The 56421-nt window shown below is 68.3% G+C and carries 52 protein-coding genes and 2 riboswitches (2 of these 54 cut by a window edge); of the genes, 28 read left to right on the forward strand and 24 right to left on the reverse strand.

What is annotated here, in order from left to right; genetic code table 11:
- Together E5P2_RS10070 and E5P2_RS10075 are read left to right on the forward strand one after the other, a co-directional pair.
- Positions 1-872, forward strand: the 3' portion of a protein-coding gene (locus E5P2_RS10070) for a DUF1800 domain-containing protein (RefSeq protein WP_162566951.1). 691 nt of this gene lie to the left of the window's left edge; only the last 872 of its 1563 coding nucleotides appear in the window; its start codon lies off the left edge, out of view; it ends in the stop codon at positions 870-872.
- An 11-nt stretch (positions 873-883) separates the two neighbouring features.
- Positions 884-2095, forward strand: a complete 1212-nt coding sequence (locus E5P2_RS10075; RefSeq protein ID WP_162566952.1) for a DUF1501 domain-containing protein — start codon at positions 884-886, stop codon at positions 2093-2095.
- A 44-nt stretch (positions 2096-2139) separates the two neighbouring features.
- Here E5P2_RS10075 and E5P2_RS10080 read toward each other — a convergent pair whose 3' ends face one another.
- The gene (locus E5P2_RS10080; RefSeq protein WP_162566953.1) at positions 2140-2418 is read right to left on the reverse strand and encodes a hypothetical protein; all 279 of its coding nucleotides are present in this window, start codon (positions 2416-2418) and stop codon (positions 2140-2142) included.
- Positions 2419-2697: 279 nt separating this feature from the next.
- Positions 2698-3561, reverse strand: a complete 864-nt coding sequence (locus E5P2_RS10085) for a LysR family transcriptional regulator (RefSeq protein ID WP_162566954.1) — start codon at positions 3559-3561, stop codon at positions 2698-2700.
- A 149-nt stretch (positions 3562-3710) separates the two neighbouring features.
- Between E5P2_RS10085 and E5P2_RS10090 the strand changes: the two genes are divergently transcribed.
- The 10 genes from E5P2_RS10090 (at position 3711) to E5P2_RS10135 (ending at position 17251) form a co-directional block, all read left to right on the forward strand.
- Positions 3711-4748 (forward strand): NAD(P)H-dependent flavin oxidoreductase, encoded by a 1038-nt coding sequence (locus E5P2_RS10090; protein ID WP_162566955.1) that lies wholly within the window; start codon positions 3711-3713, stop codon positions 4746-4748.
- Between the two features lie 138 nt (positions 4749-4886).
- A complete protein-coding gene (locus E5P2_RS10095) occupies positions 4887-6614 on the forward strand; it encodes an ABC transporter permease (protein ID WP_162566956.1) in 1728 nt (575 codons plus the stop codon).
- Between the two features lie 20 nt (positions 6615-6634).
- Entirely contained in the window at positions 6635-7948 is a 1314-nt protein-coding gene (locus tag E5P2_RS10100; RefSeq protein ID WP_162566957.1) for an ABC transporter ATP-binding protein, read from the forward strand.
- Positions 7949-8035: 87 nt separating this feature from the next.
- On the forward strand, positions 8036-8671 hold the full coding sequence (locus tag E5P2_RS10105; RefSeq protein ID WP_162566958.1) for a type III secretion system chaperone: 636 nt from the start codon (positions 8036-8038) through the stop codon (positions 8669-8671).
- 116 nt (positions 8672-8787) lie between these two features.
- The gene (locus E5P2_RS10110; protein WP_197908477.1) at positions 8788-12288 is read left to right on the forward strand and encodes a hypothetical protein; all 3501 of its coding nucleotides are present in this window, start codon (positions 8788-8790) and stop codon (positions 12286-12288) included.
- Positions 12289-12505: 217 nt separating this feature from the next.
- Positions 12506-13078, forward strand: coding sequence for a dTDP-4-dehydrorhamnose 3,5-epimerase (gene rfbC / locus E5P2_RS10115; RefSeq protein WP_162566959.1), 573 nt, complete (start codon positions 12506-12508; stop codon positions 13076-13078).
- On the forward strand, positions 13075-14058 hold the full coding sequence (locus E5P2_RS10120; RefSeq protein WP_162566960.1) for a Bug family tripartite tricarboxylate transporter substrate binding protein: 984 nt from the start codon (positions 13075-13077) through the stop codon (positions 14056-14058). The genes rfbC and E5P2_RS10120 overlap by 4 nt, the downstream gene beginning before the upstream one ends.
- Entirely contained in the window at positions 14058-14879 is an 822-nt protein-coding gene (locus E5P2_RS10125) for a pyridoxamine 5'-phosphate oxidase family protein (protein ID WP_162566961.1), read from the forward strand. The genes E5P2_RS10120 and E5P2_RS10125 overlap by 1 nt, the downstream gene beginning before the upstream one ends.
- A gap of 32 nt (positions 14880-14911) precedes the next feature.
- Positions 14912-16252 (forward strand): Rieske 2Fe-2S domain-containing protein, encoded by a 1341-nt coding sequence (locus E5P2_RS10130; protein ID WP_162566962.1) that lies wholly within the window; start codon positions 14912-14914, stop codon positions 16250-16252.
- A gap of 6 nt (positions 16253-16258) precedes the next feature.
- A complete protein-coding gene (locus E5P2_RS10135; RefSeq protein WP_162566963.1) occupies positions 16259-17251 on the forward strand; it encodes a Bug family tripartite tricarboxylate transporter substrate binding protein in 993 nt (330 codons plus the stop codon).
- A 40-nt stretch (positions 17252-17291) separates the two neighbouring features.
- Here E5P2_RS10135 and E5P2_RS10140 read toward each other — a convergent pair whose 3' ends face one another.
- Positions 17292-18281, reverse strand: a complete 990-nt coding sequence (locus E5P2_RS10140; protein WP_162566964.1) for a Bug family tripartite tricarboxylate transporter substrate binding protein — start codon at positions 18279-18281, stop codon at positions 17292-17294.
- A 157-nt stretch (positions 18282-18438) separates the two neighbouring features.
- Here E5P2_RS10140 and E5P2_RS10145 point away from each other — a divergent pair, with 157 nt between their 5' ends.
- The 4 genes from E5P2_RS10145 (at position 18439) to E5P2_RS10160 (ending at position 22909) form a co-directional block, all read left to right on the forward strand.
- On the forward strand, positions 18439-19425 hold the full coding sequence (locus E5P2_RS10145; protein ID WP_197908480.1) for a protocatechuate 3,4-dioxygenase: 987 nt from the start codon (positions 18439-18441) through the stop codon (positions 19423-19425).
- A complete protein-coding gene (locus tag E5P2_RS10150; protein ID WP_232080643.1) occupies positions 19404-20402 on the forward strand; it encodes a PDR/VanB family oxidoreductase in 999 nt (332 codons plus the stop codon). The genes E5P2_RS10145 and E5P2_RS10150 overlap by 22 nt, the downstream gene beginning before the upstream one ends.
- A 96-nt stretch (positions 20403-20498) precedes the next feature.
- The gene (locus E5P2_RS10155) at positions 20499-21362 is read left to right on the forward strand and encodes an IclR family transcriptional regulator (protein WP_162566965.1); all 864 of its coding nucleotides are present in this window, start codon (positions 20499-20501) and stop codon (positions 21360-21362) included.
- Between the two features lie 56 nt (positions 21363-21418).
- Positions 21419-22909 carry a carboxylesterase/lipase family protein gene (locus E5P2_RS10160; protein ID WP_162566966.1) on the forward strand — a complete coding sequence of 497 codons (1491 nt, stop codon included), beginning with the start codon at positions 21419-21421 and terminating at the stop codon, positions 22907-22909.
- Between the two features lie 33 nt (positions 22910-22942).
- Here E5P2_RS10160 and E5P2_RS10165 read toward each other — a convergent pair whose 3' ends face one another.
- The gene (locus E5P2_RS10165; RefSeq protein ID WP_174262653.1) at positions 22943-23302 is read right to left on the reverse strand and encodes a protocatechuate 3,4-dioxygenase; all 360 of its coding nucleotides are present in this window, start codon (positions 23300-23302) and stop codon (positions 22943-22945) included.
- Positions 23299-24141, reverse strand: a complete 843-nt coding sequence (locus E5P2_RS10170) for a gallate dioxygenase (protein ID WP_162566967.1) — start codon at positions 24139-24141, stop codon at positions 23299-23301. Before E5P2_RS10170 ends, E5P2_RS10165 begins: the two co-directional genes overlap by 4 nt.
- Before the next feature lie 141 nt (positions 24142-24282).
- Between E5P2_RS10170 and E5P2_RS10175 the strand changes: the two genes are divergently transcribed.
- Positions 24283-25167, forward strand: a complete 885-nt coding sequence (locus tag E5P2_RS10175; protein WP_162566968.1) for a DUF3014 domain-containing protein — start codon at positions 24283-24285, stop codon at positions 25165-25167.
- Between the two features lie 10 nt (positions 25168-25177).
- Here E5P2_RS10175 and E5P2_RS10180 read toward each other — a convergent pair whose 3' ends face one another.
- From E5P2_RS10180 to E5P2_RS10215, 8 genes are all read right to left on the reverse strand, one after another.
- A complete protein-coding gene (locus E5P2_RS10180; protein WP_232080644.1) occupies positions 25178-26479 on the reverse strand; it encodes an RNA polymerase sigma factor in 1302 nt (433 codons plus the stop codon).
- 9 nt (positions 26480-26488) lie between these two features.
- Positions 26489-26896 (reverse strand): YciI family protein, encoded by a 408-nt coding sequence (locus tag E5P2_RS10185; protein ID WP_162566969.1) that lies wholly within the window; start codon positions 26894-26896, stop codon positions 26489-26491.
- Positions 26897-26939: 43 nt separating this feature from the next.
- Complete coding sequence (locus tag E5P2_RS10190) at positions 26940-27377, reverse strand: YciI family protein (RefSeq protein WP_162566970.1); 438 nt, start codon at positions 27375-27377, stop codon at positions 26940-26942.
- A 144-nt stretch (positions 27378-27521) separates the two neighbouring features.
- Positions 27522-27815, reverse strand: a complete 294-nt coding sequence (locus E5P2_RS10195) for a DUF1330 domain-containing protein (protein ID WP_162566971.1) — start codon at positions 27813-27815, stop codon at positions 27522-27524.
- Between the two features lie 17 nt (positions 27816-27832).
- Positions 27833-28537: an ABC transporter ATP-binding protein gene (locus E5P2_RS10200; protein ID WP_162566972.1), complete on the reverse strand. Its 705-nt coding sequence runs from the start codon at positions 28535-28537 to the stop codon at positions 27833-27835.
- Positions 28524-30377 carry a branched-chain amino acid ABC transporter ATP-binding protein/permease gene (locus tag E5P2_RS10205; protein WP_162566973.1) on the reverse strand — a complete coding sequence of 618 codons (1854 nt, stop codon included), beginning with the start codon at positions 30375-30377 and terminating at the stop codon, positions 28524-28526. The genes E5P2_RS10200 and E5P2_RS10205 overlap by 14 nt, the downstream gene beginning before the upstream one ends.
- Positions 30374-31240 carry a branched-chain amino acid ABC transporter permease gene (locus tag E5P2_RS10210; RefSeq protein ID WP_232080645.1) on the reverse strand — a complete coding sequence of 289 codons (867 nt, stop codon included), beginning with the start codon at positions 31238-31240 and terminating at the stop codon, positions 30374-30376. The genes E5P2_RS10205 and E5P2_RS10210 overlap by 4 nt, the downstream gene beginning before the upstream one ends.
- A 50-nt stretch (positions 31241-31290) precedes the next feature.
- Entirely contained in the window at positions 31291-32634 is a 1344-nt protein-coding gene (locus E5P2_RS10215) for a substrate-binding protein (protein WP_162566975.1), read from the reverse strand.
- Positions 32635-32824: 190 nt separating this feature from the next.
- Between E5P2_RS10215 and E5P2_RS10220 the strand changes: the two genes are divergently transcribed.
- A complete protein-coding gene (locus E5P2_RS10220) occupies positions 32825-33265 on the forward strand; it encodes a MarR family transcriptional regulator (RefSeq protein WP_197908482.1) in 441 nt (146 codons plus the stop codon).
- A gap of 38 nt (positions 33266-33303) precedes the next feature.
- Positions 33304-34152, forward strand: coding sequence for an isocitrate lyase/PEP mutase family protein (locus E5P2_RS10225; protein ID WP_162566977.1), 849 nt, complete (start codon positions 33304-33306; stop codon positions 34150-34152).
- Positions 34153-34186: 34 nt separating this feature from the next.
- Here E5P2_RS10225 and gcvP read toward each other — a convergent pair whose 3' ends face one another.
- From gcvP to E5P2_RS10250, 5 genes are all read right to left on the reverse strand, one after another.
- On the reverse strand, positions 34187-37096 hold the full coding sequence (gene gcvP / locus E5P2_RS10230; protein WP_162566978.1) for an aminomethyl-transferring glycine dehydrogenase: 2910 nt from the start codon (positions 37094-37096) through the stop codon (positions 34187-34189).
- 37 nt (positions 37097-37133) lie between these two features.
- Positions 37134-37508 (reverse strand): glycine cleavage system protein GcvH, encoded by a 375-nt coding sequence (gene gcvH / locus E5P2_RS10235; RefSeq protein ID WP_162566979.1) that lies wholly within the window; start codon positions 37506-37508, stop codon positions 37134-37136.
- Positions 37509-37563: 55 nt separating this feature from the next.
- A complete protein-coding gene (gcvT, locus tag E5P2_RS10240) occupies positions 37564-38733 on the reverse strand; it encodes a glycine cleavage system aminomethyltransferase GcvT (protein ID WP_162566980.1) in 1170 nt (389 codons plus the stop codon).
- A 46-nt stretch (positions 38734-38779) separates the two neighbouring features.
- Positions 38780-38892, reverse strand: a riboswitch (glycine riboswitch).
- Positions 38893-38909: 17 nt separating this feature from the next.
- Positions 38910-39008: riboswitch (glycine riboswitch) on the reverse strand.
- Between the two features lie 38 nt (positions 39009-39046).
- Complete coding sequence (locus E5P2_RS10245) at positions 39047-39544, reverse strand: hypothetical protein (RefSeq protein WP_174262654.1); 498 nt, start codon at positions 39542-39544, stop codon at positions 39047-39049.
- A 206-nt stretch (positions 39545-39750) separates the two neighbouring features.
- Complete coding sequence (locus tag E5P2_RS10250; protein ID WP_162566982.1) at positions 39751-41445, reverse strand: electron transfer flavoprotein-ubiquinone oxidoreductase; 1695 nt, start codon at positions 41443-41445, stop codon at positions 39751-39753.
- Positions 41446-41565: 120 nt separating this feature from the next.
- On the opposite strand from E5P2_RS10250, the gene E5P2_RS10255 reads away from it, so the two are divergent.
- The 3 genes from E5P2_RS10255 (at position 41566) to E5P2_RS10265 (ending at position 43665) form a co-directional block, all read left to right on the forward strand.
- A complete protein-coding gene (locus E5P2_RS10255) occupies positions 41566-42348 on the forward strand; it encodes an SDR family oxidoreductase (RefSeq protein WP_162566983.1) in 783 nt (260 codons plus the stop codon).
- Positions 42349-42425: 77 nt separating this feature from the next.
- On the forward strand, positions 42426-43247 hold the full coding sequence (locus tag E5P2_RS10260) for a DMT family transporter (RefSeq protein WP_162570432.1): 822 nt from the start codon (positions 42426-42428) through the stop codon (positions 43245-43247).
- 37 nt (positions 43248-43284) lie between these two features.
- Positions 43285-43665: an acyl-CoA thioesterase gene (locus tag E5P2_RS10265; RefSeq protein WP_162566984.1), complete on the forward strand. Its 381-nt coding sequence runs from the start codon at positions 43285-43287 to the stop codon at positions 43663-43665.
- Positions 43666-43670: 5 nt separating this feature from the next.
- Here E5P2_RS10265 and E5P2_RS10270 read toward each other — a convergent pair whose 3' ends face one another.
- Positions 43671-45035 carry an ATP-binding protein gene (locus tag E5P2_RS10270; protein WP_162566985.1) on the reverse strand — a complete coding sequence of 455 codons (1365 nt, stop codon included), beginning with the start codon at positions 45033-45035 and terminating at the stop codon, positions 43671-43673.
- Positions 45032-45706 (reverse strand): winged helix-turn-helix domain-containing protein, encoded by a 675-nt coding sequence (locus E5P2_RS10275; protein ID WP_162566986.1) that lies wholly within the window; start codon positions 45704-45706, stop codon positions 45032-45034. Before E5P2_RS10275 ends, E5P2_RS10270 begins: the two co-directional genes overlap by 4 nt.
- Before the next feature lie 138 nt (positions 45707-45844).
- Here E5P2_RS10275 and E5P2_RS10280 point away from each other — a divergent pair, with 138 nt between their 5' ends.
- A complete protein-coding gene (locus E5P2_RS10280; RefSeq protein WP_162566987.1) occupies positions 45845-46576 on the forward strand; it encodes a phosphatase PAP2 family protein in 732 nt (243 codons plus the stop codon).
- Positions 46577-46598: 22 nt separating this feature from the next.
- Positions 46599-48332 (forward strand): phosphoethanolamine transferase, encoded by a 1734-nt coding sequence (locus tag E5P2_RS10285; protein ID WP_162566988.1) that lies wholly within the window; start codon positions 46599-46601, stop codon positions 48330-48332.
- 3 nt (positions 48333-48335) lie between these two features.
- Here the strand turns inward: E5P2_RS10285 and E5P2_RS10290 are convergent, their stop codons facing one another.
- On the reverse strand, positions 48336-48914 hold the full coding sequence (locus E5P2_RS10290) for a peroxidase-related enzyme (protein ID WP_162566989.1): 579 nt from the start codon (positions 48912-48914) through the stop codon (positions 48336-48338).
- A 168-nt stretch (positions 48915-49082) separates the two neighbouring features.
- Here E5P2_RS10290 and E5P2_RS10295 point away from each other — a divergent pair, with 168 nt between their 5' ends.
- The 3 genes from E5P2_RS10295 to E5P2_RS10305 are packed head-to-tail and all read left to right on the forward strand — an operon-like array spanning position 49083 to position 52946.
- Positions 49083-49832 carry a gluconate 2-dehydrogenase subunit 3 family protein gene (locus E5P2_RS10295; RefSeq protein WP_162566990.1) on the forward strand — a complete coding sequence of 250 codons (750 nt, stop codon included), beginning with the start codon at positions 49083-49085 and terminating at the stop codon, positions 49830-49832.
- A gap of 10 nt (positions 49833-49842) precedes the next feature.
- Positions 49843-51615, forward strand: a complete 1773-nt coding sequence (locus tag E5P2_RS10300; RefSeq protein ID WP_162566991.1) for a GMC family oxidoreductase — start codon at positions 49843-49845, stop codon at positions 51613-51615.
- The gene (locus E5P2_RS10305; RefSeq protein WP_162566992.1) at positions 51612-52946 is read left to right on the forward strand and encodes a c-type cytochrome; all 1335 of its coding nucleotides are present in this window, start codon (positions 51612-51614) and stop codon (positions 52944-52946) included. The genes E5P2_RS10300 and E5P2_RS10305 overlap by 4 nt, the downstream gene beginning before the upstream one ends.
- A gap of 3 nt (positions 52947-52949) precedes the next feature.
- Here the strand turns inward: E5P2_RS10305 and eutC are convergent, their stop codons facing one another.
- Both eutC and E5P2_RS10315 read right to left on the reverse strand, forming a co-directional pair.
- Positions 52950-53756: an ethanolamine ammonia-lyase subunit EutC gene (eutC, locus tag E5P2_RS10310; protein WP_162566993.1), complete on the reverse strand. Its 807-nt coding sequence runs from the start codon at positions 53754-53756 to the stop codon at positions 52950-52952.
- Positions 53753-55147 (reverse strand): ethanolamine ammonia-lyase subunit EutB, encoded by a 1395-nt coding sequence (locus E5P2_RS10315; protein ID WP_162570433.1) that lies wholly within the window; start codon positions 55145-55147, stop codon positions 53753-53755. Before E5P2_RS10315 ends, eutC begins: the two co-directional genes overlap by 4 nt.
- A 43-nt stretch (positions 55148-55190) precedes the next feature.
- Between E5P2_RS10315 and E5P2_RS10320 the strand changes: the two genes are divergently transcribed.
- On the forward strand, positions 55191-55601 hold the full coding sequence (locus E5P2_RS10320) for an FKBP-type peptidyl-prolyl cis-trans isomerase (protein ID WP_162566994.1): 411 nt from the start codon (positions 55191-55193) through the stop codon (positions 55599-55601).
- Positions 55602-55607: 6 nt separating this feature from the next.
- On the opposite strand, the gene E5P2_RS10325 is transcribed toward E5P2_RS10320, so the two are convergent.
- Positions 55608-56421 carry the 3' portion of a type II toxin-antitoxin system HipA family toxin gene (locus E5P2_RS10325; protein ID WP_162566995.1) on the reverse strand. Its footprint extends 500 nt past the window's final position, so only the last 814 of its 1314 coding nucleotides appear in the window; its start codon lies off the right edge, out of view; it ends in the stop codon at positions 55608-55610.

Raw genomic sequence — 56421 nt, forward strand, 5'->3', positions numbered from 1 at the left:
AGCTGATGGAGCTGCACACGCTCGGCGTCGGCGGCGGTTATTCGCAGACGGACGTGCAGGAGCTCGCGCGCGTGCTCACCGGCGTCGGGCTCGACCTGCGCGCGCTCGACGCGCCGCCGCCGCGCATGCGCCCGGCGCTGCAGGCCGGCTACGTCCGGCGCGGCGTGTTCGCGTTCAATCCCAATCGCCACGACGATGGACCGAAGACCTTCCTCGGGCAGCCGATCACGCAGCATGGCCTGGCCGAGGTCGACGAGGCGCTCGACCGCTTGGCGCGCGCGCCGGCCACGGCGCATTTCATCGCCAGCCAGCTGGCCGTCTACTTCGTCGCCGATGCGCCGCCGGCGCCGCTGGTCGCGCACATGGCGCAGACCTTCGAGCGGACCGACGGCGACATCGCGGCCACGCTGACGACGATGTTCGAGTCGCCGGAATTCACTGCCTCGCTGGGCGGCAAGTTCCGCGATCCGGTGCACTACGTCATCGCCGGCGTGCGGCTCGCCTACGACGGCCGCGTCGTCGCCAACGTGAACCCGATGCTGGCCTGGATGAACCGCATGGGCGAGCCGCTCTATGCGCACCAGACGCCCGACGGCTATCCGCTCACGCAGGACGCCTGGGCCAGCGCCGGCCAGATGAGCACGCGTTTCGAGGTGGCGCGTGCCATCGGTGCCAGCGGCGCGGTGCTGTTCCGCACCGACGACAAGGCGCCGCTCGAGCGGCCCGCGTTTCCGCAACTCGCCGATTCGCGCACCGTGCGCGCGGCATGGCCGGGCCTGAGCGCCGACACGCGCGACGCGCTGGCGCAGGCGACGTCGCCGCAGGACTGGAACACCTTCCTGCTGGCATCGCCCGAACTCATGCACCGTTGAAAGGAGCCTTCATGCAACGACGCGATCTCGTCAGGCTGCTTGCCGCGGCGCCTCTCGCCGGCGCCGCCGGCCGGCTCATCGCCGCGCCGGCGGCCGGCCATGCGCGGCTGCTGGTGGTCTTCCTGCGCGGCGCCTACGACTGCGCCAGCCTGCTGGTGCCGGTCGCGAGCGACTTCTACCGTGCGTCGCGCCCGAACATCGCGATCGCGCGGCCGGGCGAGCCCGGCGGCGCGCTCCCTATCGACGCTGCATGGGGGCTGCATCCGGTGCTGGCGTCGAGCGTCATGCCGCTCTTCGAAAGCAAGCAGGCCGCGTTCATCGCCTTCGCGGGCACCGACGACCTCACGCGCAGCCACTTCGAGACGCAGGATTCGATCGAACTCGGGCAACCGCTCGACCAGGGCCGCGACTATCGCTCGGGCTTCCTGAACCGGCTGGCCGCCGTGCTCGGCGCCGGCCCGTCGATCGGCGTCGCGCCGATCGCCTTCACCGACGAGCTGCCGATCTCGCTGCGCGGCGATGCCAAGGCGGCCAACATGGCGCTCGCGTCGGTCGGCCGGCCATCGGTCGATGCGCGGCAGAGCCAGGTGATCGAGGCGATGTACCGCCACACCGCACTGGCCCAGCCGGTGGCCGAAGGCTTCCAGGTGCGCGACGAGGTGCAGCGCGCGGTGAAGGACGAGATGGATGCCGCCAGCCGCAATGCGATGACGGCGCGCGGCTTCGAACGCGTCGCCCGCCGCATGGCGCGGCTGATGCGGGAGAACTTCGATCTCGGCTTCGTCGATGTCGGCGGCTGGGACACGCACGTGGGGCAGGGCGCCGCCGCCGGCTACCTCGCGAACCGGCTGGACGAACTGGGCCGCGGCGTCGCCGGCTTCGCCGAGGAGATGGGCCCGGAGGCCTGGCGCGACACGGTGGTCGTCGTCATCAGCGAATTCGGCCGCACCTTCCGCGAGAACGGCAACCGCGGCACCGACCATGGCCATGGCACCGTCTACTGGGTGCTCGGCGGCGGCCTCGCGGCGCAGGCCGGCGGCCGCGTGGTGGGCGAGCAGGTCGAGGTGTCGCAGCCGAACCTGTTCCAGAACCGCGACTATCCGGTGCTCAACGAATACCGGGCCGTGTTCGGCGGCCTGTTCCAGCGCATGTACGGGCTTTCACCGGCGCAGCTGGACCGCGTCTTCGCGCGCGTGACGCCGAAGGATCTGAAGCTGATCTGACCCGGGCGCGCCGCGGCCGCTGCCTGTGTCGCCCAGCCGGACCATCAGCCGGCGCAGCACCTCGGCTTCGCGTTCGGGATCGGCGTCCATCGGCTGCCATGCCTTCGGTCCTCCCGGGAATCGCCGTAAGCCTCGCGCATGCCGCGGTGGCTGACGTAGATTTCGGTGCCTTCGGCCGAGCGCTCCAGCCGCGTGCGGAAGCGATCGAGCTCGGCGGCCGAGCGCGCGGTGTCGACCATCGCGCCGAGCGCGTCGCGCACGCCGGCCTGGTAGGCGGCGGCCGAGATCACGGTGCTCCCGGTCGCGTCGTTGCCGGCGTGCACCAGTTGCGAGATATCGGGCGGCAGCTCGAGCGTGGGCGCCTTGCCTGCGCTGGTCTAGCGCATCCCTGCGCCCCGGGCGCCGAGCAGGCGGTGAGGCTCGCGAGCGATGCGAGGACGGCGAGGCGAAGCAGGGCGTTGCTGGATTTCATGTTCTTTCCACGCGGCGATGCGATGTCATGCGAGCGCAGGGATGCGCAACAGCTGGCCTCGATGGTCACGGCCAAATGCGCAGGCATGTGGGAGGCAGGCCCGGAAGGCCCACCGCGCCCAACAGCCCGACTAAGGCTTGCTCATCATCTCGATCAGCCGCGCCAGCGCCACCGATGGCGTGCCGCGCCACACCAGGTGCGTGTGGTTGGCGCGGATGCGCGCCGGCAGCGCATGCTGGCGCACGTCGGCCGTGGCGCGCAACGCCTTGAGCACCGACACCGGCACGATCGCGAAGCCGGTGCCCGCCGCCACGCAGGCGATCATGGCCTGGTAGGACGCGAACTCCAGCGAGCGCCCGGGCGCGAAGCCGCCCTTGCCCAGCCACTGCTCCAGCAGCCGGCGGTACGAACAGCCGTGGGCGAAGCCGATCAGCGTCGAGCCGGCGAGCTCGGCCGGCCGCACGACCGACGCCACGCTGCGTGCGGTGATCAGCACCAGTTCTTCGTCGAAGACCGACAGCGTGTGCAGGCCGGTCGCCGAAAAGGGCTCCGACACGAAGGCCGCCTCGACCTCGAAGGCATTCACGCGCTTGAGCAGCGCGCCTGTAGTGCCGGTGACCAGTTCGACCACCACGCCGGGATAGAGCTTGTGGAAGCGCGAGAGCACCGGTGCGAGCCGGCTGCCCGCCGTGCTTTCGAGCGAACCCAGCCTGAAGGCGCCGAGCGGGAGGTCGCTGCGCAGTTCGCTCTCGGCCTCGTCGGCCAGGCGCAGCAGGCGCTCTGCGTACGGCAGCAGCTTGTGGCCGGCCGGCGCGAGCGCGAGCGTGCGGCCCTGGCGATGGAACAGCTTGTGGCCCAGGCGCTCCTCGAGCTGCTGGATGCGGGTCGTGACGTTCGACTGCACGCGATGGAGCTTGCCGGCCGCGCGGATCACACCGCCTTCGGCCACCACGGCGCGGAAGATCTCGAGGGAGTCCAGATCGATGGTTCTCATAAGAAGAATGATTGTTCTGGATAATTCATTTGTGCAGAGCTTGGCATTCTGCGTCTAATGAAGGCCCGTGTCGAACGCCGCCGGCCTTTGCGTCGCCGCCTGGCCGGCCTCCCGAACGAACCGGATTCCCTCTCGCGAAAGGACATCAGATGACATCGCTGACCACACGCCTCGGCATCGAGCTGCCGATCATCCAGGCGCCCATGGCCGGGTCGCAGGGCAGCGCGCTGGCGATCGCGGTGAGCAATGCCGGCGGCCTCGGCTCGCTGCCCGCCGCAACCCTCGACGCGAACGCGCTGCGCAAGGAGTTGGCGGCCATCGCCGCACAGACCACGCGGCCCTACAACGTCAATTTCTTCTGCCACACGCCGCCGGTGCCCGACCCGGCGCGCGAGGCGCGTTGGCGCGAAGCGCTCGCGCCGTTCTATGCCGAGTTCGGCATCGACCCCGCCAGCGTGCCCGCCGGCCCGGGACGCCGGCCTTTCGACGCGGAGGCGGCCGATGTGCTGGCCGAGTTCCGCCCGCCCGTGGTGAGTTTCCATTTCGGCCTGCCGTCGGCCGAACTGCTGGCGCGCGTGCGTGGCTGGGGCGCGATCGTCGTCTCGTCCGCCACCACGCTCGACGAGGCGCGCTGGCTCGAACAGCACGGCGCCGACGTGATCGTGGCGCAGGGTCTCGAGGCCGGCGGCCATCGCGGCATGTTCCTCACGCGCGACCTGAGCACGCAGGTCGGCACTTTCGCGCTGCTGCCGCAGATGGTGCGTGCGGTGCGGGTGCCGGTGGTCGCGGCGGGTGGCATCAGCGACGCGGCCGGCGTGGCGGCCGCGCTGGCCCTGGGCGCGAGCGGCGTGCAGGCCGGCACGGCCTATCTGCTGACGCCGGAAGCCACGACCAGCGCGGTGCACCGCAGTGCGCTGCAGGCCGGGGCCACGCACACCGCGCTGACCAATCTGTTCAGCGGCGGCCCGGCGCGCGGCATGGTCAACCGCGTGATGCGCGAGCTCGGTGCCCTCAGCGACGCGGCACCCGACTTTCCGCTGGCCACGCCGGCCATCGCGCCCCTGCGCGCGGCGGCGGAGCGGCAGGGCAGCGGCGATTTCTCCCCCTTGTGGTCGGGACAGAATGCGAGCGGCTGCCGGGCCGTGCCGGCCGCGGAGATCACGCGCGGGCTGGCCGCAGGTCTCTGAGCCAAAGACGCGCGAACGCTTCGCGCAAGCGGGCCGGAGCGGGGCGCCGCGGCATCGTCAGGTTGCTGCCATCTGCCGCAGGCACAATGGCGCCCCGCGCGGACAGGGTCCGTGAACCCGACCCTTTGCCTCCGCTCCATGTTCGACAAACGATTTTTCCCTCGCCAGGCCGTCGCCTCCGGCGGCAACCGATGGGACTGGGCGCTGCTGCCGCTGGTGTTGGCGCTGCTGTTCGCGCTCGCCTGGGGCGGCTCGCAAATGGCGCGGCCCTACCAGCTCGGCGAGTCGCTGCCGATCAGCCTCGACCCGTGGTACCTGCCTTACTACCTTCTGCGCACCACGCTGCGCATGTTCCTCGCGCTGGGCGCGTCGCTGGTCTTCAGCTGCTGCTTCGCGGCGCTGGCGGCGAAGAACCGCACCGCCGAGAAGATCCTGATCCCGGTGCTCGACATCCTGCAGTCGATCCCGATCCTGGGCTTTCTGTCCATCACGGTCACCGGCTTCATCGCGCTGTTCCCGGGCAACCTGCTGGGCGTCGAATGCGCGGCGATCTTCGCCATCTTCACCTCGCAGGCCTGGAACATGGCCTTCAGCCTCTACCAGTCGCTGCGCACCGTGCCGCCCGAACTGCGCGAGGCGGCGTCCGTGTTCCAGCTCTCGGGCTGGCATCGCTTCTGGCGGCTCGAACTGCCCTTCGCCATGCCCGGGCTGCTGTGGAACATGATGATGTCGATGTCGGGCGGCTGGTTCTTCGTGGTCGCGTCCGAGGCGATCTCGGTGTCGAACCAGAACATCAAGCTGCCGGGCGTGGGCTCCTACATCGCGATGGCGATCGAGGCGCGCGACCTCGGCGCGATCGGCTGGGCCATCGGCGGCATGCTGATCGGCATCGTGCTCTACGACCAGCTGTTCTTCCGGCCGCTGATCGCCTGGGCCGACAAGTTCCGCTTCGAGGAAGGCAGCAGCGAGGACATGCCGAACTCCTGGCTGCTCACCTGGCTGCGCCGCACCGACCGGCTCAAGGGCCTGATGGTGCGCGCCGCGCGGCTGCTCGAACGCTCGCTGGTGCTGTTCCGGCGCGACCATGACGGCACCTCGATCAAGGCCCGCCCGCGGCCGCCCAATCCGGCCGTGGCGCGCGTGTGGGACGCCGCGATCGCCGCCGGGGTGCTGCTCGCGGTGGTGTGGCTGGCGCGCTTCATCCATACCGAGGTCGGCTGGTCCGAGGTGGCGCATGTGTTCCTGCTCGGCTTCTACACGCTGCTGCGCGTGCTGGTGCTGATCGCGCTGGCCGCGCTGGTGTGGGTGCCGGTCGGCGTGTGGATCGGCATGAACCCGCGCTGGGCCGGGCGGCTGCAGGCGGTGGCGCAGTTCATGGCAGCCTTCCCGGCCAACCTGATGTTCCCGGTGGCGGTGGTGTTCATCGTGCGCTGGCATCTCAACCCGAACATCTGGCTCGCGCCGCTGATGGTGCTGGGCACGCAGTGGTATCTGCTCTTCAACGTGATCGCCGGCGCGTCGAGCGTGCCGACCGAGCTGCGCTACGCGGCCAGGAACCTCGGCCTGCGCGGCTGGTTGATGTGGCGGCGCTATCTGCTGCCGGCGGTGTTCCCGAGCTTCGTCACCGGTGCCATCACCGCCAGCGGCGGCTCGTGGAACGCCAGCATCGTGGCCGAATACGTGACCTGGGGCGACACCACGCTGCAGGCCGCGGGCCTCGGCAGCTACATCGCCCACATGACGGCCATCGGCGACTTCCCGCGCATCGCGCTCGGCATCGGTGTGATGTGCGTGTTCGTGATGGGCATGAACCATTTCGTCTGGCGCCGGCTCTATGAATTGGCGGAGAACAGGATGCATTTCTGATGAACGCGCGAGGAGGGCCCATGGCCGAAGCCATCGTTGAACTCAAGGGGGTGGGCAAGTCCTTCCGCTCCGCCGACGGCACTGCACGCTCGGTGCTGGAGGGCGTGGACCTGCGCCTGGCCGAAGGCGAGATCGTCGCGCTGCTGGGCCAGTCGGGCTCGGGCAAGTCGACGCTGCTGCGCATCCTGGCCGGACTGATCGGCGTCGATGCGGGCAGCGTGCGCTATCGCGGGCAACCGCTCTATGGACCGGCGCGCGGCATCGCGATGGTGTTCCAGTCCTTCGCGCTTTTTCCCTGGCTCACGGTGCAGCAGAACGTGGAGCTGGGCCTGGAAGCGCGCGGCATCGAGCCGGCCGAGCGCGCACGGCGGGCCGAGGCGGCGATCGAACTCATCGGTCTCGCGGGCTTCGAGGGCGCGCTGCCGCGCGAACTGTCGGGCGGCATGCGACAGCGCGTGGGCATCGCGCGCGCGCTGGTGGTCGAGCCCGAGGTGCTGCTGATGGACGAAGCCTTCTCGGCGCTCGACGTGCTCACCGGCGAGCGCCTGCGCGACGACATCCTGCAGCTCTGGGGTGGTGGCGAGATGCCGACCAAGGCCATGCTCATCGTCTCGCACAACATCGAGGAAGCGGTGCTGATGGCCGACCGCGTGCTGATCTTCGCGACCGACCCGGGCCGCGTGCGCGCCGAGCTGCCGATCCGCCTGCCGCGGCCGCGCGCCGTCGAAAGCCTGGAGGTGAGGGCGCTGATCGACGAGGTCTATGCGCTCATGACAGAGAGCGTGGCCGTCGCCGGCCGCCCGGCCGACGAGGTGGTGCACATGCATCTGAGCGACCGCCTGCCCGACGCCGATGTCGGCCGCATGGAGGCCTTGCTCGAGATGCTGGTGGAGGACGGCCGCGACGGACGCGCCGACCTGCCGCAGCTGGCCGAAGAAGCCGAGCTCACCGACCACGAACTGCTGCCGCTGGCGCAGGCGCTCGCGCTGCTCGGCTTCGCGCAGCTGGCCGATGCCGACCTGCACCTCACCAGCCTGGGCCGCCGCTACGTCGAAGGCGCCCACACGCTGCGCCAGCAGCTGTTCGGCCAGCAGCTGCTGGCCCATGTGCCGCTGGCCGCGCACATCCGCCACAGCCTGGAGCAGGCCCCGTCGGGCGAGCTGCCCGAAGAGCCCTTCCTGGATCTGCTGCGCGAAAGCCTCGACGCGGTCGTGGCCGAACGCGTGCTGCGCACCGCGATCGAGTGGGGGCGCTATGGCGAGGTGTTCGAATACGAATTCAATACCGGCCTGATCCACTTGCCGGCCGGGGAAGAGGCCGAGGCGGTGGAATAAGGCTCACCCCCAGCCTCGCCCACTTCGTGTGGCTCCGCACCCCCTTGCAGGGGGCAACACCGGCGGACCGGCGAAGCCGGATCCGCGGTGTTTCACGAAGGGGCCCGGCTGTGCCGGCCGGGCGCTTGGCATAGACCGGCGCTGTTCGATGCAGGCGGGCTGACGCGAGGACTGAACCAAAAAGACTCCGACGTTACTCACGGCAGGCATGTATCCGTGGAGGTGCGTGCGTCCACCTATCTGCCGGAGGCAACGTCCGTGACCTTTCTTCTCGATCCTGAATACGTCAGCCAGCGCCTGAGCGAAGTGGCGCCGCAATCCGAAGCCATTGCGGCCGTGCGCCAGAACAGCGAAAGCACCTGGGCGCTCGCCTTCGACAACGACGTTGCGATGCTGATCGAGTGGGCCGACGAACCGGCGCGCATCGTCCTCAGCGCCGACATCGGCAAGCCGCCCGCACAACGCACCGCCGAAGTCCACGCGGCCGGGCTTTCCTACAACACCCTATGGCGCGAAACCGGCGGCGCCAGGATCTGCATGGGTGGCGAACCCGGCGATCTGCTGCTGGTCCGCGAACTGGACGCGGACAGCGTGCGGGGCGGCGATTTCATCGGAACCCTCGAACACTTTGCCGAGCTGACGCGGTGGTGGGAGGGCTATGTCACCAGCGAAGACCTCGGCATGAACATGCCTGGAATGGCAGAGCTGACTTCACGTGCCTGAGGAGGGCGAGCATGGTGCAGAACATCCAGCCATCGGAAGCCATGTCGGCGTTCCAATCGATTGTCGGGAAAGTCAATGACCGAGCCCTCCCTGCCTGACCAAGAGGAGCGCACGCCATGCAGAACATTCAAAAGCCCGCGAGACGCGTCGAGAGTCTCGACAGCATCGTTGCCGACCTCCAAAGTGTCGTCAATTCGAACAAGAAGTATCTGACCTCCATCAGGATGGGCTCAGACAATGGGTCCAAGACAGCGACCCGCGGCGGCGCAACGGTCGACCTCGAAGTACGCAGGACCGCCCAGCGTGATGACGCTCTTCACACCGTCGCGTCGCTGGTCGAGCAAGTCAAGCTCAACGCCCGCATGATGGACGCTGGCTACGTCCAGACCGCCATCACGAGCATCGACCAACTGCTGGCGAAAGCCAGCAGTTCCGGTGGGAACGTCCGGCTGGCGAAAATCAAGCCTCATTTGAAGGACATCATCAACGCCCATCGGGCGATGTCCATGGAGCAAGCCATGGACGTTGAAGACCGTAACAAGCACATCCAGGAGCGCATCGACGAGGCCTCGCAGCGGCCCCCCTCCGATGCCGCGTCGTCGTTCGACGGCTTCATGGCCGCCAATGATGTGGCGTTCGTTCACGGCAAGGCATGGAATTTTTTCGACGACACCCTGTCCATGCTCGCGCGTTCCACAAATCCATCAGCTCGGAAAGAAGAACTCGCGAAGTCCACCCTGCGTGATATTCCCGGCAAAGAAAAGCTGATGCAGGATATCCAGAACGCTGCCAGGCTTTCGCAAAAGATCTTCACCCGCAAAGACATCCGCGCTGACGCTCTCGGGGACCTGGACAGGGCAAGCCGGTCGTTCATCCATGGGTTGGCGCCCGCCAACCTTGCGGCCGTTTCGCAAGTGATGAAAAACGGACCGATGAGCAGCATGCTCACAGTGGTCGGCACGACGATGGCGGACATGTCGCTTCGTATCGACGAGTTGTTCAGCGCAGCCGAGGGCGACCCTGCGCAGTTCGCGGCGGCGGTGGCGGAATTGCGCAGAAGCATCACCACCCATGTGAACGACCTGCGGTTTGCCGCGTACGTTTGCACCAACGCGGAGTATCTCGCATCCATACCGGAAGAGTTCCGCGAAACGATGCGCAACTACGGCGAGACACTGCAGGAAATTGTCCTGCAGCTTCTCGATCCTCGGAGCGCACTCATGACCGTCAACAGTCTGACGCAGGCGGCGCAGACATGGCCTGGCGAGATCCAGCAGCGACTTGCGGCGGTCACGGCACCATTGCCAACACCAACACCAACACCAACACCAACACCAACGCCAACACCAACACCAACACCAACGCCAACACCAACACCAACACCAACACCAACACCAACACCAACACCAACACCAACACCAACGCCACCCCCGAACAGGCCACCGCCCGAGACCCCGACGCAGCCTCCGCGGCGGCCACCGCCCGAGACCCCGACGCAGCCTTTGCTTCCGCCTCAACTGGCGCCCCGGGCCAACAGCACGCTGCCTTTGGTTCCGCCACCTCCCTTGCCGACCACGCCCGCGCCTGCGTCTGTTTCGCCGCCCTCGGTTGCGCCACCCCCCTTGCCAACCACGCCTGTGCCTGTGCGCCCCAATGTCGCAGGTCGCGTGCGTCGTGTCGGCCAGCGCCTTGCCAGACAGCTGTCCCCCGCCAGCCGAACCAACGATGCCAGGCAGCCCATCGAGCCGTTGCGCAGAGGCGCCGCCAAAGTCCAGCAGGACGGTATCGATCGGTACGCTGCGGAAATACGCAAGCCCCGCACGCTCGGTACCCGGGCCACGATCGATGCATTCCAGGCCACCAGCGGTCTGCACTTCGTTGGCGAGAAGGCGCAGCACGTCTTCAGCGACATCCGCGACTCGCTCAAGACACCTTCTGGCCTGCCTGCAGGCGCCGGGACCGGCAGTTCATCCGCCGGCTCCGCAAACCCGGAAAAGCTTGAGCTGATGGAAGACATCAAGATCGGCGCATCGCGGGCGGCGAAGATCGGCCCATCAAGCCGCAAGGACTACGAGAAGTTCGCCGCCGTCACTCAGTCGTTCATCGAGCAGATGCCTGCCGGCCCCGAGCCTGCCTCCTACCGCATGGCGGCGGATGCGACGCAGAGCCTTCTCGGGTCGATCGACGATTTCGCGGAGAGATTGCCTACCTGGCTTGACGCTTTCCTGTCCGAAGACGATCCCGTCAAATTCGCCCAGAAAGCAAAGGCTTTGGAGCAAACCATGCTTTCGCAATTGAACCAGCTGCAGTTTGCGTCGCAGCTCTTCACCGACGAGAACTACCTCGCTCGATGGCCGGCAGATCAGCGGATGGCGCTGCGCGAGCTTGGCGAGAGTTTCCAGCAGATCGCGCTGAGGCTTTTCGATCCCGATGGGGCCTTCGCCGCCACCTATGGTCTGGCTCAGGCCGCGATAGCTTCGCCGGCAGAGGTCTTGCAGCAATTGCGATCGGCGATGCCAGCGCCGCCTTCTGACGTGCCGCCTCCGCCGTTCAAGCAGGAGGCTGAGTCGCCATTGCCATTGCCGGGCGATGGCGTGCCCGACAGCGCTCCGCCTTCAGTGAGCTCCTCGGAGTTCGGGGAAGTCCCCCCACCTCTGGATTTCCCTCCGTCTCTTCCTGTGCCATCCATGGCTTTGCCCGCATCGACGCCGACCACGCCCGGGCCTGCGCTTGCGCGTCCCAATGTCGCAGATCGCGTGCGCCGTGTCCGTCGGCGGATCGCCGACGGATTGTTCCCCGCCCGGAACAGCAAGTCACCCACTGCGGCGGCGCCGCGACGTGAGCAGCTTGCTGCTGCCAATCACGACCGCATCAATGTTTTGCGTTCTCAGATGGAGCAACAGCCCAGCACGTCCGATATCCCAGGCACGATCAACGGGTTCATGGCCGCCATTGAGCCGAGCATTGTCGATCGCAACGTGAAGCACCACGTCTTTCGCGATATTGGCCGGTCGATCCAGGCGTCCTCGGCGCCCACATCCGAACTGATGCAGCACGTCAAGACTGGTGAATTGCGCGCACAGCAAATCAGCCAGTCAAGCCAGGCAAAGCTCGAGAGCTTCATCAAGGTCACCGACTCCTTTGTCAAGCAGATGCCCGCCGGCCCTTACCGCATGCCGTCGGCGCAGGCCGCGAGGACCATGCTTTCATCGATCCGCAGGTCCATGGCGGCAATGTCCGTGCCGCTTGAAAATCTCTTGCTCGGAAAAATATTCTTCATCCAAGACGCGCGGGCACTGAAGGATGCCGTGCTCTCTCAATTGAATGCGCTGCAGTTTGCGGCGGCACTGTTCACCGACGAGAACTACATTGCTCAATTGCCAGCCGATCAACAGAAAGATCTGCGCGAGTTTGGCGAGAGTTTCCAGAACATTCTGCTGAACCTTCTCGCCCCCGAAGGCGCTTTCGCCGCCATCTATCGGCTGGTCCAAGCTGCGGAAGCGTCGCCCGACGAGGTCATGCGCCAACTTGCAGTGGCAGTGGAGGCGCGGTCTTCGTCGGCTCCTCCCGAAGATCTGCCTCCGACGCCGACCGGCTTTCCGTTCCAGGGAAACTGATCCGCGGCAGTCGAGGTGATCGCGGCCGCCAGTGCCGCATCAGGCAAAGAACCGATGGCGCAAAGGCCCGGCCCGGGCGGCGCCATGGCAGCCATGCATTCCCGTGCCTCGCGGCCGATCGCGCCGGCTCCCGGCGCTTTCGCTGTGCCTGCGCGTTGCGCAATTTCAAAAATGGAATTATATTCTGATAACAAATTGACAAGGCATCGCTGCAACGATGGAGACGCAAGCACTCGGCCTCGCAGGCCTGTTCGTCATCGCGCCCGATGTGAGCGCCGACGCGAACGGCCGCTACAGCTACTACTACAGCGAGCGCGCGTTCGCCGAGGCCGGCGCGGCATCGCACTACGTGCAGGAGCACGCCTCCTTCTATCCGCAGCGCCATACCGTGCGCGGCCTGCATTTCCAGAAGCCGCCGCACGCGCAGCACAAGGTGGTGCGGGTCGCGCGCGGCCGCATCTGGGATGTGTGCGTCGATGTGCGTCGCGGTTCGCCGACCTATGGCTGGCATGCGGCGGTGGAACTCGCCGCCGGCGACTGGCGGCAGTTGCATGTGCCGCCGGGTTTCGCGCACGGCTTCTGCACGCTCGAGCCTGATTGCGAAATCGCGTTCCGGCTCACTGATTACAACGACCGTGCCTTCGCCGGCGGCCTGCGCTGGAACGACCCCGCGCTCGGCATCGACTGGCCCTGCGGCGATGCGCCGGGCTTCGTCTTCCCGGTGGACCGGGAATGGCCGCTGCTCGACACCCTGGATTCACCCTTCCACGCTGGAGACATGCCGCGATGATCACACGCCGAGCAACCCTTCATGGCCTGGCCGCAGGCGCTGCCGCGATGATCGCCGGACCCGCGCTGGCGCAGGACGACAAGTCACCGGTCACGCTGCTGGTCGGTGCCGCATCGTCGATGGACTTCACTGCGCGGCTCATTGCCGAACAGTTGCGTGAGCCGCTGGGCCGCCCGGTCATCGTGCTGAGCAAGCTCGGCGCGGGCGGTCGCGTGGCGTTGCAGGAGCTCAAGCGCTCGGCACCCGACGGCCGCACGCTGATGTTCTCCACCAGCAGCCCGTTCGCGATCTATCCGAACATCTACACCAAGCTGGACTACGACCCCGTGACCGACTTCACGCCGATTGCAGGCGTCTGCTGGTTCGATGTCGGGATCGCCACCGGGCCGTCGACCGGCGTCACCGACATCCACCAACTCATCGGCTGGGCCAGGACCCGAACCCAGGAAGGCGCCAGCGTCGTCTACGGCGCGGCGCCCGGCGCTGGCTCGTCGTCGCACTTCGCCGGCATCGCCATGGCACTGGCCAGCGGCGTGCCGATGACGCCGGTGCAGTACAAGGACAGCGGCGTCGGCATCGTCGACCTGGCGGCCGGCCGGCTGCCGATCATGATCACCGGCACGAGTCCGCTGGTCGAGATGCACAAGTCCGGCAAGATCCGCCTGCTCGCGGTGTCGGGCGAGCAGCGATCGCCCCTCGTGCCCGAGGTGCCGACGCTGAAGGAGTCCGGCCTCGACATCACCATCCAGAACTCCGCCGGCCTCTATGCGCCCGCGAAGATGCCGCGCGACATGGTGGAGCGTCTCTACGGTGCGGTGATGCCGATGCTGCAGAAGGCCGACATGCGCGACAAGATGATCGGGCAGGGCATGGCGCCGTCGCCGATGAATGGCAGCCAGCTCGCGGCCTCGCTGGCCGGCGAGCGCAAGCGCTACGCGGTCCTGGTGAAGGCCAGCGGCTACGTGCCGGAGGCGCTGTGATGAGCGATGCACGCATGACGACGGCGCAGCGCTTTCTGGACGCGCTGGCCGCGCCGCAGGGCACCGGGGCCGACGCGCTGATGTCCTTGCTCCATCCGGACGTTCGCCTGATGCGCCTGGGCAAGACCGTGGACGGCACGGCCGCGGTGATCGACGAACTGCGGCAGGGCGCGAATGGCGAGCTGTCGCGCCGTCTGCAATGGCAGGCGCCGCAGCCGGTGGTGGACAGCGTGGTGCGTCTTGTCGGCGAGCGGCGCCCCGGCGAGCGCGATCGCGGCCTGGTCGTCACGCTCGGCTTCGACGGCGATGCGATCGCGCTGGTGCAGCAACAGCGCACCCCACCGCCACCGCCCGATGCGCAGCCGCTCGTGCTGCCGGCGTCGCTCAAGCGAATGATCGACCACGCGCTGGTCGAGCGCCATCCGATGCTGGTCGCCTACAGCGATCCCGAAGGCCAGCCGGTGCTGAGCTTTCGCGGCTCGGTGCAGGCTTACGGCGACGACCAGCTCGCGATGTGGATCCGCAGCCCCGACGGCGCCTTCATCCGTGCGATCCGCCACAACCCGAAGCTGGCGCTGGTCTACCGCAACGAGGAGACCAAGGCGACCTACAACTTCCAGGGCCGTGCGCGCGTGAGCGATCTCGGGAGCGATCGCCGGCGCGTCTTCGATGCATCGCCCGAGGCCGAGCGCGGCCACGATTTCGCGATGCTCGGCGTGGTGGTGCTGGTGGACCTGGACCGGGTCGAAGGCTATGCGGGCCTCGGTCCGGCGGGGCAGGTCGACCAGATCCGGCTGGTGCGCGGCACGGTGCCGAACTGATTTTTTCTTTTCTCAACTCACATGGAGCGGATATGAAGGCAGGCAAAGACAGCGAGGAACTGACCCGGGTCGGTCCGGGCACGGTGATGGGCAACTTCATGCGCCAGTACTGGATACCGGCGGCCAAGTCGAGCGAGCTCGGTGTCGACGGCACGCCGATGCGTCTGCTGCTGCTGGGCGAGAAACTGGTTGCGTTCCGCGACAGCAGCGGCCGCGTCGGCGTGATGGACCACCAGTGCCCGCACCGTTGCGCGTCGCTGGTGCTGGGGCGCAACGAGGAAGACGGCATCCGCTGCATCTACCACGGCTGGAAGTTCGATGTCGACGGCAACTGCGTCGACATGCCGAGCGTGCCGCCGAGCCAGGACTTCAAGGAGAAGGTGAAGGCGCGCGCCTACAAGGCGGTCGACCGCAACGGCATCCTCTGGGTCTACATGGGCGAGCACCAGGACGCGCCGCCGCCGATGCCGATGGTCGAGGCCACGCTGCTCGAGGAGCACGAGGTGGATCTGTTCTTCATGCAGCGCGCCTGCAATTGGATGCAGGCGCTGGAAGGCGACATCGACACTTCGCACTTCGGCTTCCTGCACGTCGGCCACCTCGATCCGGACAACGTGCCCGAAGGCCATCCGCTGCAGCACACGGCGAGCGAGCGCGCACCCGAATACCACGTGCAGGACACGCCCTGGGGCACCACCTACGGCGCCTACCGCACCGTGCGGCCCGAGACCATCTACTGGCGCTTCGCCAACTACATGTTCCCGTTCTGGACGCAGACGCCGCAGGGCGAATTCCCGCGCAACATCCAGGCCCGCGCCTGGGTGCCGCTGGACGACGAGCACGTGATGATGATCTTCTGGCGCCAGCGCAGCGACATGCCGGGCAGCGGCGCGCCGCTGAAGGACGGCAAGCCGCTGGGCGGCTCCAAGCCGAAGCCGGACTTCCTGCCGGTCTCCACCGAATGGCTGGGCCGCTACCGCATCAAGGCCAACGAGTCGAACGACTGGCTGATCGACCGCGAAGCGCAGCGCACCGGCCGCATCTATTCGGGCATCGACCACATCGGTTCGCAGGACCAGGCCGTGACCGAGAGCATGGGCGCGATCACCGACCATTCGAAGGAACACCTCGGCCCCGGCGACTTGATGATCGCCCGCACGCGCCGCCGCGCACTGCAGGCCGCGCGCGCCTTCCGCGACGGCGCGCCGGCACCCGGCATCGACACGCCCGAGGTGTTCATGGCCGCGCGCAGCGGCTACTTCGAGATGCACCAGTCGGTCGATTGGCAGAAGGCCTACGCCGACATGATGCGCACCGCGCAGCGCGCGCCCAAGGCGCCCAAGGTGCCGGCCGAATCGGCGATGGCGAAGTAGTCGGCCGTGTCGCACGAAGACCCCGAAAGGCGCGGGCGCCGCGAGGCCTTGCGCGCTTTGGGCGCGGGTGCATTGGCACTCGCGGCCGGCAGCGCGCGCGCCGAGGACGACAAGTCGCCGATCCGCATGCTGTGCGGCATCTCGGCCGGCTCGGGCAACGACTTCACCGCGCGCCTGGTGGCCGACAGCATGCGCGAGGCGCTGGGCCGGCCGGTGGTGGTGGACAACAAGCCGGGCGCCGGCCAGCGCATCGCGCTCGGCGAGCTCAAGCGTGCGGCGCCGGACGGGCGCACGCTCATCCTGTGCACCACCGGGCCTTTCACCATCTATCCGCACATCTACAAGAAGCTCGACTACGACCCGGTCAAGGACTTCACACCGATCGGTGCGGTGGCCTCCTTCGACGTCGGCATCGCGAGCGGACCGCTGACGCATGCGACGACCATCCAGCAGCAACTGGCGATGGCGCGCAGCGACAAGTCGCTCGCGGCCTTCGGCTCGCCGGGCAATGGCTCGCTGTCGCATTTCGTCGGCATCGCCACGGGCATCGCGACCGGGATCCAGTTCACGCATGTGCCCTACAAGGACAGCGGCACCTCGGTGGTGGATCTGGCCAGCGGCCGGCTGCCGATGCTGATCACCGGCGTGAGCCAGCTGGTCGAGATGCACAGGTCGGGCCGCATCCGCATCCTGGCGGTGTCGGGCGCGCAGCGCTCGCCTTCGCTGCCCGACGTGCCCACGCTGAAGGAAAGCGGCATCGACGTCAGCAACACCACGACCTGCGGCGTCTACGGACCCGCGGGCATGGCGCCGGAACTCGTGCAGCGCTTCAATGCGGCCGCGGTGGCTGCGGTGCAGGGCCGGGAGGCGCGCGACAAGCTGCTGAAGTTCCTGTTCGCGCCGGCGCCGTCGAGCGCGCAGGCTTTGTCGGCGCTGATGGCCGGCGAGGACCGCGAATTCGCGCGGCTGGTGACATTGAGCGGCTACCAGCCGGAGTGAAGCGGGGCAGGGCGGCGCACCGCCCGTGCCGCGGGCGAGCTCAGGTTTCCTGCGGCACGTAGCCGCTCGCCTTCACCAGCATCCCGAAATGCTTTCGCTCCGACACCAGCGAGGCCGCGAGCGTCTTGCCGTCGGTGTAGGCCGGCGTCATGCCCTGCTGCCTCATCTTCTCGAGCGTCGCGGGCTTGGTGAACATCGGCGCGAGCGCGTCGTGCAGTTTGGCGACCAGCTTGGGCGACATGCGCGCCGGGCCGAACAGGCCGGTCGTCGTGGAACTGCTCAGGTTGATGCCGGTCTCTTTCAGCGTCGGCACCTCGGGCACCAGCGGCGAGCGCTGCTCGCCCGAGACGGCGAGGATCCTGATCTTGCCGTTCTTGTGCATCTCGACCAGCGGCTGCAAGCCGGTGATCATCATCGGCAGCCGGCCCGCGGCCAGGTCGATGATGCCCACGCCGCTGTCCTTGTAGGGCACGTGCTCCATCGGCGTGTGCGTCGCGAGCGAGATCGAGATGCCGAAGAACTGCGACAGCGAGCCATTGCCGGGCGCGGAGCCGAACACCGCGTCCTTTCCCTTGGCCTTGGCCCAGGCGATCATCTGCTTCATGTCCTGCGCACCGGTGGCCGGGCCGGTCGCGACGGCGACGTCGAAGTTCGAGACACCCGCGATCGGCGTGAAGTCGCGGTCGGGGTCGTAGTCGAGCCGGGTGTAGATGTGCGGATAGATGCAGAACGGGCCGTTGGTCGCGAACAGCAGGGTGCGGCCGTCGGGCGCCGCGTGCCGCGCCTCGGCCAGCGCGATGCGCTGCCCCGCGCCGAGCTTGCTCAGCGTGATGGCGGGGCGGCCGAGCGATTCGGTCAGCTGGTCGGCGATCATGCGGGCCGTGAAGTCCATCGACGAAGCGGCGCCGACCAGCACCGTGATGGCCGCCTTGTCGTCCTGCGCGAGCGCGCGGTCGGCAGCCAGCCAGAATGCGCCGGCCGTGAGGCCCTTGAGCGTGGTGCGGCGCGTCGTCGAGGTGGAGTCACTCACGGCTTGTCTCCTGCTTTTTAGAAATGGAATTTACTTCCGAAAAACAATCGATGTCAAACGGGATTTCACCCAAGCCGAGCGACCCCGCGTCCGTGTCGCTTGGAGTTGAATAACAGAATATAATTCCAAAATCGAAACACCTGGGATGCATGCTCTCATGGCCAAGATCGTCCTCGGCATCGGTTCGTCGCACACGCCGATGCTCAATGCGCCCCTCGCGGACTGGACCCGCTTCATCGAACGCGACCGGGCGCGCGCCCATCTCGACAAGGCCGGCAATCCGGTGAGCTACGACGAGCTCGCGAAGATCGCCGGCGACAGCATCGCGCCTGAGCTGCGTCCCGAGGTGCTGGCCCAGCGCCATGCGGCCGCGGCGGCGCAGGTCGAGAAGCTCGCCGGCGTGCTGCAGCGCGCCGAGCTCGACACGCTGATCATCGTCGGCGACGATCAGAAAGAGCTCTACGACACCGACAACCTGCCCTCGGTGCTGGTCTACCACGGCAAGAGCATCCGCAACGTGCCGCTGCACACCAACCATCCCGGCCCCGACTGGTCGCGTGCCGCGGCCGCGCGCTACTACGAGCGCGAGACGCCGAAGGACTATCCGGTCGACACCGAACTGGCGAACCATCTGATCGGCCAGCTGGTGGAGCGCGAGTTCGACGTCTCGGTGGCCGACACGATCGCCGACGGCTACGGCGAAGGCCATGCCTTCGGCTTCGTGCACAACCGCCTGCTCAACGGCGCGACGGTGCCGGTGGTGCCGATCTTCCTCAATACCTACTACCCGCCGAACCAGCCGACGCCGCGGCGCTGCCATCGGCTCGGCCAGGAACTGCGAAGGGCGGTGGAAAGCCTGCCGCGCGATGCCCGCGTGGGCGTGATCGCTTCCGGCGGCCTGAGCCACTTCACCATCGACGAAGAATTCGATGGCCGCATCGTCCGCGCGCTGCGCGAACGCGATGCGCAGGCGCTCCACGACCTGCCACGCAGACAGCTCAACTCGGGCAACTCCGAAATTCGCAACTGGATCTGCATGGCCGGCGCGGTCGAGCATCTGGCGCTGGATTCGCTCGAATACATTCCGGCCTATCGCACACCGGCCGGTACGGGAACGGGTCTGTGCTTCGCGGTCTGGAACTGAATCCCGGCGCCGAGTCCGGCAGGCGCACGGCCACGGCACAGACCCTGCGCCTGCGCCTCACCGGCATCCGCTACGCGGCGCACGGCATTCATCTCCTCGAGTTCGGCCGGCCCGACGGCGCTGCGCCGCTGCCGGCCTTCACACCCGGCGCACACGTCGACCTGCATCTGGCCAACGGCCTGGTGCGCCCCTATTCGCTGGTGAATCCACCCGAAGACACTGAGCGCTACGTGGTCGCGGTCAAGCGCGACCCCGCGAGCCGCGGCGGCTCGGCCTTCGTGCACGAGGTACTGCGCGTCGGTGCGGAGCTGGAGGTCGGCGTGCCGCGCAACAACTTCGAGCTGCACGCAGGCTCGGCGCAGGCGGTCTTCATCGCCGGCGGCATCGGCATCACGCCGATCGCCTGCATGGTGGACCGGCTGCGCCGCGACGGGCGCTCGTGGGAGCTGCACTACAGCGTGCGCGAGCGCAGGGAAGCGGCCTTCGTCAAGGAACTGGGCGACGATCGCGTGCATCTCCATGTCGATGCCGAAAGCGCTGGCGCGCTGCTCGATATCGCGGCCATCGTTGCCGCCGCGCCTGCGGATGCGCATCTGTACTGCTGCGGTCCGGCACCGATGCTCGATGCCTTCGAGGCCGCGGCCGGCGGCCGGCCGCCGGCCTGCGTGCATGTCGAGCGCTTCGCGCCGGTCGCGCCCGGTGCCACCGGGGGCGGCTACACCGTGCGGCTTGCGGCCTCGAAGCGCAGCATCCCCGTCGCACCGGGCCGGACGATCCTCGAAGCGCTGCGCGAGGCCGGCGTCGAAGTCCAGGCCTCGTGCGAACAGGGCATCTGCGGCACCTGCGAGACGCGCGTGCTCGGCGGCTTGCCGGACCATCGCGACAGCCTGTTGTCCGCCGAAGAAAGAAAGAGCAACCGCGTGATGATGATCTGCTGCTCGGGCAGTCTGGGCGGCGAACTCGTGCTCGACCTCTGAAGGCGCCGCACGATGCCGAGCCTCGACCGCGCGGGCCCCTTGCTAGAATCGGCCGCGCTCGCAGCGCCGTTCAGCCACCGAACAAGGAGAGGGGCCTTGGGTCGTCCCAGTCGAAAAGACAAGATCGTCCAGCCGGACTATTCCGAAGGCATCCAGATCAAGACGGAGGATGAGGATCCGCGCTTCAACAATGCGCTTGCCCGCGGCCTCGCCATCCTTCGCGCATTCCATGTCGACATCAAGCTCCTGGGCAACCTCGAGATCGCGGAGCTGACCGGGCTTCCCAAATCCACCGTCTCGCGCCTGAGCTTCACGCTGACGCAACTGGGCTACCTGCGCTATCGCCCCGAGTTCGGCAAGTACGAACTCGCGGCCGGTGTCGTGGGGCTGGCCTATCCCTATCTGGCGGGGCAGGTGGTGCCGCCGGTCGCGCGGCCGCTGATGGTCGAACTGGCCCTCAAGTCGAAGACCAACGTCGGCCTCGGCGTGCAGGAGGGCATGAGCGTGCTCTATCTCGAATACGCGCTCGGCGAGGCCAATCCCAATCGCCTGCAGCGCGCCGGTTTTCGCGTGCCGCTGGTGCGCACCGGCATGGGCCGCGCCTGCATCGCCGGCATGCGTCCCGAACAGCGCGAGCAGTTCTATGTGGAGCTGCGCGAGCACTACAAGCGTGAGTGGCCGAAGCTCCACGACGAGCTCGAGGACGCGGCCGGCCAGGTGCAGACGCGCGGCTTCTGCATCGCGGCCGGCACCTTCCGGTCGACCACCAACTCGGTGGCCGTGCCCTTCATCCATGGCGACGGCCAGACCATCATGGCGTTCAACTGCCAGGGCCATTCGCAGACCCACACGCCCGACGCCATGCTGCGCAACGGCAAACGCCTGCTGGAGCTGGCGGCCGAAGTCCGTCGCCGGCTGGCCGACGCGCCGCACGGCCACGGGCCTTCGCTCGGACACTGAAGTCCGGGTGCCCGCGTCGGGCATCGACGTCGTTGATGAATGGAATTAAGTTTCAAATGAACGAGCGACAAGACGATCTGATCGTGGCAACCCGTGACGGCACGTTGGCCGGTGCCCGGGTCTCCGGCACGGCCGGCGTGCGGGCCTGGAAGGGCATTCCCTATGCGGCGCCGCCGGTCGGCGCGCTGCGCTGGCGCGCGCCGCAGGCGCCTGCCGCATGGGACGGCGTGCGCCCCGCGCTGGAGTTCGGCCCCGACTTTCCGCAGGCGCCGATGCCGGCCTCGCGTGCGCCTTCGATGGGCGAGGACTGCCTGTACCTCAACGTCTGGTCGCCCGCCGGCGCCGCGCCGGGCTCGCTGCCCGTGATGGTCTGGGTGCACGGCGGCGGCTTCGTCGGCGGCAGCGGTGCCGATGCGCGCTGCGAGGGCACGCAGATGGCGCGCGAGGGCGTCGTGGTGGTGAGCTTCAACTACCGCTCGGGCATGTTCGGCTTCCTCGCACATCCGGCGCTGAGCCGCGAGTCGGGGCAGGGCGTGTCCGGCAACTACGGCTTGCTGGACCAACTGCAGGCGCTGGCCTGGGTGCGCGACAACATCGCGGCCTTCGGCGGCGATCCGCGGCGCGTGACGGTGTTCGGCGTCTCGGCCGGGTCGGCGTCGATCTCGCTGCTGCTGAGTTCACCGATGGCCCAGGGCCTGTTCCAGCAGGCGATCCTGCACAGCCCGGGCGCGGGGCGTCCGCTGGCCACGCAGGCCGATGCCGAACGTGTCGGCCGCAGTCTCGACGAGGACATCGATGCGCTGCGCCGCCTGAGCGCCGCCGAGGTCTTCGCGCTGACCGCGAAATGCTCGCCCAAGGTGCGCGGCCTGACCACGCCGCGCGTGCTGCGGCCGATCTGCGACGGCTGGCTCATTCCCGAGGACGAACGCACGGCCTTCAAGGCCGGCCGCATCCTCGCGATGCCGCTCATCGTCGGCACCAATGCCGACGAGGGCACGCTGCTCACCGCCAGCTGGCCGATCGATACGGTGGACGACTATCGCCGCATGGTCGAGGCCAACTTCGGCGGTGCCGTGCAGGAAGCGCTGGCGCTCTATCCGGCAGGCAGCGACTTCGAAGCCCGCGCGGCGATCGCGCGGATCTTCGCCGACACGCAGTTCAACTACGGCGCGCGCCTGCTGGCGCAGACCATGAGCCGGCGCGAGCCGCGCACCTGGCGCTATGTGTTCACGCGGCGGCGGCCCGGGCAGCTCGACGGTCCCCACCATGGCGACGAGGTCGCGCACGTGTTCGGCCATCTCGCGGCCGGGCGCAGCGCGCAGCCGGAGCCCTTCGACGCGACCGACGTGGCGGTCTCGCAGGCCATGCGCTCGGCCTGGATCGCGTTCGCGCGCAGCGGCGATCCCAATGCGCCGGGCCTGGCCGCATGGCCGGCCTATGCACCGGACGCGGATGCGCACATCGAGTTCGGCGACCACGTCGGCACCGGCCGGGCATGGCATGCCGCGCCGCTCGAATTCCTGGACAGCTACCTCGACCGGCGCTGAAGAAGCCGGCGCGGCGATGAGGCCGCGCGCCCTTCAGCGCGCGTCCGGCACGCGCCGCGTCTTCATGAAATCCTCGAAGCTCTCGCCGCGCATCTTGGCGTAGACCTCGAGGTTGCTCATCTTCACCACGCGCGCGAATTTCTCGAGCACGAAGAAGTTGGTGCCGTAGCGCACCAGGCCCAGCCAGTCGCGCGTGCGCACCAGCGCCTTCTCCTCCTCGCTCAGGCCTTCGCGGCGCATCGCTTCTTCCTCGTCGCGCAGGAACAGTTCGCGATGCTCGGCGCGCGCCAGGTGCCAGAAGAAACGGTTGATGCGCAGCGTGCGCAGGCTCGCCTTCAGATCGAAGGGGTAGGTGCCCGTGATCGACTCGATGCCTTCGAGCTGCGCGTTCATGCGGCGAGCTCCTCGTAGAGCGTGACCGTCATCGCGGTGGTGGTCGCCAGGTAGTAGTTGCGGTGCAGCTGGCGGATGCGCGGCGCGAGCGCGCCGCGCATCGCCAGCCACATGATGACTTCGGCCCCTTCGGCGCCGCCGAGGCGCACGTAGTCCACGTGCCTGAGCTTCGTGAGTGCCTCGGGCTCGTGCTCCAGCAGATCGAGGAAGCGCAGATCCCACTCGGTGTTGTTGAAGCCGGTGCGCTCGCCATGGATCTGGTGCGAGAGACCGCCGGTGCCGACCACCGCGACGCGCAGGTCGCCGGGGTACGACTGCACGGCGCGGCGCACCGCCTGGCCCAGCTTGTAGCAGCGCAGCGCGGTCGGCAGCGGGTACTGGAGCACGTTGATCTGGATCGGGACGATCGCACCCGGCCAGCCCTCGGCATGCGGCCACAGCAGCGGCAACGGCGAATGGCAGCCGTGGTCGAGCGGACGGTCCTGGAACACCGTCATGTCGAACTCGTCGTTGACCAGCGATTCGGCCAGGTGCACCGCGAGATCGGAATGCCCCGGGATCGGCGGCAGCGGCCGCAGCCCGGCGCCTTCGTCGGCCAGCGCGTGCAGTGCGCCGATGCCGATCGCGAAGGTCGGATAGCAATCGAAGAAGAAGCTGTTGGCGTGGTCGTTGTAGAACACGATCAGCACGTCGGGCCGCTGTTCGGCGAGCCACTTCGCCACCGGCTTGTAGCCTTCGAACAGCGGTGCCCAGGCCGGCTCGTTCTGGCGTCCCTTGTCATAGGTCACGCCGATCGTGGGCACATGCGAGGTACCGATGCCGCCGATGATATGTGCCAACGCGCTGCTCCTGGAAATGAGAATGGAATTGTATTCCGCGCATGTGAAGTCACTGGGCGTCACAGGGCGTTACGGCGCGGCGAAACGCAGTGGTATCCAATGGACAATGACCGTTGCCAACCGATGAAAGGAACATGCCCCATGTCCGAACGGGACCCCACGGAATTCAGGCCGGGCCGCGAGTCCTCGCCCTGGACCTTCGTCATCATCGTGCTCGTGCTGATCGCGGCCGGCGCCGGATGGTGGTACTGGTCGCAGCGGCAGGTGGAACCGCCGCCACCGCCGCCGGCCGCATCCGCGCCGCCGTCGGACAACCCGCCTGCGCCCGCACCGGCCGCGGTCGCGTCGGGTCCGCAGAACCCCGTCGACGCGCTGGCCGCGCCCGACGCCGCCTTGCCCGCGCTGGCCGATGCCGATGCACAGGTCGGCGACGCGCTCACCGATCTGCTCGGCAAGAAGTCGGTGGCCTCCTTCCTGCAGCTCGATGGCTTCGTGCGCCGCTTCGTCGCCACCGTGGACAACCTGCCGCGCGCGCAGGCGCCGGCCCGCGTGTGGCCGCTGAACCCGGCGCCGCAGCGCTTCACCGTGCAGGGCGAGGGCGACAACCAGACCATCAGCGCCGACAACGGCAGCCGCTACACGCCCTTCGTGCTGTTCGCCGAGTCGGTCGATACGGCGCGCGCGGTGGCGGTCTATGCGCGGCTCTATCCGCTGTTCCAGCAGGCCTACGAGGAGCTGGGCTATCCGGGGCGCTACTTCAACGACCGGCTGGTGGCGGTGCTCGACCATCTGCTGCAGGCGCCCGAGCCTTCGGGGCCGGTCCGCGTCACGTTGACCGAGGTCAAGGGCGACCAGGCGCCCGATCGGCCCTGGGTGCGCTACGAATTCGCCGATCCGCAGCTGCAGGCGCTGTCGGCCGGGCAGAAGATGATGGTGCGCATGGGGCCGGTCAACGAGCGGCGCATGAAGACGAAGCTGACGGAGCTGCGCCGCCAGATCGCGACCGGCGCGATGGCGAAGAAGTAGGGCGGGCCCTTCAGTCCTGCGCGTCGGCCGCGGCGCCGCCGGCGCAGGCCAGCGCGCGCATCAGCAGCAGCTTGCGCTCGCGCGCATTGCGCGTGAGCGAGGCCGCGCGCTGGAACTCTTCGCAGGCCTCGCCGTGGCGGCCGAGTTTGGCGAGCAGATCGCCGCGCACGCTCGGCAGCAGGTGATAGCCCTGGAGCTGCGGCTCGGACTGCAGCGCATCGACCCGTTCGAGACCGACGGCCGGGCCGAAGGCCATCGACAGCGCGACGGCACGGTTGAGCTCGACGATGGGCGAGGGCATGCGCTGGGCCAGCGCGTCGTAGAGCGCGGCGATGCGGTTCCAGTCGGTCTGTTCGGGCGTGCGGGCGCGCGCATGGCAGGCAGCGATCGCGCCCTGCAGCGCGTACGGCCCGAGCGCGCCGCCGAGCTTCTCGGCCCGCGCCAGTGCGGCGAATCCGCGGCGGATCAGCAGCTGGTCCCAGCGGCTGCGGTTCTGTTCGAGCAGGAGGATCGGCTCGCCGTCCGCATCGACGCGCGCCGATGCGCGCGAGGCCTGGATCTCCATCAGCCCGACCAGCCCATGGACCTCGGGCTCGTCCGGCACGAGCTCGGCCAGGATGCGCCCGAGGCGCAGCGCCTCGTCGCACAGCGCGGGCCGCATCCAGTCGTCGCCGGCGGTGGCCGAGTAGCCTTCGTTGAACACCAGGTAGACAACCTCCAGCACGGACGACAGGCGTGCCGCCAGTTCGTCGGCGCGCGGCGCCTCGAAGGGCACGCGCGCAGCGGCCAGCGTGCGCTTGGCGCGCACGATGCGCTGCGCGATGGTCGGCTCCGGCACGAGGAAGGAGCGCGCGATCTCGTCGGTGCTCAGGCCGCCGAGCAGGCGCAGGGTCAGCGCCACGCGCGCCTCGGGCGACAGCACCGGATGGCAGGCGGTGAACACCAGGCGCAGCAGGTCGTCGCCGACCTCGTCGTCGAGCGCGGCATCGACCGCCTCGGCGAAGTCCGCCGCGGCCATCGCGTGCTGCGCATCGAATTCGCGGCCGAGCTCCTCTTCCTTGCTCGCATGCAGCGTGCGCTTGCGCAGCAGGTCGATCGCGCGGTGCTTGGCGGTGGCCGTGAGCCAGGCCGCGGGATTGTCGGGAACACCGTCGCGCGGCCATTGCTCCAGCGCCGCGACCAGCGCGTCCTGCGCCAGTTCCTCGGCCGTGCCGACATCGCGCAGCATGCGCGCCAGCGCACCGATGATCCGGGCGGATTCGATGCGCCAGACGGCGTTGATGCTGCGGTGGATCTCGGCGTCGGTGGGCACGCGTTGGTCTCAGCGCTTCTTCAGGTCGTCGAAGCCCTCGGCGGCCTTCTGCACGTCGGGCGGGAAGTCGGAGAACTCCTGCACCTGGCGCACCTCGATGGTCTCGTTCTCCGAGCCGGGGCAGCGCGAGGCCCAGGCGATCGCCTCCGCCTTCGAGGCGACGTCGATCATCCAGTAGCCGCCGAGCACTTCCTTGGCCTCGGCGAAGGGGCCGTCGGTCACCTTCGGCTTGCCGCCGGAAAAGCTCACGCGCGCACCCATCGACGGCGGATGCAGGCCGTCGAGCGCGAGCAGCACGCCGGCCTGCTTGAGGGACTCGTTGTATTTCATCATTGCCTCGACGGCCTTGGCATCGGGCATGGTGCCGGGCGTCGCGCTCTCGTAGCCCTTGGGGATCATCAGCATCATGAATCGCATGTCGGTCACTCCTTGCTCGGATTGAAGAGGCTATTGTTCCGTATCAACGGCGCTCGCCCGACGCTTTCGTGGCCGCCATCTGCGCGAGCTGCCGCTCTTCCTGTTCGCGCAGCTCGGGCGTGAACTCGGCGCCGAAGTCCTCGGCCTCGAAGACCTGGCGCAGCTCGATCTCGGTGCCGCCGTCGAAAGGCGCGCGCCTGAGCCATTCGAGCGCTTCCTCCTTCGAGCGCACCTGCCACAGCCAGAAGCCGGCGATCAGCTCCTTGGTCTCGCTGAACGGGCCGTCGGTCACCGTGCGCTGCTTGCCGTCGAAGCGCATGCGCGCGCCCTTCGAGCTCGCATGCAGGCCTTCCATGCCGAGCACGATGCCGGCTTTGACCAGCTCCTCGTTGTACTTGCCCATCTCGGTCAGCATGTCCTGGCTGGGCATCACGCCGGCTTCCGAGTCCTTGTTGGCCTTGACGATCACCATGAATCGCATCGCATCGCTCCTTGAAACGCGAACCCGCCCTTCGGTCGGTGCGACCGGAAACGAGGCTGGGCTCTGAATGAACGTCGTGCGAGCGTCGGCGAGATCGACACGCCGCGACGCGCCGGTGTGTAAATATTTGTTTGCCCGCCGGCTTCAGGCCGCGCAGAGGATCAGGTCGACGTCCGCGGCCTGGTGGCGCAGCGGGATCAGCGCCTGGTAGGCCGGCGAGCGGAACCAGCCCTCGGCCGCCTCGACGCTCGGGAAGCGCAGCACCACGGTGTCGGTGTGGCCGTGCGTGCCGCCGAGCACCTCGCGGCATTGGCCGCGGAACACCAGCTCGGCCTGCCAGTCGGCCAGCGTGCCCGGCACGCTGGCCACGTACTGCGCCCACCTGGCGGCATCCTTGACGGTGATGTGTCCGATCACGCAGGCGGCGGTGGGCGTCATGGCGGGTGCTCCGGGCTTCAGGTTTTCACACCCAGGTATTTTTCGACCAGATCGCGCTCGGTGCGCAGATGCTCGGGCGTGCCGTCGTAGACGATATGGCCATTGTTCACCACATAGCAGCGGTGCGCGAGCGACAGCGCCGCATGCACGTTCTGCTCGACGATGACGATGGTGTGGCCGCGTTCCGCAAGGCCCCTGCAGACCCGCATCAGGTCGCGCACGATCAGCGGCGCCAGGCCCTCGAAAGGCTCGTCCAGCAGGATGATGCGCGGGTCGCGGATCATCGCGCGCGCGATCGCCAGCATCTGCTGCTCGCCGCCCGACAGCTGCTTGCCGCGGTTGCGCCGGCGCTCGTCCAGGCGCGGGAAGGTCTGGTAGACCGCATCGAAGGACAGCGGCTTGTCGGCCGTCATGGCGGCGAGCACGAGGTTCTCGTGCACCGTCAGGCTGCCGAAGATGCGGCGCTCCTCGGGCACCAGCTGGATGCCGGCGCGCGCCAGCTTGTAGGGCGCCGTGCCGGTCACGTCGCGGCCGTCGAGCCGGATGGTGCCGGATTTGGCCTGCACCACGCCCATCAGCGATTTCAGCGTCGTGCTCTTGCCCGCGCCATTGCGCCCGAGCAGCGCGACGACCTCGTTGGCCTCCACCCGCATCGACACATCGAACAGGATGTGCGAGTCGCCGTAGAAGCTGTTGAGCTTGTCGATCTCAAGCAGACTCATGCTCTTCGAGCCCTCCGAGATAGGCGGTCTGCACGGCCGGATCGCGCTGGATCTCGGCGGGCGTGCCTTCCGCGAGCTTGCGGCCTTCGTACAGCACCGTGATGCGTTCGGCCAGCTCGAACAGCGCGTCCATGTCGTGCTCCACGATCACCATCGTGCGACCTTGGCGGATCGACTTGAGCAGCGCGACGATGTGCACGCGCTCTTCCGGGCCGAGGCCGGCGAGCGGTTCGTCGAACAGCAGCACGTTGGCGCCGGTGGCCAGCGCCAGCCCGATCTCGAGGCGTCGCTTCTCGCCATAGGACAGCTCGGACACGCGCGTCGCGGCCGAGCCCGCGAGGCCGACCAGGCCGATCGCCGCCTCGACCTGGTCGCCCAGGCCCTGCACCCTGAACAGCCGGCGCAGCATGTCGAGCCGGAAGCGCCCGCGTGCGCGGGCGAGCACCGCGATCACCATGTTCTCGCGCACGGTGAGCGTCTCGAACAGCTGATTGATCTGGTAGCTCTTGCTCATGCCGCGCTGGCACACCGCGGTCACGCCGATGCCGGTGATCTCGGCGCCGCGCATGAACACCTGGCCGCGGGTCGGCTGCACCTCGCCGGCCAGCATCTTGAAGAAGGTCGACTTGCCGGCGCCGTTCGGCCCGATCACGCCGCGGATCTCGCCTTCGGCCAGCGTGAAGCTCACGTCGCTGACGGCCGTCAGGCCGCCATAGGCCTTGGTGACGCCGCGGGTCTCGAGCACCGGCGTGCCGGCGGCCGCCGCGGCCGGTGCCACGATGGCGAGCGAGGGCGCGTTCGAGGTCGCTGCGGCCTGCGCGGCCTCGGGCGCGAGCATGTTCTCGGCCGTGCCGGTGCGGCGCTTGAGCGCGGCCACGAGGACGCCGCCGACGCCATGGCGGAACAGCGTGATCAGCACCACGAAGACCACGCCCAGCACCAGCTTCCAGTAGGCGCCGATGCTCGGGATGTGCTGCAGGCCTTCGTACAGGTAGAGCCAGATGGTCGCGCCGAGCAGCGGGCCGAGCAGGGTGCCGGCACCACCGATCACCGTCTGGATCACCAGCTGCGCCGAGGTGTCCAGCATGAAGGCGTCGGGCGGCATGAAGCTCTGGAACACGCCGAGCAGGCCGCCGGCCACGCCGCCGTAGAGCGCCGCGATGACGAACACCGCGAGCTTGTAGTGCTGGATCGAGTGGCCGAGCGCGGTGGCGCGCAGCGGGTTGCCGCGGATCGCCGTCAGCACCGCGCCGAAGGGCGAGTGCACGATGCGGCGCGCGATGAGGTAGCCGACGAAGAAGAAGATCGCGAGGAAGGTGTACATCGGCCAGCCGCTCGTGATGTTCAGCGTGAGCGAGCCGATCGACACGGCCGGCGGCGGGATGCCGGCGACGCCGTTCTCACCGCCCGTCCAGGCGCGCAGCGGCCCGTTCTCGATGAAGAAGAACATCTCGGCGAAGGCCAGTGTGCTCATCGCGAAATAGATGCCGGTGCGGCGCAGCGTCAGGTAGCCGATGACCAGGCCCGCGATGCCGGCGGCGACGGTGCCGATCAGCAGCGCCACCAGCATGTGGGGCACGACGTTGTCGGTCAGCAGGTAGGCGGTCACGAAGCCGCCGACGCCGTAGAACGCGGCCTGCCCGAAGGACAGCAGCCCCGCGTAGCCGAACAGCAGGTCGAAGCCGATGCCGAACAGGCCCCAGATCAGGATGCGGCCCATCAGGTCGGCGCCGATGCCGAGATGGGGCAGGATGAAAGGCGCGATGACCAGCCCGATCGCCACTGCGATCTCCGGCCCGAGGCGGCTGCGCAGGGGCGGAGTCGGGATGCCGCGGCTCATTCGCGTCCCTCCTGCCCCATCAGACCTTGCGGCCGGAAGATCAGCACCAGCGCCATCACCGCGAACAGCATCACGTCGGAGTAGGCCGGATCGAACATCGAGGTCAGGCTCTGGATCTCGCCGGCGATGATGCCGCCGATGATCGCGCCAGGAAAGGAGCCGACGCCGCCGATCACGACCACCACGAAGGAATCGACCAGGATGCGCGCGCCCATGTCCGGCGACAGCGAGACGATCGGCGAGTTGATGACGCCGGCATAGCCCGCCGCCATCGCGCCGAGGCCGAACACCATCAGGAAGGAGCGCTGCACGTTGACGCCGAGCATGTTGACCATCAGCGCGTCCTCGATGCCGGCGCGCACGATCAGGCCGAGGCGGGTGCGGTACAGCACGATGTAGAGCGCCACCAGCGTCAGCGCCGAGATGCCGAGGATCTCCATGCGGTAGAGCGGATAGATCAGGAAGCCCATGTTGACGATGCCATGGCCCCAGGCCGGCTCGGGCATCGTGAGGCCGATGCCGCCGAAGATGGAGCGCACGATCTCCACCAGCACGATGCCGATGCCGAAGGTGACCAGCAGCTGGTCTTCCGGCGGCCGTCCGTAGAACAGGCGCACGATGCCGCGCTCGATGACGAGCCCCAGGACCAGCGTGACGGCCGAGCCGACCACGATCGCGAGGATGAACGAGCCGGTGGCGTTGAAGGTCATCAGCCCTGCGTAGGCGCCCACCACGAAGATGGCACCGTGGGCGAAGTTGATGACGCCCAGGGTGCCATAGATGATGGTCAGCCCGGTGCTGATCAATGCCAGCAGCAGGCCCGCAGCCAGGCCATTGAACAGCTGCGATAGGACAAGCGGCATGCTGGGCATCCAGCACTCCCTTCAGGAACGGACGGTTGCGGGAGGGCGGATCAGGTGTACGAACCGAGCTTGCAGCCGAGCAATCCCACCGGCGCCACCACATCGGCGCCGTTCACCACGGTGACGATGTCGAAGAAGTCGTTCTTGTCCTTCATGTCGGCCGGCTTCTTGCCGCGCACGATCGGGAAGTTGACGATGCCCTGGTGATCGTCGCCGCGGAACCAGACCTCGCCCACCGGGCCCTGGCGCTTGACGCCCTTCTCGTAGGCCTTGATCACCTCGGGCGCGTAGAAGGTCTTGGCGCGCTCGACGGCGTCGGCCCACAGCACGGTGTTGAGGTAGGCGATGTAGGCTGAGTCGTGCGGCTTGTCCTTGTACTTGGCCTCGAAGGCCGAGACGAAGTCCTTCGCGATCGGGTACTTGTCCTGCAGCGTCCACCAGAAGCCCATGCAGCCGTAGACGCCCTGCATGATGTCGGCGCCGAGCTCCTCGCCGAGGAAGGGCGCCATGTACGGAATGACCAGCTTCATCTTGTCGAGGATGCCGAACTGCTTGGCCTGCTTGATGGAGTTGACCGCGTCGAGGCCGTAGTCGATCACGACCAGCGTGTCGGCGCCGCTGTTGGCGATGTTGATGAGGTAGGAGCTGTAGTCCTTGGCGCCCAGCGGATGGACCTGCTGGCCGACCTCTTTCCAGCCTTCCTTGGCGGTGAACTCGACCATCGAGTCGTGCGTGGTGTGGCCGTAGGTGTAGTCGGGCACGAGGTACACCGCCTTGCGGTTCTTGCCGAGCGACTGGCCGAGCACCGGCGAGATCGCCTTGGCCGCGGAGTAGGCGTAATGGCAGAGGCGAAAGCCGTAGCGCTGGCAGTCGACGCCGGTGGTTTCGTTGGAGCCGCTGATGGCCGCGAGGTAGATGGTCTTCTCGCGGTCGCACACCTTCTGCAGTGCGATGGCGACGGCGCTGCTGACGCTGCCGCTGATCATCATCGCCTTGTTCTCGTGGATGAAGCGGGTGGCCGCCTGCACCGCGGTGTTGGGCTTGGTCTCGGCATCGGCCACGCCGAGCACGATCTTCTTGCCGAGCACGCCCTTCTTGGTGAGCGGGGAGATCTTGAGCACGTTCGGATGGCCGGCGTTGAGCTGTTCTGCCGCGAGCTCGTAGCCGCGCTGCTCGTCCGCGCCCTCGGCCGAATACGGGCCGGTGAGGTCGACCGGCAGGCCGACGAACACGCTGTCGCCGGCCACGCCTGCGGGGTAGTTGGCCAGTGCCGGATAGTCGTCGGCCATCGCCATGCCGGGAAGCAGCGCACCGGCTGCCGCCGCGGCCCCTGCCTTCAGGATCCCCCTTCGGTGGATACTGCTGGCGCCGTTTGCATCTTCGGACTCGCTCATGAGGACTCTCCTTGTAGACAGTGGCTGAGGCTCGATATATCGTGCTACGACATCTTATTTAATTTACATCGCGTCACGATACAACGTCAATGGACTCGCCTTGAGTGAAAACACCTAATGAGCGAACGAATTTGCATGCGCAGGAACCTGATCGAACCGACAGGAGGTGATTCAAGTGCGTGAAGCGGAGTTGCGCCGGCTGGCCGCTTTCCGGGTGGCGTTGCGGCAGTTCGAGTTTTTCAGCGAGCAGGTGTCGGGCGAGCTCGGCCTGACCTCGCAGCAATACCAGGCGCTGCTCGTCACCCTGGGCGACGAGGGCGCCGTGCCGTTCACGCTGAAGGTGCTCGCGCAGAAGCTGAACATCAAGCACAACAGCGCCGTCGGCCTGGTCGACCGCATCGAGCAGCTGGGCCTGGTCGTGCGACGCTCGTGCGAAGACGATCGCCGCAGCGTGCGGGTGGAACTCACCGAGCGCGGCAAGATGGTGCTCAATCAGTTGGCGATCCAGCATCGCCGCGAGTTGCATCGTGTCGCGCCGGAGTTCGGGCGCTATTTCCGCCATTTCGCGCGCACCGTGGACGAGACAGAATGGCGCGAGCCGCCACGCCGCGGCCGCAAGCCGGCCGCCTAGCGGCAGGCGCATCCGCAATCTTTTTTCCAGGAGCCACCATGGCCGAAACCAGACCCGGCGTCGCCGACAAGCGGCGCACCTTCCGGCAACTGCACGACAGCGGCTGCTTCGTCATCCCCAACCCCTGGGACATCGGCAGCGCGCGCTTCCTGCAGGGCATGGGCTTCAAGGCGCTGGCGACCACCAGCTCGGGCTTCGGCTGGTCGCAGGGGCGCGCCGATGGCGCGGCGCCGCGGGACATGGTGCTCGAGCACCTGCGCACGCTCGTCGCCGCGACCGATCTGCCGATGAACGCCGATTTCGAGAGCGGCTTCGCGCACGATCCGGCCGGCGTCGCGCAGAGCGTGCGGCTGGCGGTGGAGACCGGCGTGGCCGGCCTGTCGATCGAGGACGCGACGGGCGACGCGGCCGCGCCGCTCTACGCCATCGACGAGGCCGTCGCACGGATTCGCGCGGCGCGCGGCGCCATCGACAAGGCCGGCGGCGACACGCTGCTGGTCGGGCGCGCCGAGGGCTTCCTGCACGGCCGGCCCGACCTCGACGAGGCGATCGCGCGGCTGCAGGCCTATGCGCAGGCCGGCGCCGACTGCCTCTATGCGCCTGGCATCCGCACGCGAGAGCAGATCGCCGCCGTCGTCGCCGCGGTCGCGCCCAAGCCCTTCAACCTGCTCGTCGGCTGGAGCAGCGATCTGACGATGAAGGACATCGCCGAACTGGGCGTGCGGCGCGTGAGTGTCGGCGGCGCGCTGGCGCGCGCGGCCTGGGGCGGTTTCATTCGCGCGGCCCGGCTCATCGCCGACGAAGGCCGCTTCGACGGTTTTGCCGATGCCGCGCCCGGCGGCGAACTCAACGCCTTCTTCCGCGACGATCTGGCCCGGCGCGAATAGCGCGCCGAAGCGCGGTTCGCCGCGCGGCCCGGCTTCAGTTCGTCGGGTAGGCGCCGATCGGCACGCAGCTGCAGAACAGGTTGCGGTCGCCGTAGACGTTGTCGACGCGGCCGATCGGCGGCCAGTACTTGCCTGCCTTGAGGCTGGCCAGCGGAAAGGCGCCGAGCTCGCGTGAATAGGGCCGCGTCCATTCGCTGCCCAGCAGGCTGGCCGCGGTGTGCGGCGCGTGCTTGAGCGGGTTGTCGTCCTTCGGCCAGACGCCTTCCTCGATGCGGCGAATCTCGCCGCGGATCGCGATCATCGCGTCGATGAAGCGGTCGAGTTCAGCCAGCGGCTCGCTCTCGGTCGGCTCGACCATCAGCGTGCCCGGCACCGGGAAGCTCAGCGTCGGCGCATGGAAGCCGTAGTCGATCAGCCGCTTGGCCACGTCCTCGGCCGTCACGCCGCTGGTGTCCTTGAGCGGGCGCAGGTCGAGGATGCATTCGTGCGCCACGTGGCCGTTGGGGCTCGCATAGAGCGTGGGGTAGTGCTCCTTGAGGCGCGCGCTGATGTAGTTGGCGCTCAGGATCGCGGTCTCGGTCGCGGCCTGCAGGCCGCTCGCGCCCATCATGCGGCAGTACATCCAGCTGATCGGCAGCACGGCTGCGTTGCCCAGCGGCGCCGCTGAAACGGCACCGACGCCGTGCGACGAGATGCCGCCGGTCGCATGCCCGGGCAGATAAGGCACGAGGTCTTCGACCACGCACACCGGGCCCACGCCCGGCCCGCCGCCGCCGTGCGGAATGCAGAAGGTCTTGTGCAGGTTCAGGTGGCTCACGTCGCCGCCGAACTCGCCGGGCGCGGCCACGCCGACCAGCGCGTTCATGTTGGCGCCGTCCACGTAGACGCGGCCGCCGTGCGCATGCACGAGCTCGCAGAGTTCCTTCACGCGTGTCTCGAACACGCCGTGCGTGCTGGGGTAGGTGATCATCACCGCGGCCAGCCTGTCGGCGTGCTTCTCGCAGGCGCGCTGCAGGTCGTCCATGTCGACGTTGCCTTGCGCGTCGCACGCGGTCACGATCACCTGCATGCCGGCCATCTGCGCGCTGGCCGGGTTGGTGCCGTGGGCGGACGAGGGGATCAGGCAGATGTCGCGATGGCTGTCCCCCTGCGCCGCATGGAAGGCCTTGATCGCCAGCAGGCCGGCGTATTCGCCCTGCGAGCCGGCGTTGGGCTGCAGGCTGATGCCTGCGTAGCCGGTCGCCTCGCAGAGCCAGGCGCGCAGCTGGGCGTCGAGCTGCGCATAGCCCTGCAATTGCTCGGCCGGCGCGAAGGGATGGATGTTGGCGAACTCGGGCCAGGTGATCGGGATCATCTCGCTGGTCGCGTTGAGCTTCATCGTGCAGCTGCCGAGCGGGATCATGCTGCGGTCGAGCGCGAGGTCCTTGTCGCTCAGACTGCGGATGTAGCGCAGCATCGCGGTCTCGCTCTTGTGGGTGTTGAACACCGGATGCACGAGGAAGGCGCTGGTGCGGCGCAGGTCTTCGGGAATGCGCGAGGCGACCGCGCCCGCGAGTTCGTCGAAGCGCGGCATCGGCGTGCCCGTCGGCACGAAGAGCGCCCACAGCGTCTCGATGTCGGCGCGCGTGGTGGTCTCGTCGAGCGAGATGCCCAGGTGGTGCTGCAGCCCCTGGCGCAGGTTGATGCTGGCGGCGTGCGCGCGCTCGAGGATCTTCGGCGCGTCGTCGCCGGTCTTGACGGTGAGGGTGTCGAAGGCGCTGCCGTTGACCAGTTCGCGGCCCATCTGCTCGATGCCGGTCGCCAGCACGGCGGTGAGCGCGGCCACGCGCTGCGCGATGCGGCGCAGCCCATCGGGCCCGTGGTAGACCGCATACATGCTGGCCACCACCGCGGGCAGCACCTGTGCCGTGCAGATGTTGGAGGTGGCCTTCTCGCGCCGGATGTGCTGCTCGCGCGTCTGCAGCGCGAGCCGGTAGGCGGGCTGGCCGTGCGTGTCGACGCTCACGCCCACCAGGCGGCCGGGCAGCGAGCGCTTGAACGCGTCGCGGCAGGCCAGGTAGGCCGCATGCGGGCCGCCGTTGCACATCGGCATGCCGAAGCGCTGCGTGGTGCCGCAGACGATGTCGGCATCCCATTCGCCGGGCGGCGCCAGCAGCGTGAGCGCCAGCAGGTCGGCCGCGACGCAGAAGGCGGCCTCGCACTGGTGCGCATGGCCGGCCAGCGGACGCAGGTCATGCACCTGGCCGGTGGTGGCGGGGTACTGCGCCAGCACGCCGAAGAAGGCGCCGCTGGCCATCAGGTGCGGCAGGGTTTCCGACACCGTGCTGACCCGGACCTCGATGCCGAGCGGCACGGCGCGCGTGCGGATCACCTCGATGGTCTGCGGATGGCAGTCGCCCGACACCAGGAACACGTTGCTCTTGCTCTTGACGCTGCGCCGCGCCAGCGTCATCGCCTCGGCCGCCGCGGTGGCCTCGTCGAGCATCGAGGCGTTGGCGATCGCCATGCCCGTGAGGTCGCAGACCATGGTCTGGAAGTTGAGCAGCGCCTCCATGCGGCCCTGCGAGATCTCGGCCTGGTAGGGCGTGTAGGCGGTGTACCAGGCCGGGTTCTCCAGCACGTTGCGCAGGATCACGCCGGGCGTGTGGGTGCCGTAGTAGCCCTGGCCGATGAAGCTGCGCGCCACCTTGTTCCTGACCGCGATGGCCTTGAGCTCGGCCAGCGCGTCGGCCTCCGTCGCCGGCGCCGGCAGACGCATCGGCGCGCGGCGGCGGATGGCCGGCGGCACGATGCCGTCGATCAGTTCGGCGCGCGACTTCGAGCCGATGGCGGACAGCATGGGTGCCTCGTCGGCGGCTTCGATGCCGATGTGGCGGGCGATGAATTCCTCGGCGTTCTCGAGATAGCGCAGCGAGGGTAGGGAGGTCTGGACGGGCGTCGGCATGGAGGGCAGTCGTGCGGTCGGGCAGGGAAGGGTCGAATCAGGCTTCGTCGGCGAATTTCTGATAGGCCGTGGCGTCGAGCAGCGCGTCGAGCTGCGCCGGCTCGCCGAGGCGCACCTTGAAGAACCAGCCGGCGCCGGTCGGGTCGCTGTTGGCCAGCGAAGGGTCGGCGCGCAGCGCCTCGTTGACTTCGGTGATCTCGCCCGACACGGGCATGAACACGTCGGCCGCGGCCTTGACCGACTCGACCACGCCGGCGATCTCGCCCTGCGCGAAGGTCTTGCCGATCGGGGGCAGGTCGACGAAGACCACGTCGCCGAGCGCATCCTGCGCATGCAGCGTGATGCCGACCGTGGCGGTGTTGCCGTCCCCGGGCTGGACCCATTCGTGGTCCTTGGTGTACTTGATGGTCATGAAGGAATCTCCTGGAAAAAATGGGCCGCTTGAATGGAAGGAATCGGGTCGAGGCTCAGCCTCTGAAGTAGTGGGCGGGCACGAAGGGCATGGTGCTGACTTCCATCGGCACCGCCTTGCCGCGCACCATGGCCTGGATGCGTGTGCCGGGTTCGGCGTAGGCGAGCGCCACATAGGCCATCGCGACCGGCCGGTCGACCGTGGGGCCGAGCAGGCCGCTGGTCACGTGGCCGATCGGCTGGCCTTCGAAGGATTCGAGCAGCGTGCCGTCGCGCACCGGCACGCGCTCCAGCGCCACCAGGCCGACGCGCTTGCGCTTGAGCGTGTGGTGGTCGAGGTGGCCGGCCGTGCCGCTGGCGGCGACGAGTTGTGCCAGCACCTTCGCGGCGCCGGGAAAGCCGCCTTCGCGCGCGCCGCCGGCGCGGCGCACCTTCTGCATCGCCCACCCGAGCGAGGCCTCGACCGGCGTGGTCGTCTCGTCGATGTCGTTGCCGTAGAGGCACAGCCCCGCTTCGAGCCGCAGCGAATTGCGTGCGCCCAGGCCGACGGGCTTGACCTCGGCCTGCGCGAGCAGCAGGCGGGCCAGCGCCTCGGCGTCCTGCGCGGCGACCGAGATCTCGAAGCCGTCCTCGCCGGTGTAGCCGCTGCGCGTGACGAAGGCGGCGATGCCGCCGATCTGCACCGCACCGCCGGTCATGAAGACGAAGCGCTCGATCCCGGGCGACAGCCGCGCCAGCGTCGCCGCAGCCTGTGGCCCCTGCAGCGCCAGCAGGGCGTGGTCGGGCAGGGGTTGCACCTGGCAGCGTGCGCCGATCTTCGCGGTGATGTGGGCGATGTCGGCCTTCTTGCAGGCGCCGTTGACGATCACGAAGAGCGAATCCTTGCCTTCGTTGAAGAACATCAGGTCGTCGAGGATGCCGCCGTCGTCGTTCAGCAGCAGGCCGTAGCGCTGCCGGCCGGCCGCCAGGCCGACGACGTCGACCGGCATCAGGGTTTCGAACGCGGCCGCGGCGTCGGGGCCGACCAGCCGGAGCTGGCCCATGTGCGAGATGTCGAACAGGCCGGCGGCACTGCGCGTGTGCTTGTGCTCGGCCATCAGGCCGGCCGGGTACTGCACCGGCATCGAATAGCCGGCGAAGGGCACCATGCGTGCGCCGAGTTCCACGTGCAGGTCGTACAGCGGTGTCTTCTGAGGATCGTCACCGGATGCGGATGAGGAGGCCAAGGCACTCTCCAAAAGGGGCAGTCTCGTTCCATGGCGCGCGCCATGGGCCACCCCTGCTGTCCGCTTTACCTGAGAGATTCGCCCCACGATCGGGGTTTGCTCCTTCGGTGGACGGCCCTGCGCTTGCGCGGCGGGCCGGCTCTCTCCAGCAAGGAAACGCGCGAAAAAGATCGGCGCTTCGTCAGTCCTTTTGCCTGAGCGTTCGGGCCCGTGGATCGGTGGGACCTGCGCCTTCGGCGGCTCCGCGGGGCGGGGCTCTCTCCTGACCCTGGTGAGTGTAAGGGATCGGTGGCGCCCGGCGCCGCCGATCGGTTCAATGCAGGGGCAGGGCGGGCAGCAGCTTGTCGATGCGCTCGCGGATCGATTCGGCGCGCTCGGCGCCGGCGGCCTGCTCGATCGCCTCGAGCATGGCGTTGGCCGTCGCCAGCATCGATTCGCGGTCGCGCGCTGCGCGCAAGGCCTCGCGGAAGCGTTCGGCCAGCAGCGGGTCGCGCCGCACGAACATGCGCTCGCAGAGGTCGAACAGGAACATCCGCGTGGTGGCGAGCGACCGCTTGCCGTCGAAGACATCGGCGGCGACGGCCGCGGCGGGTTCGGGCTGCGGGGGCGGCTGGCGGTGCTGCAGATAGCCGGTGTCCATCAACTGGGCCGCGACCCGGCTGGCCTGCTCGCGGCCGCCGAAGAGCTCGCCGAAGTCGGTCACCGAGCGATGGCCGTTGGCCATCAGCAGCAGGGCGCGCTCACGCTGGCCGAGGGTCCGGCGGCCGGGCTGGAGTTCTTGATGGGCCTTGTCGGTCTTGATGAGGAACATGGGATGCTGGCTTGCGGGCGAGCCTTGCAGCATCGGGGGTGGGTGTGACGGCTTTGTGAATGGGTGATTCGAAGGGTGCGATTTCTGTTGAGGCTGTCGGCCGGGGCGAATTCCCGGCTCCGGCTTCACGTCACGCGCAACGCACAGTTCAAAGGCCCGGTGCCCCCACCCCAACCCTCCCCCAGAGGAGGAGGGAGAAAGACCCGTCACATGCCGACGTAGTTCGGCCCGCCGCCGCCCTCGGGCGTCACCCACACGATGTTCTGCGTCGGATCCTTGATGTCGCAGGTCTTGCAATGCACGCAGTTCTGCGCATTGATCTGCAGGCGCTCCTTGCCGCCTTCATCCGGCACGAACTCGTACACCCCGGCGGGACAGTAGCGGCTCTCGGGGCCGGCGTAGTCGGGCAGGTTGATCCGGGTCGGCACCGTCGCGTCCTTGAGCGTCAGGTGCGCGGGCTGGTTCTCTTCGTGGTTGGTGTTGCTCACGAAGACCGACGACAGCCGGTCGAAGGTGAGCTTGTTGTCCGGTTTCGGGTAGGCGATCTTCTTGCCGGCCGATGCCCGCTTGAGGCGCTGGTGATCGGCCTCGGTGCGGTGAATCGTCCACGGGATGTGGCCACGCAGCACGAACTGCTCGATGCCGGTCATCACCGTGCCGACCGCCAGGCCCTTCTTGAACCACTGCTTGAAGTTGCGTGCCTTGTTGAGTTCGGTGCGCAGCCAGCTCTTCTCGAAGGCCGCGGGGTAGGCCGTGAGTTCGTCGTGCTGCCGGCCGGCCATCACGGCCTCGTAGGCCGCGTCGGCCACCAGCATGCCGGTCTTGATGGCGGCATGGCTGCCCTTGATGCGGCTCGCGTTCAGGTAGCCGGCCTCGCAGCCGACCAGCGCGCCGCCGGGGAACACCGTCTTGGGCAGCGAGAGCAGGCCGCCGGCGGTGATCGCGCGTGCGCCGTAGCTCAGGCGCTTGGGCGCCTTGAGGCCCTTGTCCTGGCCTTCGAAATACCAGCGGATGTTGGGATGCGTCTTGAAGCGCTGGAACTCCTCGAAGGGGCTCATGTAGGGGTTCTGGTAGTCGAGCCCGACCACGTAGCCGATGATCAGCTGGTTGTTCTCGGCGTGGTAGACGAAGGAGCCGCCATAGGTGTCCGACGGCAGCGGCCAGCCCGCGGTGTGGATGGCCAGGCCCGGCTCGTGGCGCGCGGGATCGATCTCCCACAGCTCCTTGATGCCGATGCCGTAGCTCTGCGGATCCTTGCCCTCGTCCAGCTTGTACTTCGCGATCAGCTGGCGCCCGAGATGGCCGCGCGCGCCCTCGGCGAACACGGTGTACTTGGCATGCAGTTCCATGCCGAGCTGGAGGTTGTCGGTCGGCTCGCCGTCCTTGCCGATGCCCAGATTGCCGGTGGCGACGCCGCGCACCTTGCCGTCGTCGGTGTAGAGCACCTCGGCCGCCGGAAAGCCCGGGAAGATCTCGACGCCGAGCGCCTCGGCCTGCTGCGCCAGCCAGCGCACCACATTGCCGAGGCTGACGATGTAGTTGCCTTCGTTGTGGAAGTTGTGCGGCAGCATGAAGTTGGGCGTGCGCGTCGCGCCCTTCTCGCTGAGCATGAGGAAGGTGTCCCGGGTGACGGGCTGGTTGAGCGGCGCGCCGAGTTCTTCCCAATCGGGCAGCAGTTCGAACAGCGCGCGTGGATCCATGATGGCGCCGGAGAGGATGTGCGCGCCGGGCTCCGAGCCCTTCTCGAGCACGACGACCGAGATCTCCTTGCCGTGGGATGCGGCCAGTTGCTTCAGGTGGATCGCGGTCGAGAGGCCGGCGGGGCCGGCACCGACCACGACCACGTCGTATTCCATGGCTTCCCTCGGGCCGAACTTGGCAAGTATTTCGTCGTGCGTCATCTGGGTCTCGTCGATAATGTTTTTGGGGGTGCGAGGCACCGCGTCGGGCCGAATCATTTTATGCGGCGCTCGCGCGTGTTCCGGGCCGCCCCGCCGGCGACTCCAGCAGGGACATCTTTCATGGCTTACAGCATCGATCTTTCCGGCCGCGTGGCCTTCATCACCGGCGCGTCGAGCGGTCTCGGCGCGCAGTTCGCCAAGACGCTGGCGCGCGCCGGCGCGGCGGTGGTGCTGGCCAGCCGCCGCATCGAGAAACTCAAGGAGCTGCGCGCCCGCATCGAGGGCGAGGGCGGCGACGCGCACGTGGTCGAGCTCGACGTGACGGACCAGGGCAGCATCAAGGCCGCCGTCGCGCGCGCCGAAACCGAGGTCGGCCCGATCGACATCCTGATCAACAACTCGGGCGTGAGCACCACGCAGCGCCTGCAGGACGTGACGCCCGACGACTACGACTTCATCTTCGACGCCAACGTCAAGGGCTCCTTCTTCGTGGCGCAGGAGATCGGCAAGCGAATGCTCGCGCGCGCCAAGGGCGCGGCGCCCGGCACCTACATCGGTGGGCGCATCATCAACATCGCCTCGGTGGCAGCGCTCAAGGTGATGCCGCAGATCGGCGTCTACTGCATGAGCAAGGCCGCGGTCGTGCAGATGACGAAGGCGATGGCGCTCGAGTGGGGCCGCTTCGGCATCAACGTGAACGCGCTGTGCCCGGGCTACATCGCGACCGAGATCAACGAGGAGCACTGGGTCACCGACGGCGGCGTCAAGCTCGTCAACATGCTGCCGCGCAAGCGCGTGGGCAAACCGGATGATCTCGATGGGCTGATCGTGCTGCTGGCCAGCGCGCAAAGTCATTTCGTCAACGGCGCGGTGATCGCGGCCGACGACGGCTTCGCCCTTTGACGCCACGCGCGGCCGGCGGCATCGCGGCCGGCCTGGCTGCGGGCGCGCTGTGGGGCCTGGTGTTCGTGGCACCGCGCATGGTGGGCAACTTCGGCATGGTGGACATCACGGCGGCGCGCTTCGTGGTCTTCGGCGCGGCCGCGGCGCTCGCGCTCGGATCGCGGCCGGCCGGCGTGCGCTGGCCGCGTGTGCGGCAGGGTGTCGCGGCGCTCGGGCTCAGCGTGCTGGGCTTCACGGGCTATTACCTGCTGCTGGCCTTCTCGATCGCGGCCGCGGGCACGGCGGTGCCGAGCCTGATCATCGGCACGATCCCCGTCTGGATGATGCTGCTCGGGCGACCCGCGGGCCTGCGCATGCAGGCCTTGCTGCCGGGGCTGCTGCTCACGGCCGCAGGCATTGCGCTGATGGTCGCCGGTGCGTGGCCAGGAGAGGGCGCCGGCGGCATTCACTTCACATGGGGCCTGGGACTGGCGCTGCTCGCGATGGCGAGCTGGACCGCCTTCGGCCTGCTCAACGCCGCCTGGCTGCAGCGCCATCCCGACGTCCACGCCGCCGACTGGGCCAACTGGCTCGGCATCGCGACCGGGCTCGGCGCACTGCTGTTGTGGCTGGCGGTCGGATCGGACATCGGCACCCTGCGGGCGCAGCCCGACGTCGCGCTGTTCGCCGTGATCGCACTGGCCGGCGGCATCGGTTCGACCTGGCTCGCGACCGTGCTGTGGAACGTCGCGAGCCAGCGCCTTTCCGCCAGCCTGTGCGGGCAGCTGATCGTGAGCGAGACGCTGTTCGCCTTGCTCTATTCCTTCCTGTGGGACGGGCGCTGGCCGCGCGCGGGCGAGATGGCCGCCGCGCTGCTGTTCGTCCTTGGCATCCTCGCATCCATCCGAGCACACCGATGAGAATCCTGGTCCCCGAAAAAAGAAACTGATCTACGAGATGTCCATTCCCATCCGCTGGGGCGACATGGACGCGATGGGCCATCTCAACAACGCCAGCTATTTCCGCTACCTCGAGACGGCGCGCATCGACTGGATGCAATCGATCGGCTTCGCGCCCGACCCCGGCGGCGAGGGCATGGTGATCATCAATGCCTTCTGCAACTTCTATCAGCAGATCGAATACCCGGGCACGGTGCTGCTGCGCATGTACGCGAGCGACCCGGCCCGCACCACCTTCGAGACCTGGGGCACGCTGGCGCGTGACGACGCGCCCGACGTGATCTGCGCGGAAGGCGGCGCGACCACCATCTGGCTGGACTTTCCGAAGAAGAAGGCGATGCCGCTGCCCGACTGGCTGCGCGCGATGGTCACGCCCTGAGCTTGTCAGGCGCGGGCCAGCACGATGCGGGCTTCGAAACCGCTGGTCGCGCCGGGCGGCGGCGACGACAGCACGAGCTGCGCGCCGTGCTTCTCGACGATGGTCGCGACGATCGACAGGCCGAGTCCGTAGCCGGTGCGGTCGGATCCGTGGCGCGCATGGCGTTGCCTGAGCGTGCCCAGCCGTTGCGCGTCGACGCCGGGGCCGAAGTCGCGCACCGCGAGCGTGCAGGGCGCCATCACCTCGATCACCACGCGGCTGCCGCCGCTGTAGCGCAGGGCGTTCTCGACCAGGTTGCGCAGCGCGATGGCGAGCGCGTCGACGTCGCCGAGCGCGATCGGCGCCTCGGTGTCCGGCACCTTCAACGCGAGCTGCGCACGCGTGCGGGCATGCTGCCAGAACTCCTGCGCCACGGTGCCTGCGAGCTGGACCAGGTCGATCCTCGCGCGCGCGAGCGAGGCGCCGGACTCGGCCCGCGACAGCTGGAGCAGCTTCTCGCTGCGGTGGCTCAGCATCTGCAGCGCGTCGAGCGCGGCCTGGACATCCTCGCGACGCAGCTCGTGCTCGAACGCGGTCTCGAGCCGCAGGCGCGCGGCGGCCAGCGGCGTGCGCAGTTCGTGCGCGGCATTGGCCGCCAGTGCGCGTTCGACGTCGAGCGCCTGCGACAGGCGTTCGAGCAGCCGGTTGACGTGATCGCCGACCGTGCGCAGTTCGCGCGGCAGTCCCGGCAGCCCGATCGGCCGCAGGTCGGTGCCGCTGCGCTTCTCGATCTCCTCGGCCAGCCGCTGCAGCACGCGCAGCTCGGTGCGCGCCACGTTGCGCAGCACGAGCGCGAGCAGCGGCAGCACGGCACCGAGCGGGATGATGAGCCCGAGCAGCGTGCGGTTGAGGGCGCGGCGCCGATCGCGCAGCGGATCGGCGACCTGCAGGAAGAGGTCGAGCGTGGGATGGCGCACCGTGTAGATGCGCCAGGGCGCGGCGTTGGCGAAACCCGGCGCCAGCGGCACGTCGAAGGCTTCCTGCGGCGCCTCGGTGGAGCGCAGCAGCACGCGCTCGTGCGTGTCGACCACCTGGTACATCACCGCGGCGTCCGAGAACAGCTGCGGCGGCGCGATCAGCGTGCCGTGGGTCGTGCCCTGCTCGCGCTGGAGCGTGTGGAGTTCCTGCACCGCCATCTCGAACATGCGATGCGAGACTTCCACCAGCTCGTTGTCGAAGTTGTGGTTGATCTCGCGGTCCACGTACCAGACCACGCCGAGCACGCACAGCATCCAGACGCCGCCGACCCAGACGATCAGCGTGCGCGTCAGGCGGCCGGCGAGCGAATCGCGCCGGTCGGGGTCGGCGCCGGCCGGCGGCAGCCGCTTCATTCGTCCTCGTCCGGGGAGAAGGACAGCCGATAGCCGAGGCCGCGCAGGGTCTGGATGTGGCTGCGCCCGAGCTTGCGCCGCAGTCGACTGACGAACACCTCGAGCGTGTTGCTGTCGGCCTCGTCGCCGAAACCGTAAAGCGCGTCGGCCAGGTTGTCGCGCGTGTGGATGCGCTCCGGGCGCGTGGCCATCACGCGCAGCAGCGCCCATTCCTTCTGGGTCAGCGTGACCGGCACGCCGTCCTTGCGCACCAGGTCGCGCGCCAGGTCGATCTCCAGGGTGCCCAGCTGCAGCACGGGCGAATGGCTGGCGCTGCGGCGGCGCTCGACCGCGCGCAGCCGTGCCAGCAGTTCGGCCGGGTCGTAGGGCTTGATGAGGTAGTCGTCGGCGCCGGCATCGAGTCCGCGGATGCGGTCGGTGACCTGGTCGCGCGCCGTCAGCACGATCACGATCGGGCGGTCGCGCAGGACTCGCACGTGCGGCAGCAGCGACAGGCCGTCGCCGTCGCCCAGGTGCAGGTCGAGCAGCACCGCCGCGTATTGCACGGCCACCAGCGCGGCACGGGCCTGCGCCAGGCCGGGGGCGACGTCGACGACGAAGGCCTTGGCCACGAGATAGCTGCACACGGCATCCGCCAACGCGGTATCGTCTTCGACCAGCAGTATGCGCACGTCGCCATCCTTTCAAAGACAGCAAGTCTAGTGCGGCTTCAGACTTCGTTAAGAATGCGGACGTAGCCTCCGGCCGCTATTCCCTCGGTCCGCCTCGGCCGTTACTCCAACCGGCGCCGCTTGCGGCTTGCCCCATCCATGGCCCGTTCCGCTGCCTACCGACCGCTCGTCCTGACCCTCGTTGCCCTGGCCTTGCTGATCGCCTGGGACTCGACATCCCTCGATCTGGTGCTCGCGCGCCTGTTCGCGACGCCCGCCGGTTTCCCCTGGCGCGACGAATGGTTCCTGGGCAAGGTGATGCACGAGGGCGCCAAGTCGCTGAGCTGGGTGCTGGTCATCGGCCTGTTCGTCTGCATCCGCTGGCCGGTCGGCATCCTGCGGCGGCTCTCGGTGCGCGAACGCGCGCAGCTCGCGGTGACGACCGTGGTTTCGGTGCTGGTGATCTCGCTGATCAAGCACAGCAGCGCCACCAGCTGCCCGTGGGATCTGCAGGCCTTCGGCGGCACGGCGCGGTACGTGTCGCACTGGTCCTGGGGCGTCAAGGACGGCGGCGGCGGCAAGTGCTTCCCGGCCGGCCATGCCTCTGCGGCCTTTGCCTACCTCGGCGGTTATTTCGCGTTCCGGCGCAGCGCGCCCGGTGTGGCGCGCGTGTGGCTGGGCGTGGCGCTGGCGGCCGGGCTGATCCTGGGGCTCAGCCAGCAGCTTCGCGGCGCGCACTACATGAGCCATACACTCTGGACTGCCTGGATATGCTGGGCGGTCGCATTGATCATCGACGCGCTGGTGCGTCGGATGCCGCGCCCGCGCGGCGAAGCGCTGCCGGTCCCGCCGGCGATGCCACCCGCGCGACCGAATCTGAATGGCTCCTGATACCTCATTCAGCGATGGTCCGATGTCCGGTCTGCAAGCTTCCTCCGCGCCTATTTCATCCCTTCCACTCAACCCTTCCGATCCCCCCGGTTCGCCGTGGTCTCGCCTCGACCGGTGGATCGCGCGGCCGCGTTCGGCGCGCACGGTCGTCGTCTGGCTGAGCCTGTATCTCGCGCTGGCCGCGAACTGGCCGCTGTGGAACGAGCTGGCGCGCATCGGCGGTGCGCCCAGCGTCTACATGCCGACGGTCGCACTGATGGCGCTGCTGACGGTGTGCGGCACCGTGGCGATGCTGTCCTTCACCGCGTGGTCGCGCTGGATGAAACCCCTGTGGTTCGCCGTCGTGCTGCTGGCGGCCGTGGTGCAGCACTACATGCTGAGCTACCGGATCGTGATGGATCCCAGCATGGTCGCGAATGCCGTGCAGACCGATCCCGACGAAGTGCGCGACCTGCTGAGCTGGGGGCTGCTGCTCGACGTGCTGCTGGTTGCCGTCGTGCCGGCGTGGGCGCTCTGGCGCGTGCGCATCGCGCCCCAGCACATCGTGTCGCAGGTCTGGCGCAATGCGGTGCTGCTGATCGTCGCGGTCGCGCTGGCGGTCGGCGGCATGCTCGTCATGAACCGCGAACTCGCGCCGCTGATGCGCAACAACGTTCATCTGCGCTACATGATCAATCCGCTGGCCAGCGTCTATTCGGCGGTGGCGGCGGTGGTCAAGCCCATGTTCCGGCACAGTCGCAAGCTGATTCCGGTGACGGCCGGCACCACGCTCGGCGCCAGCTATGCGTCGCAGGCGCGGCCGCCGCTGTTCGTGTTGGTGGTCGGCGAGACGGCGCGCGCCGATCACTTCGCGCTCAACGGCTACGCGCGCGACACCACGCCCGAACTCGCCGCGCGTCACGTGCTGAGCTTTCGCGACGTGCACTCCTGCGGCACCAACACGCAAGCCTCGGTGCCGTGCATGTTCTCGCCGCTCGGCAAGCATGATTTCGAGGCGCGCAAGGACGACTACGAGAACCTGATGGATGTCCTGCAGGCCGCCGGCCTCGCGGTGTTCTGGCTCGACAACCAGCCGGGCGGTTGCAAGGGCGTGTGCGACCGGATCCCGCACGCGTCGGCCTTCAGTCCGCTCGATGCGGCCGTGAAGAAGACGATGTGCGACGGCGACGAATGCCTCGACGACGTGATGCTCAGAGGCCTGGACGAGCGGCTGGCCGCGCTGCCGGCCGAGCGCCGCAGCAAGGGCGTGGTGCTGGTGATGCACCAGATGGGCAGCCATGGCCCGGCCTACTACAAGCGCTCGTCGCCCGACGTGAAGCGCTTCATGCCGGAATGCACGACCAACGCGCTGGCCGAGTGCAGCCACAGTGAACTGATCAATGCCTTCGACAACTCGATCGCCTACACCGACCGCTTCCTCGGCAAGACCATCGACTGGCTGCAGGGCCAGTCGACGCGCTACGACACGGCGCTGCTCTACCTGAGCGACCACGGCGAATCGCTGGGCGAATACGGGCTGTTCCTGCACGGCGCGCCCTACAGCTTCGCGCCCGAGGTGCAGAAGCACATCCCGATGGTGATGTGGTTCGACGCCGGCATGAGCGCGCGGCGCAAGCTGTCGCGGCCCTGCCTGGATGCGGACCTGGATGCGCCGCTGACCCAGGACAATCTCTATCACACCGTGCTCGGCCTGATGGACGTCCACAACAAGACCTACAAGCCCGCGCTCGACGCGCTGGCGTCCTGCCGCGGCTAGCCGCTATTTCTTCTCGCGCGGCAGACGGCCCATCAGGAAGAACTCCGGATTCGGCTGCATGCCGGCGAAGCTGGCCATGCGGTTCGAGAGGCCGAAGAAGGCCGTGATGGCCGCGATGTCCCAGATGTCCTCGTCGCTGAAGCCGTGCGCATGCAGCGGTGGGAAATCGCCGTCGTCGATCTCGTGCGCGCGTTCGCAGACCTTCATCGCGAAGGCGAGCATCGCGTGCTGGCGCGGCGTGATGTCGGCCTTGCGCCAGTTGACGGCGACCTCGTCGGCCACCAGCGCTTTCTTCTCGTAGATGCGCAGCAACGCGCCGTGCGCGACCACGCAGTAGAGGCACTGGTTGGCCGCGCTGGTGGCCGTCACGATCATCTCGCGGTCGCCCTTGGTGAGCGAGCCTTCCTCCTTCAGCATCAGCGCGTCGTGATACGCGAAGAAAGCGCGCCACTCGGCCGGCCGGCGTGCCAGCGCGAGGAAGACGTTGGGCACGAAGCCGGCTTTCTCCTGCACCGCGAGCACGGCGGTGCGGATGTCCTCGGGCAGGTCGGCCATCTCGGCCAGGGGGTATCGCGCGGTCATCGGTGTCTCCTTGTGCAGCGGTGCGATGCGAGTCCCGGATCATAGGCAGACGGCAGAACTGACCGTGCGCGTCAGGTCGATGGCGTCTTCGCCTACAAGCGGCGTTGTTTTTCGACGGCACGATAGGCGCTCGCACAACAAAAGGCGGCCCGACCGCCCACCAACGCGATGAGCGAAGCGTCCCATCCGGACCGGCGTGGTTTTCTGCGCCGCTCCATAGCGATCGTCCCCGCCGCGGCGGCCCTCACGGCCAGCATCGGGTCCGCGCAGAGTCCTCCCGCATCGTCGCCGTCATCGTTTCCGCCGGGCGGATCGTCACAGGGCAGCAGTTCGCCGTCGAACTACTCGCCGGTCTATTTCAACGCCAGCGAATGGGCCTTCGTGAAGGCCGCGGTGGCGCGGCTGATTCCGTCGGACGACACCGGCCCGGGCGCGATCGAGGCGGGCGTGCCGGAGTTCATCGACCGGCAGATGGAAGGTGCGTTCGGCCATGCCTCGACGTGGTACACGCAAGGCCCCTTCCTCGAGGCTTCTCCCTTGCTCGGCTACCAGGGCAAGATGGTCCCGCGCGAGGTCTATCGCGCCGGGATCGCGGCGACCGACGCGCGCTGCCGCAAGCAGTATGCGGACAAGGGTTTCGCGCAACTCAGCGCCGCGCAGCAGGACGAGGTGCTCAAGGGCCTGGAGGCCGGCAGCTTCGCGCTGGAAGGCGTGGGTGCCACGGACTTCTTCGGCTACCTGCTGCAGAACACCAAGGAAGGCTACTTCAGCGATCCGATCCACGGCGGCAACAAGAATGCCGAGGCCTGGAAGATGATCGGGTTTCCGGGTGCGCGCGCCGATTTCGCGGACTGGGTCGACAAGCCCGGTGCGCGCTACAACCTGCCGCCCGTCAGCATCGCCGGGCCGCAGGGCTGAGGGGCGGCGCATGGCCAACATCAAGAAACCCGGCGTCGATGCGGTGCTGGTCGGCTTCGGCTGGACCGGCGCCATCATGGGCATGGAACTCACCGCGGCGGGGCTCAAGGTCCTGGCGCTCGAACGCGGCGAAGCGCGCGACACGCAACCCGACTTCGCCTATCCGCGCATCACCGACGAACTCACTTACGGCATCCGCGGCAAGCTGTTCCAGAACCTCTCGCGCGAGACCGTCACCGTCCGCCACACGCCCGCGGACGTGGCCGTGCCCTATCGGCAGCTGGCGTCGTTCCTGCCCGGCGACGGCGTCGGCGGCGCGGGCGTGCACTGGAACGGCCATCACTGGCGCGCACTGCCCGACGACCTGCGCATCCGCAGCCGCTTCGAAGAGCGCTACGGAAAGAAATTCATCCCCGAGGGCATGACCATCCAGGATTTCGGCGTGAGCTACGAGGAGCTCGAGCCGCACTTCGATCAGTTCGAGAAGATCTGCGGCACCTCCGGCAAGGCCGGCAACCTGCGCGGCCAGATCCAGCCCGGCGGCAATCCCTTCGAGGGCGCGCGCGCCAACGAATTCCCGCTGCCGCCGCTGGCCTCGCCCAACAGCGCCCGCCTGTTCGAGAAGGCGGCGCGCGAACTCGGCTACCACCCATTCCCGCAGGCCGCGGCCAATGCCTCGCGTGCCTACACCAACCCGCATGGCGCGCAGCTCGGGCCGTGCAACTTCTGCGGCTTCTGCGAGCGCTACGGCTGCTACATGTACTCGAAGGCCTCGCCGCAGACCACGCTGCTGCCGACGCTGATGAAGCGCCCCAACTTCGAGCTGCGCACGCGTTCGCAGGTGCTGCGCGTCAACATGGCGCCCGACGGCAAGCATGCCACCGGTGTGACCTACATCGACGCCGAAGGCAACGAGGTCGAGCAGCCGGCCGACCTGGTCGTGCTGTGCGCCTACCAGTTCCACAACGTGCGGCTCCTGCTGCTGTCGAACATCGGCAAGAAGTACGACCCCGCCACCGGCGAAGGCGTGGTCGGGCGCAACTACGCCTACCAGCTCAACGGCGGCGCGACGCTCTTCTTCGACAAGGAGCAGCCGATGAATCCCTTCGTCGGCGCAGGTGCCAGCGGGCATGTGCTCGACGATTTCGACGGCGACAACTTCGACCATGGCCCGCTGGGTTTCGTGGGCGGCGCGAGCATCAACTGCATCAACACCGGCGGGCGGCCGATCCAGCAGATGGCGATTCCGCCGGGCGTGCCGAAATGGGGTGCGGAATGGAAGAAGGCGGTGAAGGAAAACTACCTGTTCCAGGCCAGCGTCGGCAGCCAGGGTTCGGTCATGGCGTACCGGGACAACTACCTGGATCTCGATCCGACCTACAAGGACGTCCACGGCCAGCCGCTGCTGCGCATGACCTTCGACTGGAAGCCCAACGACCTTGCGATGACCGAGTTCATCGGCACCAAGGTCGAACAGATCGCGCGTGCGATGGGGCCGAAGATGATGAGCATGGGCTTCCAGAAGCAGGGCGCTCACTACGACGTGCGCTACTACCAGTCCACCCACAACACCGGCGGTGCGCCGATGGGCACCGATCCGTCGACCAGCGCGGTCAATCGCTTCCTGCAGGTGTGGGACGTGCCCAACGTGTTCGTGATGGGCGCCAGCGCCTTTCCGCAGAACTTCGGCTACAACCCGACCGGCATGGTGGGTGCGCTCGCGTACTGGTCGGCCAAGGCGATCCGGGAGACATATCTGAAGAACCCGGGAGCGTTGGCATGATTGGCCTCAGCCCCAGTCCTCGCGCACTTCAGGGCATGGCGCTGGTGGCGGCGTGCGTCGTGCTGCCGGCGCTCGCGCAGGACAAGCCGGCCGATGGCCTGCTCGAACGCGGCCGCTATCTCGCACAGGCGGGCGATTGCGTCAGCTGCCACACCGTACCCGGTGGCGCGCCCTTTGCCGGCGGCCTGAAAATGAAGACGCCGTTCGGCACCATCGTCTCGACGAACATCACGCCCGATCCGCAGGGTGGCATCGGCGACTACAGCGAGGCCGACTTCGCGCGCGCCGTGCGCGAGGGCGTCGGCAAGGGCGGCTTTCACCTGTACCCCGCCATGCCCTATCCCTCGTTCGCGCGCATCCGCGACGACGACATGCATGCGCTCTACACCTTCTTCCAGAAGGGCGTGAAGCCGGTCGCGGAGAAGGCGCCGCCGACGCATCTGCGCTTTCCCTTCAACATGCGCTTCCTGATGGTGGGCTGGAACTGGCTCTACCTCGACAAGCGCGTCTACGTGGACGACAGCGCACGCAGCGCCGAATGGAACCGCGGCGCCTACCTCGTGCAGGGCCTGGGCCATTGCGGTGACTGCCACACGCCGCGCAGCATCGCCGGCGGCGTGAAGGCGCAGAGCGAGAAGGATGGCGATGCCTATCTCTCGGGCACGATCATCGACGGCTGGTACGCGCAGCCGCTGCGCCACACCGGCCAGCCGAGCGTGTCGCAATGGACGACCGAGCAAATCGTGAACTACCTGCAGAGCGGCCGCACCGGCGAGACCGCGGCCTTCGGCCCGATGGTGCAGGTGGTGGAGAACAGCACGCAGCACATGTCGAAGGAAGATCTGTCGGCCGTCGCAACCTATCTGCAGTCGGTCGGGGCCAGGCCGGATGCGCCGCCCGCGGTGACGCAGGCGAGCGTCCTCGCCGCCGCGGTCAACCATCCCAGCACGAAGGCGCTGCAGGCCGGCGCGATCACCGGCAACAGCGGCGCGATGGTCTACATGAACAACTGCGCGGCCTGCCATCGCGCAAGCGGCATCGGCGCCGAGAAGACCTTTCCCGCGCTGGCCGGCAACAGCGTCGTCAACGTCAAGGATCCGACCTCGCTGATCCGGCTCGTGCTCGGAGGCTCGGCCATGGCAAGCACCGTCCAGGCGCCGTCGGCCATCGCGATGCCGGACTTCGGCTGGCGCCTGACCGACGCCAACGTGGCCGACGTGCTGAACTTCGTGCGCTCGAGCTGGGGCAACCAGGGCGATGCCGTGAGCGCGGCCCAGGTGGCCGCGGTGCGCAAGGCGCTGCCGCAGCCGGTCGCCGCGAAGACGCCCTGAGCCTCAGTCGGGGTGCTGCGCGTCCGGCAGGGACGCGGCATGCGCGTGCGGCGCGCGCAGCGCGAGCTCGCTGTCGTCCTTGAGCGCCACGCCGGTGAGACCGCGCGCCAGCGCCGCCTGCATCAGCCATGCGAGCTTGAACGCCGCGGCAGGGCAGGCCAGGCCTTCGGGCCGCACGTTGGAGATGCAGTTGCGCTCGGCGTCGCTGCGCCCGCGGCGCGGCGAATGCGTGAGGTAGACGCCGAGGCTGTCGGGCGAACTCAGGCCCGGCCGCTCGCCGATCAGCATCACCGACAGCCGCGCGCCGAAGAGCTCGCCCACCTCGTCCGCGAGCGCCACGCGCGCCTGCGATGCGATCACGATCGGCGCCAGCGACAGCGCGGCAGGCAGCTGCGGCCGCAGCGCCGCCAGCAGCGGCATCGCGTGCCGCTCGATCGCGAGCGCGGACAGGCCGTCGCCGATCACGATGCAGACATCGCCGCGCGCAGCCGTGTCGGCACGCAGGCGCTGTGCGTTCTGCGCATCGAGCTGCCGGCCCAGGTCGGGGCGGCGCAGGTAGGTCGCACGATCGGCGGCGCGGCTGTGCACCTGCACCGTGGTCCAGCCTTCGGCGCGCAATGCAGCTTCGAGCGATGCGACATCGAGCGCGGCGTGCACCGCATCGCGTGCCATCGCATGCGCCCAGCCGAAGCGCAGGACTTCGTCGGTCGGCATGCCCGCGCCGGCACGGCCGAGCGCGAGGCGGGCCGGCGTGGCCGCGCGCCATTCGCGCCATGGGCTGGCGGTGACGATGTCGTCGTTCGTGCTCATCGCGCGAGCGCCTTCAGCGCATGCATATCGGCGAGCAGGCGCTGCGACGAGGGCGGCAGGAGCCGGCCCGCGCCATCGGTGATCCGCATGCGCTGCAGCCATGCCTCGAACTCCGGCGCACGCTTCAATCCCATCGTCTCGCGCAGGAACAGCGCGTCGTGGAAGGAGGTGCTCTGGTAGTTGAGCATCACGTCGTCCGCGCCGGGCACGCCCATGATGAAATTGATGCCCGCGGTGCCGAGCAGTACCAGCAGCGTGTCCATGTCGTCCTGGTCGGCCTCGGCATGGTTGGTGTAGCAGACGTCGCAGCCGAGCGGCAGGCCGAGCAGCTTGCCGCAGAAATGGTCCTCCAGCCCGGCGCGGATGATCTGCTTGCCGTCGTAGAGGTACTCGGGTCCGATGAAGCCGACCACCGTGTTGACCAGCAGCGGCCGATAGCGCCGCGCGAGCGCATAGGCGCGTGCCTCGCAGGTTTGTTGATCGACGCCGAAGTTGGCATCGGCCGACAACGCGCTGCCCTGGCCGGTCTCGAAATACATGAGGTTGTCGCCGAGGGTGCCGCGTCCGAGCGACAGCGCGGCGGCCTGCGCTTCGTCGAGCAGCTCGGGCGTCACGCCGAAGGAACGGTTGGTCTTCTCGGTGCCGCCGATGGACTGGAACACGAGGTCGATCGGCGCACCTGTCTCCGCCAGCTTCAGCGTCCGGGTGACGTGCGTCAGCACGCAGCTCTGGGTCGGTATCTCGAAGCGCTGGATCAGCTCGTCGAGCATGCGCAGCAGATCGCCCAGCACCGGCATGCTGTCGGAGGCCGGGTTGAGTCCGATCACCGCATCGCCCGCGCCCATCAGCAGGCCGTCGAGCGTGGAAGCAGCGACGCCGCGCAGGTCGTCGGTCGGATGATTGGGCTGCAGCCGCACCGACAGATGCCCCGGCAGGCCGATGGTGTCGCGAAAGCGCGTGACCACGCTGCACTTGCGCGCGACGGCGACCAGGTCCTGGTTGCGCATCAGCTTCGAGGCCGCGGCCACCATCTCGGGCGTGAGTCCGGGCGCGAGCGCCGTCAGCACGGCGGTGCCGGCGCGCTCCGACAGCAGCCAGTTGCGAAAATCGCCGACCGTCAGGTGCGCCACCGGCGCGAAGGCCTGCGCATCGTGGCCGTCGATGATGAGCCGGGTGATGTTGTCGTCCTCATAGGGAACGAGGGCTTCGCTGAGGAATTGCCTGAGCGGCGTCTCGGCCAGCACATGGCGTGCCGCCATGCGTTGCTGCGCGGTGGCGGCGCCGATCTGCGCGAGCTCGTCGCCCGAGCGCGCCGGGCTCGCCATCGCCATGACCTGCCTGAGGTCGTCGAAGCCGAAGACTTGCGAATCGAGCGTGGTCCGGTAGCGCATGAGCCCGCAATAATGGCTTGTTTTCATTCATCCAGGAAATCTCGTGCGATCCTTCTTCTGTGCGGCCCTCGTGTCCTTCTGCGTCTTGCCTGCGGCCTGGGCCCAGAGCGCGCCCGTCACCACCCCGAGCGGGCTCGTCTACCAGTCGCTGAAAGAGGGCACCGGCGACTCGCCCACCGCCGCCGACACCGTCAAGGTCCACTACCGCGGCACCTTTCCCGACAGCGGCAAGGAATTCGACAGCTCCTACAAGCGTGGCGAGCCGATCGAGTTCCCGCTCAGCGGCGTGATCCCGTGCTGGACCGAAGGCGTGCAGAAGATGAAGCCGGGCGGCAGGGCCAAACTGACCTGCCCGCCTTCGATCGCCTACGGCGCGCGCGGTGCAGGCGGCGTGATTCCGCCCAATGCGACCCTGAATTTCGAGGTCGAGCTGATCTCGGTCAAGGGGCGCTGAGCCGGCCTATTTCAGCGGCAACAGCAGGCTGCCGATCTGCTCGACCTGTTCGGCGCCGACCTGCGCCTTGGCGGCAAAGGAACGCCATGCCCCGATCGCCGAGCGGACCCGGTCGATGACGCGCGGTGCCGTGCCGATGCCGAAGCGCTCGGCTTCCGCCAGCAGGTCGTCCTCGGTGAAGTCCTTGAACTTGCCGTTGACGGCCATGAGGTGCTGGGAGGTCCACTCGCCCCTCGGGTTGTGCGCGAAGTTGAGGTCGTAGGCCGGTGAAAGCGCCCAGGGACGGCCCTGGCGAAGCCGGAACGAGAAGTTCTTCGTATGGTCGTCGCAGTTGCGGCCCATGACATTGAAGACCATGCGCCGGAAGGCTTCCTCCTTGTCCTCGTAGGGGAGGCCGAGCCTGTTCATCGTGTCGAACAGCTGGGCGTAGGAGTTCGTGCCCTTCTTCTTGTAGTCCAGGTGGGCCATCGCGCACAGCGTCTGCATGTGGTGGCGCACGTCCGCATCCTCGCGGTCGAAGCGGCGCGTCATGAAGTGGGCGCGGCCGTTCTCTTGCAGAAGGCGGCACTCGGTCATGTCGATGCCGGCTTCCCGGGCCATGAGGTGGTAGGCGTACTCGATGCGGCCATAGCCCTGGGAGGTGCCGAGTTCGTTGTCCACCCCCATGCCGTCGAACTTGAGCAGCCAGTGCTCGAATCCGGGCGGCGCCTCGAGCTGGCCGGCGCGGATCTCCTCGCTCTCGCGATTCCAGGCGATCACGGCCTTGGCGCGGGCACCGCCGGCGGAGGTGCCGACCTCGATGATGCTGCGCAGGGCAGCG

This window comes from Variovorax sp. SRS16, assembly GCF_901827165.1.
Taxonomy (GTDB): Bacteria; Pseudomonadota; Gammaproteobacteria; order Burkholderiales; family Burkholderiaceae_C; genus Variovorax.

Excerpts from the sequence above, each read along its gene's own strand:
- E5P2_RS10075 (WP_162566952.1), top strand. The coding sequence starts at position 884 with ATGCAACGACGCGATCTCGTCAGGCTGCTTGCCGCGGCGCCTCTCGCC.
- E5P2_RS10085 (WP_162566954.1), bottom strand. The coding sequence starts at position 3,561 with ATGAGAACCATCGATCTGGACTCCCTCGAGATCTTCCGCGCCGTGGTG.
- E5P2_RS10090 (WP_162566955.1), top strand. The coding sequence starts at position 3,711 with ATGACATCGCTGACCACACGCCTCGGCATCGAGCTGCCGATCATCCAG.
- E5P2_RS10095 (WP_162566956.1), top strand. The coding sequence starts at position 4,887 with ATGTTCGACAAACGATTTTTCCCTCGCCAGGCCGTCGCCTCCGGCGGC.
- E5P2_RS10100 (WP_162566957.1), top strand. The coding sequence starts at position 6,635 with ATGGCCGAAGCCATCGTTGAACTCAAGGGGGTGGGCAAGTCCTTCCGC.
- E5P2_RS10110 (WP_197908477.1), top strand. The coding sequence starts at position 8,788 with ATGCAGAACATTCAAAAGCCCGCGAGACGCGTCGAGAGTCTCGACAGC.
- rfbC (WP_162566959.1), top strand. The coding sequence starts at position 12,506 with ATGGAGACGCAAGCACTCGGCCTCGCAGGCCTGTTCGTCATCGCGCCC.
- E5P2_RS10120 (WP_162566960.1), top strand. The coding sequence starts at position 13,075 with ATGATCACACGCCGAGCAACCCTTCATGGCCTGGCCGCAGGCGCTGCC.
- E5P2_RS10125 (WP_162566961.1), top strand. The coding sequence starts at position 14,058 with ATGAGCGATGCACGCATGACGACGGCGCAGCGCTTTCTGGACGCGCTG.
- E5P2_RS10130 (WP_162566962.1), top strand. The coding sequence starts at position 14,912 with ATGAAGGCAGGCAAAGACAGCGAGGAACTGACCCGGGTCGGTCCGGGC.
- E5P2_RS10145 (WP_197908480.1), top strand. The coding sequence starts at position 18,439 with ATGGCCAAGATCGTCCTCGGCATCGGTTCGTCGCACACGCCGATGCTC.
- E5P2_RS10160 (WP_162566966.1), top strand. The coding sequence starts at position 21,419 with ATGAACGAGCGACAAGACGATCTGATCGTGGCAACCCGTGACGGCACG.
- E5P2_RS10165 (WP_174262653.1), bottom strand. The coding sequence starts at position 23,302 with ATGAACGCGCAGCTCGAAGGCATCGAGTCGATCACGGGCACCTACCCC.
- E5P2_RS10175 (WP_162566968.1), top strand. The coding sequence starts at position 24,283 with ATGTCCGAACGGGACCCCACGGAATTCAGGCCGGGCCGCGAGTCCTCG.
- E5P2_RS10185 (WP_162566969.1), bottom strand. The coding sequence starts at position 26,896 with ATGCGATTCATGATGCTGATGATCCCCAAGGGCTACGAGAGCGCGACG.
- E5P2_RS10190 (WP_162566970.1), bottom strand. The coding sequence starts at position 27,377 with ATGCGATTCATGGTGATCGTCAAGGCCAACAAGGACTCGGAAGCCGGC.
- E5P2_RS10195 (WP_162566971.1), bottom strand. The coding sequence starts at position 27,815 with ATGACGCCCACCGCCGCCTGCGTGATCGGACACATCACCGTCAAGGAT.
- E5P2_RS10200 (WP_162566972.1), bottom strand. The coding sequence starts at position 28,537 with ATGAGTCTGCTTGAGATCGACAAGCTCAACAGCTTCTACGGCGACTCG.
- E5P2_RS10205 (WP_162566973.1), bottom strand. The coding sequence starts at position 30,377 with ATGAGCCGCGGCATCCCGACTCCGCCCCTGCGCAGCCGCCTCGGGCCG.
- E5P2_RS10210 (WP_232080645.1), bottom strand. The coding sequence starts at position 31,240 with ATGCCGCTTGTCCTATCGCAGCTGTTCAATGGCCTGGCTGCGGGCCTG.
- E5P2_RS10215 (WP_162566975.1), bottom strand. The coding sequence starts at position 32,634 with ATGAGCGAGTCCGAAGATGCAAACGGCGCCAGCAGTATCCACCGAAGG.
- E5P2_RS10225 (WP_162566977.1), top strand. The coding sequence starts at position 33,304 with ATGGCCGAAACCAGACCCGGCGTCGCCGACAAGCGGCGCACCTTCCGG.
- gcvP (WP_162566978.1), bottom strand. The coding sequence starts at position 37,096 with ATGCCGACGCCCGTCCAGACCTCCCTACCCTCGCTGCGCTATCTCGAG.
- gcvH (WP_162566979.1), bottom strand. The coding sequence starts at position 37,508 with ATGACCATCAAGTACACCAAGGACCACGAATGGGTCCAGCCCGGGGAC.
- E5P2_RS10245 (WP_174262654.1), bottom strand. The coding sequence starts at position 39,544 with ATGTTCCTCATCAAGACCGACAAGGCCCATCAAGAACTCCAGCCCGGC.
- E5P2_RS10250 (WP_162566982.1), bottom strand. The coding sequence starts at position 41,445 with ATGACGCACGACGAAATACTTGCCAAGTTCGGCCCGAGGGAAGCCATG.
- E5P2_RS10255 (WP_162566983.1), top strand. The coding sequence starts at position 41,566 with ATGGCTTACAGCATCGATCTTTCCGGCCGCGTGGCCTTCATCACCGGC.
- E5P2_RS10260 (WP_162570432.1), top strand. The coding sequence starts at position 42,426 with ATGGTGGGCAACTTCGGCATGGTGGACATCACGGCGGCGCGCTTCGTG.
- E5P2_RS10265 (WP_162566984.1), top strand. The coding sequence starts at position 43,285 with ATGTCCATTCCCATCCGCTGGGGCGACATGGACGCGATGGGCCATCTC.
- E5P2_RS10270 (WP_162566985.1), bottom strand. The coding sequence starts at position 45,035 with ATGAAGCGGCTGCCGCCGGCCGGCGCCGACCCCGACCGGCGCGATTCG.
- E5P2_RS10280 (WP_162566987.1), top strand. The coding sequence starts at position 45,845 with ATGGCCCGTTCCGCTGCCTACCGACCGCTCGTCCTGACCCTCGTTGCC.
- E5P2_RS10285 (WP_162566988.1), top strand. The coding sequence starts at position 46,599 with ATGTCCGGTCTGCAAGCTTCCTCCGCGCCTATTTCATCCCTTCCACTC.
- E5P2_RS10290 (WP_162566989.1), bottom strand. The coding sequence starts at position 48,914 with ATGACCGCGCGATACCCCCTGGCCGAGATGGCCGACCTGCCCGAGGAC.
- E5P2_RS10295 (WP_162566990.1), top strand. The coding sequence starts at position 49,083 with ATGAGCGAAGCGTCCCATCCGGACCGGCGTGGTTTTCTGCGCCGCTCC.
- E5P2_RS10300 (WP_162566991.1), top strand. The coding sequence starts at position 49,843 with ATGGCCAACATCAAGAAACCCGGCGTCGATGCGGTGCTGGTCGGCTTC.
- E5P2_RS10305 (WP_162566992.1), top strand. The coding sequence starts at position 51,612 with ATGATTGGCCTCAGCCCCAGTCCTCGCGCACTTCAGGGCATGGCGCTG.
- eutC (WP_162566993.1), bottom strand. The coding sequence starts at position 53,756 with ATGAGCACGAACGACGACATCGTCACCGCCAGCCCATGGCGCGAATGG.
- E5P2_RS10315 (WP_162570433.1), bottom strand. The coding sequence starts at position 55,147 with ATGCGCTACCGGACCACGCTCGATTCGCAAGTCTTCGGCTTCGACGAC.